The sequence below is a fragment of the Microcoleus sp. F4-D5 genome, from assembly GCF_036704885.1.
Classification (GTDB): Bacteria; Cyanobacteriota; Cyanobacteriia; order Cyanobacteriales; family Microcoleaceae; genus Microcoleus.
This window is the reverse complement of the sequence record NZ_JAUBSX010000055.1, coordinates 1-49,271: the sequence shown is the minus strand read 5'-3', so window position 1 is coordinate 49,271 and position 49,271 is coordinate 1. Positions and strand designations below refer to the sequence as shown.

Here is a 49,271-nt window from a genome sequence, read left to right as displayed (position 1 = left end):
ACTCACCCTTGTCTCGGGTGATTCACTTTTACCCCCTCAATCCGACTATGTGCCAGTTTGGGGTGCGGAATGTGGGTGTTAATGGAAGCTAAAAACACCGGATACGGGTTATCTTTGGGACCACTGGGCCCCATTAAAACCTGACACCCGCGACTTTCTAATTGGCGGGCACACTGTTCAGCCCACCGCTGGCTGAGGGGATCTCTGGCTTTGTGGGCGATAATTACTTGTTTTAGTTGCACAACCTATCGATTTTTGATTTTTGATTTTTGATTTTTGATTTTTAGATTTTTAAATTTTAGACTGAATCGCCGCGAACGGGACGATCGCATCGTACCTGGAAAAATATTATTCCGATGCCCCTGGAAATCTCCTTGAGATTTGAGATTTGGGATTTTTGATTTTTAGATTATTAGATTTTAGACTGAATCGCCGCGAACGGGACGATCGCATCGTACCTGGAAAAATATTATTCCGATGCCCCTGGAAATCTCCCGTCCGAGACTCTCCCTCTGGTTTATAGCAGTTGCAAAAAGTAATCCAATTTTTGGAAATCTCCCAACCATTATCTCATATCATGTCCGACCGATTGACCGCGATTAAAGGCTTAGGAAGGGTTTACAGACTTTCCCGTTTCTCTTCAATATCTTGGCGAGGAGAGCCCCTACAGGAATCATGGTTAATTAACGGGACATGATATCATCTTTAATTCCCAATTCTTGAATCTAAAATCTAAAATCTAAAATCCTATTACCCGTCGCTGCGGCTGGATTTGGGCCGCGGCCAGATGATGCTGGAATCAGCCGCGAGCACGCGAGAAACTGCGCTCGCCCCAAAGCGGTTGAGGTGGCTGGGGTCAACAAAATAGTCGTTGCGACCCGGCCACCGCTGCGACAAGTCGCGGAAAGCGAAGCCTTGTTGGCGCGAGAGTTGCTGCATTCGCTGCCGAAACTGCTGTTCTGCCCGCAGGCGAGTTCCGTCTAAGTAGTCGTTGGTGAGGGGCAAATTAACGAAAATTAGGGGAATTTTGCGAGCTTTGGTAAATGCTACAACTGAATTAAAGGCTGTTGCTTGTTTGCCTCCGAGGTTGAAGTTTTCGTAGTCGCGATCGTACTGGCCTGAAACGTAAGCGCGTTCTCGATAATAAGTGTTGGGATTGTACTTGCCCGACATAGCCATGAATCCGTTGGAGTCGATCGAATCTGCCAATAGGTTGACTTGTCTGGTGGCTACTGTTGTCCGTCGCGAAGCTGGAATCAATTGTGCTTTTTGGGTGGCTGCATCCGCTGCGATCGGTTTTAACTCATATCTTGCAGCATTCTCAGCAACGGGCAAGATACCCGTTCCACTAGACAGAAATTGGATTGTGAGGTCTAGGGGTTGGGCATCTTGCCCGCCCCTGAAAGGTCGATCTACAGAGGTAAATGCTCTGCGGAAAGTGTTTTTAGGGCAGGGCTGCGGGAATTTGTAACACTGGGGAATCGCGTTGGGTTCATCGGACGGCAGTTCGGGGCGAACGCCTGCGGCTAAAAGTTGGCTGCCTTCAGAATCGACGATCGAATTAAAAGTGCGATCGTCCCGGCCGCTGTTAAATCCCCGCACACCGTCTGCCCAGATAATCATTTGAGGCAAATGACCGGGCTTCAAAAGCCGCCGCAGTTGAAAGTCTACTACTTGTGCAGTTGCGCCGTTGACTGAAAAGTTAAATACTTTTAAGCCCGGACGGCCATTTTGGGCCAAAGATTGTTTTAGCTGTTTGGGATCGACGCCCTGCAATGCGCGGGAACTACCGACAATCAAAACATCTGGCGGGCCGACTGCAGCAACGTAGGATAGGTAAAGTCCGAGTTGTTCGTTGAGTAAATCGCTGCTGAAGCTGACTGTACTGGCTTGCGCTCTGGTTGCGCCCGCTTGCTGCTGGGAATAAACCAGATTTCTCATGTACTCGATTACTTTTTTCTCCGCAAACGCCCGTCTGGGACTGCCTGGGGGAACTGCTTGCATCCAAGCGACTGCCTGCACCCACAGCGTGGCTACTTCGTCCCAGTCTTGTTTTGAATTGGCTGATTGAGCCAAATTAGAAGCTTGGGTGGCAAAGTTAACTGACTCCGTGAAAGCATCGTTTTGTGGGCATGAAGCAGCGCTGAGAGATTTTTTGGATTTGTTGAGGTTTCGAGCTAACAGAGACGTTGGGGACTGGGCTAGGACTGCGGATTCGATCGAACCCTCGGCCGCTGCGGTGTTGGGCGGCTTGGTTGACGAACATCCCAAAGTTACGGCTAATACAGCGGCTGCGGCGCAGGTACGTTTTAAGATGCTGGTGCTGATGCTAGCAATGTAGCGGCGAATCATAAAGCTTTCAGCGATCGCGAAACATTACTAGATATTACTAATTATTCGGCGGATCGAGCAATTAGCTCAAACAGATGTTTTAACCATTCAATAAAAATTAAGGCGATCGGGCAATCGCATCTGAGCACCTGCGCTGTTATTGCTTGTCCCATCGGCATTGCAGGCGTTTTCTGCCAGGCCGGCCAAGTGTGGATTAGCGCTTTGGGACGATGAATTGAACTGTAGCGGTTAAGTCCGGCTTGTTCGAGTTCTCGTAAAATTGCTTCAGCTTTCGGACGCAGCGCGTCGCCAGGGGGGATGAGATAGGCGACAAAATCTTCTAACATTCCAGGAAGTTGATTGTTTGGCATCAACCAAACTCCGACGCGAGGCAAGTACGGATCTGAAGGTGTGCAAACCCAGCCTTCGGGAGGGGGAGATTGCGGGATGTCTCGATAGCCGATCGCACTCAGTTTATCTTTAAGAGATTGCCACCGCGCACTTAAATTGCGATCGGCATCTACCACAATTCCCAAGGTGCGTAAATTCTCTGCTTTCAATCTTTCTGGCAAGCCATTTAGCAGCGCTTCAACTCCTTCTGTACCTTCTTCTTGCGGTACTTCGACGGAAAATGTTTCTGGCAGTTGATATTGCTGGCACAAAGCCCAGATTACGTGTCGGTCATTCTTACCTTCTACCAATAACTGTTGAGGTTTTGATTGAGGAGGTTTTCGTGCTTTTGGCATCAGCGCACCTCGATACTTTGGCGCACTGCAACGGACAATTCATCGGGAGTGTATTCAACTGCACGAATATCATCACCGCGCCGACTCAAGCGAAATAATTTGCCAACTGAACTATCTTGTGACTGTTCTAAGGCTTCTTGAAATGCGGCTATGCAGTCCCAACTGTGGGTAGTGGCAAAGACTTGAACGTTCAATCGCTGTGCTGTTTCAAATATCAATCGCCACATATCAGTTTGGGTTTGATAGTAAAGACCTGTATCAATTTCATCTACTAGCAAAAATCCCTCTTCTGACGATACTGCTGCCATTGCTATACTAATAATTCGGTGCATACCATTGCCCATACTGCCAAGAGTAACTGGGTTATTTTGCCCTCTAATTTTAATCAAAATACCGCTGTAATTAGTGGGATTGCTGGTAAAACTAATACGTTCTACATCGGGTTCTAAGATTTGCAACGCTGCTACTAAGTTTTCTTCTTTTGGGGTCAGTGTAATCGCATCCCAATACAGAGCCAATTCTTTAAAAGATATTTCCGTAGTTTTGATTAAATTAAAGTTATATTTATTAGTACCAACCAGCGATGAATAGTTATTATTTTTTTCGCTCGATTGAGGAGAGACAAAACTAGAAATAGTGGAATTGGGCAACAGTGAAATTTTGAATTTTGCATTCTCGTTGTAGCAAGCAATTAATTCCCCTGCTAAAAATCTTGTTTCTAATTCGTCGGCTGCGGGAACTAATACCTGTTCATTTTTAGGACTTGCTTGAATTTTGATCGATAGTTGTTCTTCTTGCTGAGATCGAATGTGAATACTTCTAGCTGGAGTTAGTTGATGTCCGTAAAAAATATGTTCAAAGTGATATTTGATGCGGTTTACTTGACTAGATGCACCTTGGATCTGTATGTAGCTCGTTTCACCGCGACTATTTAGTATATCAAAGACAGCTTGAATATTCTGCTGTTTTACTAATAAATAAATTGCTTCCAAAAAAGTAGTTTTACCGCTATTGTTTTGACCGACTATCAGATTAACCCTAGCTAGCTCGTCGATATGAAAATCTTTAAAACAGCGATAATTTTGGATGGTGAGATCGCCCAACATGGATTCCTCGCATATTAACTATATTCTATCATTTCTCCGTTCAGACTAGAAACCTGTATGAGATTCGATGACGGCTTCGGCTTGCAGGGCGATCGACCTCAATTTATCCAGTGTATCCTGGTTAGCACTCTGCCACAACCCCCGCTGACGGGCTTCTAGCAATCTTTCCGCCATATCTCGCAGTGCCCAAGGATTGTTTTCTTGAATAAATGCCTGCACTTTCTCATCAAAAATGTAAGCCTCGGCGATTCCTTCATACATAAAATCCTCTACACAATTTGCTGTAGCATCGTAAGCAAACAAAAAATCAACAGTTGCTGCAATTTCAAACGCACCTTTATAACCGTGTCGCATCGCACCTTCTATCCATTTCGGATTCACAGCCCTGCTGCGATAAACCCGTGCAATTTCTTCCCGCAGTTGCCGCACTTTCGGATTTTCGGGAATTGAATTATCTCCGAAATAGGTTTCAGGATTTTTGCCTTGCAAATTGCGAATTGCAGCGGTCATCCCGCCTTGGAATTGATAATAATCATCCGAGTCGAGGATGTCGTGTTCGCGGTTGTCTTGGTTTTGCAGAACTATTTGCATTTGACCGAGGCGTTTTTCAAATGCTTCGGGTGCAGAACATCCCCATTCAGTCTGTTTAACTGCTGCTACATCTCCCGGCAAATTTGAGGAACTAGAGGAGGTATAGGCGTAACTGCTCCAATTAATGTAAGCTTTTGCTAAATCGCTGTCGTCTGTCCAGTTTTGAGCTTCAATTATGCCTTGAAGTCCTGCGCCGTAAGCACCCGGTTTTGAGCCAAAGACTCGAAATTGCGATCGCCCTTGCGCCTCTTCCTGACTCAAACCTGTAGATTCCCAATACAAAATCTCTTCCTTAACTTGTGCGGCTAAAGGGTTGTTTTCTGCCGATTCGTCTAAATCTGCCACAGCTTTTACCGCACTGTCAAACAAATCAATTAAATTAAAAAAAGCATCGCGGAAAAAGCCAGAAATTCGCAAAGTAACATCAACGCGCGGCCTTCCCAAAACAGAAACTGGCAAGATTTCAAAATCTACAACCCGGCGCGAAGGGCCATCCCAAACTGGTTGAACTCCTATCAGCGCCAAGGCTTCGGCGATGTCGTCTCCCCCCGTCCGCATGGTGGATGTTCCCCACACTGACAAACCCAAAGTTTTCGGATATTCGCCGTTTTCTTGGGTGTATCTTTCGATTAAAGTTTCAGCAGCAACTCTGCCAACTCTCCAGGCGGTTTCTGTGGGAATGGCGCGGATATCTACTGAGTAAAAATTGCGACCGGTGGGCAATACATCTGGTCTGCCGCGAGTGGGTGCGCCGGATGCGCCGCTTGGTATGTGCCGCCCATCTAGTCCGCGCAAAAGGTTGGTAATTTCTTGGTTTGTTTGGAGGAGTGATGGTAAAAGATAGTTATTTATCCAGTTTAATTCTTGTTGGGTTGCTTCTCCTATTGTTGGGAGATTTTTAACTGCGGATGAACGCGGATGAATGCGGATGTTTTCGATTAAATTATCTACTAATTCAGCGGCTTTTTGTTCGAGTTCGGCTGTTAAATCGCCTGCTGTGCGGTGCTGAATTATCGACCTTGGATCGCAGGTTAAGGGGTCGAAATCGTAGCCTGAGTCTTCTGCTAGGGCGCGGGTTATGCCCGATCGCCCGTTGGTGGGATGGCGGGCGATCGCAATTATCAAATCTCTCAACTGTCTACCTTCGGGACACTGGCCGAAAATGTGCAATCCGTCGCGGATTTGGGATTCTTTGAGTTCGCAAAGATAGCCGTCTGTGCGTGTGATAAATTCTGTAAATTCCGATTTATTTAGTTGTATTCCTAAGTCTTTATCTAAGTTTTCTTTGTTGGTGAGGGCGAGAATGCGATCGCGAATCATGGGCAATCTGGACGGATCTAAACTTTGGGCTTCGCAATACTCGTCGATTAAGGTTTCCAACTGCTGCAAAGGCCCGTAGAGTTCGGCGCGAGTCATCGGCGGTGTCAGGTGGTCGATTATCACAGCTTGCGATCGTCTTTTTGCTTGGGAACCTTCCCCCGGATCGTTGACAATGAACGGATAAAAGTTCGGCATCGCGCCTAATGCTACTTCTGGATAACATTTGTTAGACAATGCTACACTTTTACCGGGAAGCCATTCTAAATTGCCGTGTTTTCCGGCATGAATTATAGCGTCTATTCCCAATTTTTCTCGCAGCCAATAATAGTAAGCTAGATAATTGTGAGTTGGTTCTAAGTCTGGGGCGTGATAATTTAATGCGGGGTCAAGTTCGTATCCCCGCGATGGTTGAATTCCTACAAATACATTACCGAACTGAATCCCCGGAATCGGAAAAGACTTATTGTTACTTATAAAATCTTGTGCATAGCTTCCCGGAAGCCCCCATCTTTTACAAATCCCATCTTGCACTTCCTGCGGCAAACTAGCAAAATATTCTTCATATTCTGCCAAATCCAAAAATTGATGAACAGGCCGCAGTTCGCGTCCTTCCGGGTCATTTGTCACGCCAGAAGTCAGGAGTTCAATTAACTCGTTGCCGCTAGCGGGGATGTTTTCAATTTGATAGCCAGCTTGCTGCATAGCTTTGAGGATTTCGACACAGCTAGCGGGCGTATCTAAGCCGACGCCGTTGGCTAAGCGGGCGTTGCGGGTGGGGTAATTTGCCAGAATTATGGCGATGCGTCTGTTGGCGGTGGGAGTTTGTTTGAGTCGCACCCAATTCGCGGTTAAATCTGCTACAAATGAAATGCGATCGCCCGCTGCTACATAGCCTACTACATCTGTTTCTAATTCGCTGTTCCAAGTCTGTACCGCTTTAAAAGAAACAGCCCTAGTAATGATTTTTCCGTCTACTTCCGGCAATGCTACATTCATCGCCACATCCCGGGGCGAAAGTCCCTGAAGTTCCGTTTCCCACTGTTCCAAACTGCCACCGCTGAAGATTGCTTGCAATACGGGAACGTCTAAGGATTTTAAGCTGTTTTGTTCCGGTTCTTGACTGCTGAAACCCGAGACTGCAAAACTTGTGGTGTTGAGCAATAATTGAATTGATTCTGATTCTTTGGGCTGGAAATATTCCAGCAATTCTATTTGCAAATCGGGTTCCCGCAGAGAAGACACAAAGACGGGAACTGGGACTAAATTTCGCTCTACTAGAGCTTGACAAAGTGCATCAATTGGTGCTAAGTTTCCTGATAAATAATGAGCGCGGTAAAATAAAATTCCGACTTTAGCTATAGTTGGTAAATTTAATAAATTATCGGGGAACTTATTTTGTATTGTGGAGCAGGCATCATTTTGTATTGTGGAGCAGGGCCTGCTATCTTGTAAGGGCAGGGAAGATGCCTGCCCCACAAGATTTGTCCAATCATATATTCCGACGCGGGAAACTGTTTGAGGGAGGGGCGGATTGTAAGCAGTTTTCAAGCAAGTATCGGCTGCAAATTTTAGTGCGTTAACAAAGTTTTGGACTCCGCCTTCTGTAAAGTAGCGCCACAGTTGATTGACTGCGGATAGCGATACATTGGAATGGCTGATTAAATCTGGATCTGGACTGTCTTCTCCCGGCATTACAATCAGTGATGCGTTAGTTTTCTGCACAGTTTCCCGCAGAATTTCTAACCCGTAAGACCAATAAGAACGCCCTCCTAACAGCCTTAAGATGATGACCTCTGCGCGTTCTAAAACTTCCTCGGCATAGGTGTCAATTGTTAGCTGTTGCTGCAACTGAAGCAGGTTTACTGCGCGCACTTTGGGAAATTTTGCCGGCATTTTGGATGCGGCGGCTGCGAGTGTTTGAATGTCGGTGTCAGCAGCACTAATAAATACTATTGGTGCGGGGGTTTGCTGAATAAAAATTACTCCTTCTGCTTGAGGGTTCCAACCTCCGGGTGTGGCGGCTATTTTGTGCATTAATTTTTTTTATGTTAATAAATAGTGAAAGAAAGTGCGATCGCCTTTACTATAACATGACTTATACATAAATAGAGGCTAGGGCGTGTTTCCCACCCGGACATCCCCGCCCAACCGAGAGAGGGCGAACACGGGGACACCGCCCTACATTCGGGGGGAGAATGAGCGTCAAAGTCCCGGAAATCTCAACCTATAAACTGATAAATAAAACTCCCAAAATCATGATTCCGGCCCCTAATAATCTTTGTTGAATATCTTTTTCCTTAAAAATGAAATGACCGAACAATACACCGATTAACACGCTAGTACGCTTAATCGCGACCACTCGCACTACGAAAGTTAATGTCAAAGCTTGCATTTGAAACATTACTCCAGTAGCATTGATAAACCCCATAGCAGCTAGCATTGGTAATTGTTTGAGAATTTGTCGCCCTGGATTTGGGGTTTTGTGCAATAAAACTGGCAGTAGCAAAACAGTCATTGTACTGAACAAAGAGAATATCCAAAAAATAGGGTAGGAATTTGTAACTCCTATTTTGTCACAATTTGAGGCTATACTCCATAGAAGTGCAACGATTAACATCAATTTGGGTCCGGGTTCACCCAGCAGTGCTTTGAATGGAGCTAAATATCCTTTAGATTTCTCTTTGATATTTAATAAATAAGAGCCTGCTACGATTAGTAAAATTCCAAGATAATCAAAAAGTTTGGGATATTCACCGACAATTAACGGTGAAGTTACCAACATGAATAATGGTGTCAAAGCTACCAGCGGTAGTGTCAGGGATAAATCTGATAGTTTGATGGCTTTGATGTAGAGGAGAGCTGTGACAGCGTTGATGCTACCTCCGATTAATAAGGCGAGCCAAAATTGAGAGTTTAATGCCGGAATTCCTGTATAAGTTACCCAGGGAAGCAAAAAGATGACTGAAAAAAATGAGAGAGACCAAGCGACAACATATTCGTCACTTTTTTTGAGGTTTTGTTTGCCAAAAACGTCTTTGAGGGCTTCAAAGAAAGCGGTAAAGATTCCTAAAATTAACCAAGTCAACCTAAATATGCGCTCCTGACTCGCTCGTCGTTTAGCAAATCCGTTCCAATACCTGTGAGGGTAATGTTACCTGCTTCTAGTACGTAACCCCGATCGGCAATTTGCAGTGCTAAATTGGCGTTTTGTTCGACTAAGAGGATTGTAACGCCTGTGGAACGCAGATTTTGAATGATTGCGAAAATTTCTTTGACGATCGCGGGTGCTAAGCCTAAACTAGGCTCGTCTAATAATAGCAGTTTCGGGCGGCTCATCAGCGCACGGGCGATCGCCAGCATTTGCTGTTCCCCGCCGCTGAGAGTTCCTGCTAGCTGGTGGCGCCTTTCTGCTAAGCGCGGAAATATCTCAAATTGGCGCTCTAAATCGGCTTTTACGGCCGCCGAGTCCGATCGAATATAGGCCCCTAATTCTAAGTTAGCCAACACCGTTTGCTTGGCCAAAACCCTCCTCCCTTCTGGACTGTGGGCGATTCCCAATTTCACGACTTCGTGAGCTTGACGGCGGGTAATATCGCGCCCGGTATAAATAATTTGTCCTTGGTTTATATTAACTATTTTGGAAATAGCCCTGAGTGTGGTACTTTTGCCCGCACCGTTGGCACCGATGAGACTGACAACCTCCTCCGCATTCACGGTTAAATTAATATTTCGCAGGGCTTGAATGCCTCCGTAATTTACACAAATATTTTTTAGTTCTAAGATTATATTTTGTGCTGTCTCGGGTGGAGTATGTTGCATTTTTTGTGACTTAATTCTTGATAAAAAACTGTCTTTTTTCCAGCAGTTTGCGAGTCAGTCAGTCCGCGATTCCGCCAGGGGTTTCAACCCCTGGTTCATAGCTGAAGTCCTATGAAGACTGGCAGATACATTTAGGACTAACTATTATTCTCAGTCCGCGCACCCTCCGGACTTTGTGCGTGCAGAGACGATTTCCAATTACTCGGTGACTCAAGATGACATAATTTCAATCGATCTAATTTTCATCTCCCAAATAAGCCTCAATCACCGCTGGGTCATTTCTCACAACAGCAGGTTCGCCCAAGGCAATAAGCTGACCGAAATGCAAAACGGCAATCCGATCGCACAATCCCATAACTAGCGGTACATGATGCTCGATCAATATTACAGTTAAATTGAATTGTTGGCGCACTTCTCGGATAAATTCGCTTAATTTCTGCTTTTCATTGGGATTCATCCCCGCAGCCGGTTCATCTAACAAGAGTATTTGCGGTTCTAAGGCTAAAGCGCGGGCAATTTCTAAGCGCCTCTGGTCGCCGTAGGGCAAGTTTTTGGCTTGTTCGCCCGCGCGATCGCCCAATCCGACTAAATCCAACAATTCTAAGGCTTTCCGCTGGGTTTTGCGTTCCATTGCGTTAGATACTGGCAAGCCGAAAATCCCCGCCAGCACCGATAAAACTGGATTGCCCGATCGACTGTGGATGTGTCTGGCGATCGCCACGTTGTCCAAAGCAGAAAGTTCCCCAAACAACCGAATATTTTGAAAGGTTCGGGCCATACCTTTATTAGCAATTTGATAAGGTCGCAGTTTAGAAATATTTTCGTTTTGATAAATCAAAGTGCCACTAGAGGCAGGTATCAATCCAGTCATTACATTAAATAGAGTAGTCTTGCCAGCGCCGTTAGGGCCGATCAATCCAAAAATCTCGTGTTTTTGAACTGTGAAAGATACGTCATTCACGGCAATTAAACCGCCAAATCGGCGAGTTAATCCTTGTGCTTCTAAGATGGAATTGCTTTTTGAGAGGGTAACAGTTTCTGAAATCACAAAAAACTAGATAAAATCTGCAATATAATTATGCCTCACATTTGTATTTTAATAAATAGCCTCCCGCTTTAAAATCCTTTACTGATTACCAATTACCCATTATTAATTACTAGGCATCTAGCTGATTCAACGGAAAACCGCTATAATATTACAATTGCCGTGCCGCCTCAATCTCCTCAAGCCGTCTCGCCTGGGTAATCTTATGACGATGTACGTACCGGATTCGCAGCCTTCGCAAACAAAAGTCCTCCCTACGATGTATGATTTACCCAGTGAAGACCCGGAGGAACCCGGTTTGCCTGACGAATTTCACGAGTTTCAACCCGAACTGCTGCGTTTAACCTGCCGCCCCGCCAACCATCCACCAGAACAAATATTTATAGCGACAGACCTCAATCTCTACTACGATTCTAGCCATCTCAATTGGTACAAAAGACCTGATTGGTTTCTCGTATTGGGGGTTCCGAGATTTTATCGAGGTGAGGAATTGCGCCTCAGCTACGTGATGTGGCAAGAAAATGTCAGTCCTCTGGTAGTAGTAGAACTGCTGTCACCTGGAACTGAAGAGGAGGATTTAGGAATCACAGAAGAAGCACGAAATAAACCCCCTACTAAGTGGCGAGTTTACGAGCATATTTTGCAGATTCCTTACTACTTTGTTTTCAGTCGGTACAACAATCAACTGAGAGTATTTCGTTTAATTGGCAATCGCTACCGCGAACAAGTTTTAACCGAACCCCGATTCTGGATACCGCAATTAGAATTAGGTATAGGTTTGTGGCAAGGTTGTTATCAAGGTTGTTCGAGATTGTGGCTGCGTTGGTACGATGCCAGTGGCAACTGGGTTCTGACTCCAGAGGAGTTTGAAAGGCAGCGAGCTGAATTAGAAAGTCAGCGAGCTGAATTAGAAAGTCAGCGGGCTGAATTAGAAAGTCAGCGAGCAAACCGATTAGCCGATCGCCTCAGAGCAATGGGCATTAATCCAGAGGAGCTGTAAAATTAAATAGCAGCATGAAATGGTGCAAGCTGCAAGCGCTGTCCATAAAAACTTATTAACTAAAAATAAATTATGCCAGACTCTACCTCACTGCGCGATCGCTACCTAGCACTAATCGACAAAATTGTCGAAATCACCCTCAAAGGTCAAATTCGCTCCAAAGAACAAGTTTATCAAATGCTGGTGCAAGACATTAGCACCGGTACCGGTGAAATCTTTGAACGCTGTTTCGGCGAACGCCTCGATGCCACCGAAAATCAGCTCAGAAATGAAAAAGACGAAATCAAACAAGCAAAAGCAAATCGCACCCTTAGAGCGCTCAAAACCATCCAAGGAGAATGGGAACGCTGGCAGAAAGATAACCGCATCGATCGCGCAATTGCATCCTCAATCCAACAAATTGTTACCGCCGAACCTAACGCCCGCCTCCTGGCATTATTGCAAGTAATCGATCCGAATAAAGAACATCCGCTGACTCTAGCTCAATTGCAGCAATTGGCAAAATTACTGCACCAAGAAATGCTGCAAACGAGCAATCCCGAAACAGAGCAAGATTTGCAGCAAATCACCGCCGGCATCGCCAAAGGTTTAGAATCTTGGCAGCGTTTGGAACCGGAACTTGTAGGCTGGATTTATCAGCCGCAGCAGCTAGGATTTGCAGGTAGTCCCGAACAAAATGGGCCTTGGGCTTTTTGGGCAAAAAAAGTTAAGAGTCCCTTTCCCCAGGCTCTTTTAAATACTATTGCGCTCGGTGAATCTATAGTTCAATTCGCCGCCAAGGAATCGAATTTAGAGTTAGGCATATTGGTGGAATTGGCGATTGTTTTGCAGTCTCTACAGCGGGCGTTGGCGATCTGGTTTGACAAGCAAGTTTACGATTCCAAAGTGTCAACCAAAGCTTCTATTTCTACTTACATTACTTTTGCAGTAATTTGGAGTCAGCTAGCTAGTGGGTTTAATAATTCTACCAAGATCGGCGAACAGTTGGCAAATGCTTGTTTTCAAGTAACTTTGCAAATTCTGCGCGCTTTTTCTCAACGGGAATACTTTCCCCTTTATGGCGGAATTTTTGCTTCGTTTGATGGTAAAGCCCTGCGACATACTTTGGATTATTTAGACGAACCGCTGCGGCGAGTTGAAGGCACTCAAGCGAAAGCTCGGATTCTGACGCTTTTGGGTTATTCGATGCAGGCGGCTGGGGCTTACGAGCGATCGATCTTGCTGCACAAGCAAGCGCTGGAAATTGCCCGCCTGGAAGGAGACAAAGCTTGCGAAGTTGCCAATCTCAATCACATCAGCCGCAACTATGTTGCTCAAAAAAATTATCAGGAAGCGATTAATTACAGCCAGCGGGCTTTAATTTTGGCCAGACAAGCGGGAGAAAGGCAAGGTGAGGCAAATGCGCTGGCTAATTTGGGTTACAGCGAAGTGTTTCAAGCGCGACAGTTGGAGGAGGTGGAACCGGAGGTTTATGAGAGTGCGATCGGTTATTTGGAACAAGGTTTGTTGCTATCGGAAAAATTGGGCGATCGCCAAAGTCAAGCTTTTTGTTCCAGCAGTCTCGGTATTGCTAAAATAGCCCTGGAAAATGCTGAAGGTGCGATCGAATATTTGCTTAAAGGTTGGCAAGCCGCTCAATTTTCAGGGGATTTATATTTGCAAGGTCTGAATTTGGCTTATTTGTCTCAAGCTTATTACAGAATTCACGCACTAGAACAAGCAATATTTGCGGGCAGTTTGGGGATGTATCTTTTGGAGCAAATTGGTGCGATTGAGTGGCGTCAATCGGCTGGTTTGTTGACAATCTTGCGGGGTCAAATGGGTGCGGAATCTTTTAAACAATCTTTGGCGAAAAGTCGAGCGAATATCATTCCGGCGATCGGTGTTGACGGCTACGATTACATCCCGGAATTGCTGGAAAAATATCAGCAATCTATTTAATATCAAAATTGAGAGGCGGTTTCAAGAGACTTTTGGTCAATCGACAACGGGTTAAATCCTTCATATCAACTCCGGTAGCATCAGAATTAATATTACCCACAGTCAGGACACCGCGAGATCGAGGGTGTCCCTACAATTAATCGCGGTAGGGACACTCTCGATCTCGCGGTGTCCTCCGTATCATTCCGATGCAACGGGAAACGATATCACCCATAAAAAAGACCGATCGGGGTTAAATTTTAAATTGACCGTATAACTTTTGACTAGCAATAGCGAATGCAAATGCTTATTTCTATAGGTGAGGGGTAATACGCCCTGCGAATTTGCCAACAGTCTCTTTCTAATCGCCCGGTATATTTATTTGAAGCTCGATCGCTCTTTTAAAGCCTTGCCTCCAGTAAATTCTTAATAATTGGGATTTTGGCCGCAACTTCGGCTTGAGATACCTCGGTTTCCTGCCAACTCGATCGCCCTGCAAGTCGATCGACCCACTGCTGCAACTTCGGATACTCATCAAAAGATATGCCAAACATCCCCAGCGAAGGCACCGCAGTCCCCGCCACCACTTCGGCGAAAGTAAACTGTTCCCCAGCAAAATAAGTGCGATCGTCCGCCAGCAACCCCTCAAAAAACCTCAGCAGCGTTACTATCTGCTGTTTAGACTGTTCCAACTTCTGTGCAGTGTCTCCCGCTACACCCAGCATTTGACGTGTTAATGGAAACATTGCCGGCAACAGTTCATTTAACGTCAGCATTTCCACCATCCGTACAATTCCCAACGCTTTCGCCTCTGTCGGTAGCAGTGGAGGCGTGGGGTATTTCGCCTCCAGATAATCGAGAATTGCCAGAGATTCCACCAAAGTCAAATCTCCATCCACTAAAACCGGGATGCGGTGGAACGGGTTAATTGCCAGAAAATCCGGTTTAAATTGGTCGCCGTCGAGATTAAGTGCGATCGGCTCAAACGCAATCTGTTTTTCCAGAAGTGCCACCCACACACGGCGAGAATTCTGAGAAATTGGAGTGTAGTACAACTTGAGCATCGGATTCACCTAACGCGACACAACCAGTTTAGCAGCCAAATGTTCCGATTTATAAGGATTTGGGGGAAAGCAGAGTGTTGGCGGGAGCGATCGGCACCCCTTTGAAAAACCCAATTAAAAAAAAAGTTGTATTACCCCCTTGACAGTCTTGTAACACGTAATGTAGTATAAATGTACGGCGAAGGGGAAAGAGCTTCAAAGCCTTATCCCACAAGCAATATGAACCTTGAAAACTGAATAGGAAGTTAATCGTGTCACATAATTGCGGACATCGGCGGTGTAGACTCCGGCAACAATAGCCCGATCGGGTTGTAGTACGCGGAATCAACCGCCACCCCGTCCCAACTTGAGTAATTCAAGGACAGAATATAGTTCATTTTCGCGGGGGTATAGCTCAACCGGTCAGAGCAGTCGCCTGTCGAGCGAAAGGTTGCGAGTTCAAGTCTCGTTACTCCCGTCAGTCGATTTTAGATTTTAGATTTTAGATTTTAGATTTACTCCACAGGAGAAAAATCTGGCATCTGGAACTTCGATCTAAAATCCACACCTCCTGTCGGAAAGCAAGTATCCGTTTTTCGGCGGGGGTCAAAGTCCCGCAGGCACAAGTCAAACCGTCTCCCCCTCAAGGAGTCGATTTTAGATTTTAGATTTTAGATTTTAGATTTACTCCACAGGAGAAGAATCTGGGACTGGAACTTTGGTCTAAAATCCACACCTCCTGTCGGAAAGCAAGTATCCGTTTTTCGGCGGGGGTCAAAGTCCCGTAGGCAAAAGTCAAGCCGTCTCCCCCTCAAGGAGAAGATTGCGAGTGCAAACCTCGTCGGGACTCCCAGGTTAGGTGGCTGAGTGGCTCAAAGCGTCGGTCTGCAAAACCGAATTGCGCGGGTTCAAATCCCGCCCTAACCTCTGTTCCTATTTATTCGCAGGAGCAATCTCAAATCTCAAAGAGCAATCCAAAATCCAAAATCTAAAATCTAAAATCGATAGTGCTGTAGGCAAATGGTTTAAGCCGCTTGGTTTTCACCCAAGTGATTGCGGGTTCAACTCCCGTCAGCACTTCCAAACTGGGTCGGCCCTCCTATTGGCGTGGGTAGCTGTCTGTAAAACAGTAGCTTAAAGCGTTGCTGGTTCAATTCCAGCCTGACCCATTTGTAACTGCATTTAATCCGCAGTTGCAATCTTGAGAACGTGGTGTAGCCGGATAACATCTCAGTTAATAAAACTGAAGATTGAGGGTTCAAATCCCTCCGTTCTCGCGCTCGGAGAGGTGGCCGAGTGGCTTAAGGCGCTTTCCTGCTAAGAAAGAGCGGTTTAACAGCCGTCGTGGGTTCAAATCCCACCTTCTCCGTTTTCCCCCGATAGCTCAGTTGGTAGAGTGCTTGTGTGAAGAACAAGAGGTCGTCAGTTCGATACTGACTTGGGGGATTGCGTTGCCTTATAGCTCAATGGTAGAGCAAGCGGTTGTTAACCGCTAGGTTGTAGGTTCGAGTCCTACTGGGGCAGCCATTTTTTAAATTGCCGGGTAGACAAATTGGTAAAGTCGCCTATCTCTGAAATAGGAGTTTCTGTAGGTTCAAAGCCTACCCCGGCACCCAATAATTGGGAAGTCGCCTAATCGGTAGGGCACCGCTCTTTGAAAGCGGCAAAATGCAGGTTCGATCCCTGCCTTCCCAGTTCTGCTATTACCAAAGCAGATAAATTACACTCCTGTAGCCCAATTGGCAGAGGCCGCAATTTCAAAAATTGTGTTGTGTGAGTTCAAATCTCACCAGGAGTACCAAATTTTCAACTAAGTTTTTACTTGCTCCTGTGGCGGAATTGGCAGACGCGGCAGACTTAAAATCTGTTTTATTTTGAGTGTGAGTTCGAGTCTCACTAGGAGCATGAACGGGATGTAATTCAGCGGCCAGAAGCCATGCTTTGGGAGCATGGAGTCGTTGGTTCAAATCCAACCATCCCGACTTTACCCCTGTGATGTAATTGGAAAACATCACTCGCTCAGAACGAGTGTTTTTTGCAGGTTCAAGTCCTGTCAGGGGTATTTGGCTAACAGCCAATTTCTGCTATTTGCTCTCGTGGCGGAACGGCAGACGCGCTAGGTCGAGAGCCTAGTTTTTTACAGGTTCAAATCCTGTCGAGAGCATGAATTTTTAATAAATATAGGAGGAAGTTACAGTGTTTAAAAAAGTTGAGGAAAAAAGTACGCGCGGCGCAGCTATCCCCTAGGGAATCGCCAACTGAAACTTTGCCCCTGTAGCCCAATCGGTAGAGGCGCTAGATTTAGGATCTAGTTAGTGCTGGTTCGATGCCAGTCAGGGGTATTTGGTGACATCGCGGGGATGGAGCAACGGATAGGCTCGGCAGTCTCATAAGCTGCAAATCAGCAAGTTCAATTCTTGCCCCCGTTACCAAAGTGCAGGTGTGATGTAACTGGCAACATGAGGCTCTTGTAAAGCTTTCTTGCGAGTTCAAATCTCGCCATCTGCTTGTAACTAAGCTAGAGATATTATCTTTGTTAATTTTTTGCTAACGAATCAGAGAAAAAATCATGAGACGGATTGCGATCGCTCAAGACACACTAAAAATTATTGAAGCAGGCTACTACTGCTCTCCTGAAGGTAAACGCATTGAACTTGTTCAAAAAATAGCATACTGTGTTGAACAGACAAAATGCTATGAACCCGACGCTCTTTCTAAGATCGAACAAGGCGTTCTTTCTGGTACTCCCCTATTCTCAAACATTGAATTTGAAGTGAGGAATGAGACGACTTTGATGGGAGCAGAACGTATGGCAAGAGGACAACAGTTTCAAAAAATAGGAGTCCTTAATTTTGCTTCTGCTAAAAATCCTGGTGGTGGATTTCTCAAAGGCGCACAAGCTCAAGAAGAGAGTTTAGCACGCAGTTCTGCTCTTTACAAAAGTATCTTGAAATGTCGCGGTCACTACGAATTTCATCGCTCTCATGATTCGCTCCTGTACTCAGATAGGATGCTCTATTCACCTGATTGTCCAGTTTTCAGAAAAGATGATGGAACGCTATTAGAAACACCTTATGTTGTTGATTTCATCACAAGTCCAGCTCCTAATGCTGGTGAACTTTGGAGAAAACAATCCCAGGATGCTGAAAAAATACGCGAAGTTCTATATGAACGCGGTGCAAAATTGTTGAGCCTAGCTATTTATAATGGCTGCGACGCTCTAGTTTTGGGAGCTTGGGGATGTGGTGTATTTAAAAATAATCCAGCAACGGTTGCCCAAATGTTTGCAGATTTATTGTTGCCCAATGGTCAATTTTGGGGAAGAGTAAAAAGCATCTTATTTTCTATACTTGACTCTTCTGAACAAGCAAAAATATTTGCAGAATTCCATAGTAGATTTATCTCGGGCAACTAAAACTTACACGACTTTCCAAAAATTTGCCATAATCGAGGTAGAGTAGTTCAAGGTTAAACTATGCTAACAACTGACAACACCTCAATGGGAAAAATTATTACCGCATTGACCGTAACTAATCGTGCAGATCGGAATGTCGCAGCCCGAGGATTTATGCCTTCCGACCAAATCCGTTCTGTCACTTTAAATAATGTGCTAGTTGATACAGGGGCAACAACACTGTGCTTGCCTTCAAGTATCATTGCTCAACTCGGTTTAGAACTGCTGAAATAAGTGGATGTATAGACGGCTAATGGTATTGGGAAAGCCAGAATTTTTCACGATGCTAAAATTTCTTTGGTAGGACGCGAAGGAACGTTTGAGTGTTTGGAATTGCCGGGAGCTATGAATCCTCTATTAGGCGTGATTCCTTTGGAAGCGTTGGGAATTGAATTAGACTTGAAAAATCAGCGGTTAATAACTTTACCCATCAGTCCAACGCAAACTTACTTGACTATTTTGTAGAGGCTGTATGTTGAGATTTAATAGTTGCAATCGGTCAAACTAATTTAAGTGCGGATATGGTGCAACGGTAGCATCTGAGTCTTCCAAACTCGCGATACGGGTTCGAGTCCCGTTATCCGCTTGGTTAAAATCGGTACAGGTTTTATTCAATCCAAAATCTAAAATCTAAAATCTAAAATCGGTTTATGGGAGTGTAGCTCAATGGATAGAGCGCCGCGCTTCGGACGCGGATGTTGTGGGTTCGAGTCCTGCCACTCTCGTTGTTTTTGCTTTAATTTAAGGAGGTTGATTCCCTTGAATGGATAATTTTTTATATTAAGATCGATCGCCCTTTGCGTGTCCCAATCTTTGGAGCCTACATACTTTAGTACGAGAGGAAAGGTAACGCTGTCAAAATCAGCGGGCGTTTGAGAACGGGGAGTGCAATGAACCCGGCAGGTTGGCTTAAAGGTAGCCATCCTTTAAAGAGTGTGTAATAACTCATCGGCGGAGTCCCTCTAGTAACTGAGAAAACGCAATGCTCTGATAACTTGCACGGAAAGTGCGTGAAGCCCAGCTATCTCGTAGCGAATCGCACATTAACAAAAAACATGGGAGCGTAACTCAACTGGATAGAGTGTCGAGCTTCTACCTCGAATGTTGTGGGTTCAAGTCCTACCGCTCCTGCTGTCTCGGGTTCGTAGCTTAATTGGTAAAGCATCTAACTGGCTGTTAGAAAGATATCGGTTCAAATCCGATCGCAATCCACCACACCAATTTTAGATTTTGGATTTTAGATTTTAGATTTTAGATTGATTTCACAAATCAATCGGGGTTGAATATTCGTCTATAATTTGGGTTGTGGGCGACTTAATACCACTTTAAAAAGCAAATTAAACTGTGGTAAATCTCCCAACCCATATCCACTAACTCATCCCCAATCTAAAATCTAAAATCTAAAATCTAAAATAGTATAAGGGGTCATAGCTCAATTGGTAGAGCGCTTGCTTTGCACGCAAGAGGTTAGGAGTTCGATTCTCCTTGATTCCACTGCGGTGTCTGAAGCCAAAGCGGTAGCGGCGCTGGTTTGTGGAACCAGTAATAGCGGGTTCAATTCCCGTCAGACACCCCTTGGAAGATGCCGCTAAATGGTTGGCAACCAGTCTTGAAAACTGGGGTACAGGTAACTGTAAGGGTTCGATTCCTTCATCTTCCTTTTAACCACCGGAAGTCGAAAAGCGAGACACCGTGCTGATAACGCGGCGATAGGAGGGGCAGTACCTCCTCGGTGGATTAATTAGTTTATAATAAGATATTATGTGAGGTTTAATTTATATGAATTTACAGCATTACAATTATTATCTGGTGGTTGACCTGGAAGCAACTTGCTGCGATCGCGGAAATATCAGAAAAGAGGAAATGGAAATTATCGAAATAGGAGCGGTTATGGTGCATTCAGAATCTCTAAGTATTGTTGATGAATTTCAAAGCTTCATCAAACCTATTCGCCATCCTATCCTGACTGAATTCTGCCAATCGCTAACATCTATTTTTCAAGCACAAGTCGATCGAGCTCCGACTTACCCGGAAGCGATCGCACTTCTGAAAAACTGGCTGTCTGGTTACTCAAATGGTGTATTTGGTTCTTGGGGCGATTTCGATCGCAAACAATTTCAACAAGACAGCAACTTTCACAAAATACCTTTTCCCATTGCTTATCCTCATGTCAATCTCAAACAATTGTTTTCCCAAAAGCAAGGTTTGCGAAAACGTCATGGGATGGCAAAAGCTCTGACACTCGCGGGTTTACCGCTAGAAGGAACTCATCACCGAGGCATTGATGATGCGAGAAATATCGCCAAACTGTTGCCTTATATTCTGGAGCGAAAACAGTTGTCCTGATTGGCGATCGTACATACAGCGAGCAAAATTATGGGGAGGTCGCCTAAGTGGAATGGCACCGTAAAAACTTTGGAAAAGCGGCTCCCAAAAGGACGATCGGGTTTGTTGAGTAGGGTAAAAAGTTGCTTCGCGACGTTCCCTGAAAACGCAAACTAGCAGCGGGTTGCGGAAGCACTGAAAGGAATTGACAGTCCGAGATGGGGGCAGTTCCCGTCTGCTTGCGGGCAGTAAGGAAGCGCGTTTCCTGAAAGTTGCTGTCGATCGATGCGGGTTCGAGCCCCGTCCTCTCCATTTCAAGTCCAAATCGAAGAGTTTCAACCCGTGCCCTAACAGTTAAAGCATACATACCCGGCTGTTAACCGACTAAAACCAATGCTTTACGCACTTGCACGGGTTGAACCTCAGAACCTCAGTTGTTCTTGAGGTCTAAATCGCGATCGTAGCTGCCGATTGGCCGCAGTCGGGTCATCAACTGCCTCAACAAAAAGCCATTACTGTTCCAAGCCGTATAAGGACTAGCCCCTTGTCCCTTCAGGCACAAGGTTTGTCGGGCTTTGTTATGGCAGATATTCGCCAGCAGGCTAACGACTGACACTAAGCCGAGTTCATCGACAAGGGCTTCGAGTTCATCTTGAGTCACAAGCACACCTCCAGGGTTGACTATTCCTGAAATATACCATATAGTACCTTGAGAGGGTACTTGAAGTATACTAATAGTTACTTGTCCTCAGTTTCGTCCACGAGGTTGTATTCCTTGACGGCCGCCATGACTAGCAGAGTGGACATAGGAACTCCTGTCTGCTGGGAGATTTTTCTCAGTTTTTCGTGCAAACGCTTGGGAACTGTGACTTTAATCACAGCAGTCTCTTCTTTGTCAGTCATTTCAAGCAGTCATGTTTAGTTGACACCAGCTTATCCTCTTTCCGAGTACCGATCGCACCTTGCTGCGACCTTTGTCTGTAGGGATGCGGGCGATCGGGCACTTTAAAAGCGCTACTGCTAGAATGGTTTCACTCTGGATAATTCCCAAAACTTCTTAAAAAACAATATTAAATATGCGAAAACTAAAATATTACGTTGCTTGCACCGTTGACGGGTTTATTGCTCGCGAAGATGGCTCATTTGATTGTTTTCCTATGGCAGGAGAGCATTTCGCTGATTTGTTCGATTCCTTTCCTGAAACTTTTCCGGCTCACTTTCAGGAAGCACGAGGCATTCGTGCAGAGAACAAGCAGTTTGATGCGGTTTTGATGGGACGAAAAACCTATGAGGTAGGGCTAAATGTTGGTGTAACTAATCCTTATCCCACCTTGAAGCAGTATGTTTTTTCGCGCACTATGAAAGCCAGTCCCGATGAGAATATTGAACTTGTTTCCGACAATCCTGTCGCAGTAGTTAAGGAATTGAAAAAAGAAACGGGGAAAGACATCTGGCTATGCGGTGGTGGCGCTTTAGCGGCAACTCTTTTTTCTGAGATTGACGAGATGATTGTGAAGTTGAATCCGGTAGTAATCGGATCGGGAATTCCTCTTTTTTCCCGTGCACTCGCTCCGACAAATTTGGAACTTGCCGATCGCAAAATCTATAGCAACGGTTTCATGTTGCTACATTATCGAGTGAAGCATTAGCAATCAGGACTTTATTCGTTGCAATTGCTGCGGGCAAAAAAGCACTGAAGTCCTGACGACCAACTGATTTTCTAGGAATTACAACACAAAAGCTAAATTTTTCAGGGTGGTTAGCAAAGCGGTTATGCACCCGGCTTTTAACCGGTACCAGATAGGTTCAACTCCTATACCACCCACTCAATCGATTTTAGATTTTAGATTTTAGATTTTAGATTGAGGGATATCTGTGAGATTTTAGACTTGAGATTGAGGGATACCTGTGAGATTTTAGACTTGAGATTTAACGGCATATTGTTGCAGGGAATCTGCTGCATTTATCTGCGTTCATCTGCGTTATCTGCAATTATCTGCGGTTAAAAATCAAAAACTTGGAAAGTGCGGCTGTGTGGACGGCAACTGGTTTGGAATACCAGGGTGCAGCGAAATCTGTAGAGGTTCGACTCCTCCACTTTCCTTTTTAATCATTAGTCATCAGTCATTAGTCATCAATAAGATACTAAGGACTAAAAACTCATGATTAGAAACCAAAAACAACTCTTAGAGGAGAATCAAATGTAATGTCACGCACCAAATTTGAACGGAACAAACCCCACGTCAATGTCGGTACGATCGGTCACGTTGACCACGGCAAAACAACCCTCACAGCAGCGATTACAATGACGCTGGCTGCACAGGGTCGGGCCAAGGCTAAAAAGTACGATGAAATCGATGCTGCACCGGAAGAAAAACAGCGGGGAATCACGATTAATACGGCTCACGTTGAGTATGAAACTGGCGATCGCCATTACGCTCACGTTGATTGTCCGGGTCACGCTGATTACGTGAAAAACATGATCGTGGGTGCCGCTCAAATGGATGGTGCAATCCTCGTCGTGTCGGCTGCAGATGGCTCGATGCCTCAAACTCGCGAACATATCTTGTTAGCGCGGCAAGTGGGAGTGCCGAAGTTGGTTGTCTTTTTGAATAAGAAAGATATGGTGGAGGATGCGGAAATTTTGGAGTTGGTCGAGTTAGAAATTCGCGAACTTCTCAGTTCTTACGGTTTCCCCGGCGATGATATTCCAATTGTCGCAGGTTCGGCACTGAAAGCGCTGGAAAAGATGACTGCTAATCCGAAAATACACCGCGGCGAGGATGAGTGGGTTGATGGCATTTACAATTTGATGGATGCGGTAGATGACTGGATTTCTACGCCCGATCGCGATATTGACAAACCTTTTCTGATGGCTGTTGAAGATGTGTTCTCGATCAAAGGTCGGGGAACTGTCGCAACTGGCAAAATCGAGCGGGGTAAAATCAAAGTCGGCGATACTGTGGAATTGGTGGGAATCCAAGACACTCGCACGATAACTGTGATCGGTGTTGAAATGTTCCAGCAAATTCTGGATGAAGGAATGGCTGGAGATAATGTCGGTTTGTTGCTTCGCGGCATCCAAAAAGACGAAATTGAGCGGGGGATGGTGCTTGCTAAACCCGGTTCAATTCAACCTCACACTGAATTCGATTCTGAGGTTTACGTGCTGTCGGAAAAAGAAGGCGGCCGCCGCACTCCTTTTGTTGCGGGATATCGCCCTCAATTCTACGTGCGGACAACGGATGTTACAGGTACGATCGCATCTTTTACGGCTGATGACGGGAGCACGATCGACATGGTAATTCCGGGCGATCGGGTGAATATGAGTGTGAAGTTGTTGCAGCCGATCGCGATCGAACAAAATATGCGTTTTGCCATCCGCGAAGGCAATCGTACTGTCGGTGCAGGTGTCGTCTCCCACATTCTGAAATAGACGCTTTCGGAACCAATTAGAATCAGTAGGGTGGGCAAAAGTCCACCTTACTCATTAATTCACAGCAAATTTTTCTGTGTGGATGCAGTAGTAGCGTCAAGATGGAGTCAAGCGAATTGTCGAGATTGGAGATGGCCAAGTATCAGATTTGGTTGGATGGTCTGCCGAACGTTTTGCACAACTCTGGGGAGGTGCTTGAGGTCGATCGCGCTTAAATCAAATGTGGAATCAGGGCGATCTAACTTACATTAAATATTGGAGTAAGGGCGATCGCCACAAATTTATACAAAAATAGTTGATTTTTCAGAACAGTTGTGTTAAGCTAGCGTAGATGCGGGAGTATAGCTCAGTTGGTTAGAGCAGGTGACTCTTAATCTCAAGGTCGAAGGTTCGAGTCCTTCTACTCCCATCCCAAATAACATACTATTCACAAGGCTTTGAGGCTTTAAACTGTCTCTAGTATGTCGTTTTCCACTCGTTTTGCGCTCAGGATCGCAATCAATGTCTGTAGCGATTGGATTACTGTGAGTGTTTGCGTTGTCGGATTTTTAATGTCGATCGTCGGATCGCTCGAAGTGCGATCGCCCAAGCTATTTTTAAACTGAATAACAACAGGAAATGGTGATTAGCTATGATGGCAAATCTCTCGGCGCGGTGCTATGCGGGCGATCGCGATTTAGATGCGATCGCCCATTTAATCAATACTTGCGAATCAGTCGATCGGCTCGATGAAGGCACTTCCATCTCGGAACTACAACAAGAATTTAACGCACCGTCCCTCGATGTAGCACGGGATATCCGCCTTTGGGAAGATGCAGAGGGAAAATTAATCGGTTTTGCTCAGTTGTCGGTTTCTGAGCCTGGGGAAGTAATTGACGGTTGGCTGTGGTTTCGCGTCCACCCCGACGCGCGCGGCGGCGATGTGGAAGCAGCCGCGATCGCCTGGGGTGAAGTGCGGATGCGCGAGGTGTCTGCGATGCGGGGCGCGCGCGTGAAGCTGCGAACCTACGCGCGTGCTGAGGATTGCGATCGCATTTCTGTGCTGGCAAATTGCGGTTTTAAAGCCGATCGCTATTTTTACCGAATGGCGCGATCGCTCTCTGAACCAATCCCTGAACCGCAATTCCCTGAAGGCTTTTTGCTGCGTCAGTTCCCCGGCGAACAGGATGCGGCAGCTTGGGTAGAAATGTTCAACCAGTCATTTATCGATCACTGGAATCATCACGATTTAACGGTGGATAAATTTAAGCACGAATTAGCTAAACCCGATTACAGAAATGATTTAGACTTGATTGCCGTTGCTGATGACGGCACATTTGTCAGTTTTTGTTACTGCGAGATTAGTGTGCAAGAGTGCGATCGTACCGGGCGCAATGAAGGTTGGATTGCTTGTCTCGGAACTAGGCGCGGCTTCCGCAAAAGGGGATTGGGACGAGCGATGTTGCTCGCTGGTTTGCATCGACTGAAAGCTGTCGGTGTGGCTACTGCTATTCTCGGCGTCGATGCTGAAAATTCCTCAGGTGCATTGCATCTTTACGAGTCTGCTGGCTTCCACAATATTCGCGACAGCATTTCCTATGTTAAGGATATTTAATCCATGTTACAGATTGCGATCGCCCTTTCACCCAAGAAACCCGGTTTTTTAACGGATCTGCAGGTTGCAACGAAATATTTTCCTGAAAAAACCAGGTTTCTCGCCACTCGTGTAAGTTTTATCTAAAAAACTTTTGCTACCCCCTTGACACCTGTGTAGTATGTATGTAGTATATAAATACGGAAAGCGCAGGACAAGCAAAAACCTGTATTTTTCGTGCAAATTCTGAACCTTGACAACTAAATATTGCTCAAAATTTCAACGAACATCAATTTGAAAGTCTTGTAATATAGACTCGATGGTCATGTTGTTACTTTATACGAGACTGTTCGGTTACAAACTGACTCGCCACGAGTCAGATGTTGTAAGAAATCAGTCTAATTTCAACGAATTTGATGCGGATTCAGAACAGACAATTTCTGGCAGATTTGAATCAACCAAAAAAGCTGAGGAAATCCGCAAAGTTAAACAAGCTTATCATTTAGAACGGCGCTTCTTTCAGTAAAGATTATCAGACTTCGTGGATCTTTACCGATACTGGCAATTTGCCCGCGTCTCACAAAAAGCCAAAGTCGAGAGCAGATAAGCTACCAATCCAAATCCAAAATCGCTCTAGGAGGTATCGGTAATGATTCACATTCGTTTTGAAGGACGTTCCTATGACGTGGCAGAAAACCAACTGGGTATCGCGGCAGGAATGAGCGATCGAGCTATTAAGGAACGTCTGGCTAACCATTTTGATGTCAAGGGCGATCGCTTCGAGTCTTACGTGCTCGATCGCCGTCCCAGCGGCGATTTAATTGTCCGCCCAGAAGCCGTTTACGGCTAGAAAATAATGTTTGTTCCGCGTCCCTATTCGAGAAGCCTACACACTATAAATTGTCAAAAGCTTTTGTAACTTGCGCGGGATAAAACAATCCTCAGCTTGAGGGGGCGCACCCCAACTAAAGAAGCTTACAAACTGGAAACGTTCGACTTAAAATCGAATAGTAGGTTCAATTCCTACCTGCCGAGAGGCTAAAACAAAGCTTCTCTGACTTGTGCGCTGCCTTTTATAGCTGAATTTTTTATATCTATCCGGCGCTTAAAAGTTCACTTCGCGCCCCAACAAAGGAAGCTTACATACTAGCTCATTGGTAGAGCAATTCCCTCTTAAGGAAAAGGTCGCGGGTTCAACTCCTGCGTATGTGCCAACGGCTTTCTTAACTTGCGCGAAGTGACTTTTAATACTATAAAAAACCAAAATAATTGAGCAATTTAGAATAATCACCACTCAAAAATTTCTAGTTTAGAGATTAGAAAAATTTTGTTCCGCACCCTAACGAGTGAAGCGAATACACACATTCTAATCGATTGGTCGCAGGTTCAAATCCTGCCAGCCCCGTTTAAGGGGCTGTAGCTCAGGGGTAGAGCCATCGGACAGTCAAAACGCTTTGCTAACTTGTGCGGAACATCTCATATTTATAAATATTAGATGTAAAAGTGGTGAGGAGAATTAAATTATGAAAAATACAACTCTAATTTACCGATCGCCCAGCGAGATAGACAGTCTGATTCATGCTTTCCAAGAATGCAGTTTGCCGCGAAGTCAATGGACTCACGAAGCGCATTTAACCGTTGCTCTGTGGTATCTGTTTTATGACTCGGAACAAGAAGCAATCAATGCGATTCGCAATGGCATTAAACTTTACAACTCGATTCAGGGAATTGAAAGCACAAAAAACAGCGGGTATCACGAAACACTAACGCTGTTTTGGGTGCGAACTATTCGCCAGTATCTGGCCGATGAAAGCCACAATCAATCGATCGTATATTTGGCTAACGGTTTGATTGCAAAATATGCCGATCGCACTTTACCGTTTCGCTATTACACCCGCGATCGCCTGATGTCCTGGGAAGCCAGAAATAGCTGGGTTGAACCCGATTTGAAGTCCCTCGAATCCGAAACAATCTGCCAGGGCTTGAAATCCTTGGCGGACTAAGGCGATAGGTGCCAAATATTAGGTCACACCAATGAATATGAATACAGCCGAGCGCGATTTACGTTTGGAAATGCTCAACAGTCTGCTCACCACTCCTCACCGTCAACTGGAAAAGGTGGCAGAAATTCACAAGTTAATTATCGAATTAGACCCAATATTTTACGGTCATTTAGCAGTGTGGTATCAACGTCACGGCGACGTGCGCGATCACAAGGAAGTTTTTGCCGGAAACTTGCTAACTTCGGCGCTGACGGAACACCGAGATGCCGGTTTTATGATGCTGCAAGAGTTTCCGCCCTACGAGGTTTCGCGGATTGTGGACTTTATGAAGCAGCACCAGAATAAGGTGCCCCGCAGCGCGCGCACTGCTGTCACTCGCTATCTGAAATCGCGGGAAAAGAATGCACAGTTTTTCGATCGCGCCGCCATCCGCAACCGCAAGGCGATGAAGCATTTGTACGCAACGCTGCACGTCAAGCCGAGCGATCGCGCTAATGCTATCCTGTTTAAAGACAATCCGCCAGAAGACTCTCTGGCATTCGTCTTGAAGCAGTTAGCAAAGGCGGCGACACCTGCGGAACAGGCGAATTTGATTGTTGAGTACAAGATTCCGTATACGATCGCAGTTGGTGCGATCGGACAGCTAACGCCAACAGTTTTGGCCGCGCTGATTAACTCGATGTCGCCGCAGGAAGTCATCAACAATTTGAAATCGATTCAGTCGCGTGGCGCGATGGAACACCCGGAAGTCAAGCAGTTGATTGACTCGAAGCTGGATGAAGCGGCCAAGTGCGATCGGGTTTCTGCTTACAAAGCGAGTGTTGCGGGCGCGGGCGCGAACTTCGACGCAGCAACGGCGGCGAAGCTGGAAGCGGTGACAAACGAACAGGTGAAGAAGCGTGGCAAGATTGCCAAAGCAACCGGTTTGTTGATTGACAAGTCTGGTTCGATGGAAAGTGCGATCGAAGTTGGCAAGCGTCTGGCTGCTTTGATTTCGGGCATTTCCGAGGCTGCACTGTTCGTTTATGCCTTTGACACGATGCCGTATCCAGTGCAAGCAAACGGCAGCGAATTGACAGACTGGGAACGCGCTTTCAAGCACATTCGCGCTGGCGGCGGCACAAGTTGCGGTTGCGCGGTGGAAGCAATGCGAATTAAAAAGCAGGTTGTCGAGCAATTCATTATCGTAACAGATGAAGGCGAAAACTCTTCACCTTATTTTGCAGATGCTTATCAGAATTACTGCCGCAGTTTGGGGGTAATTCCTGATGTTGTGATTGTGCGAGTTGGTGCTTGGTGCGAATATGTCCAGAAGCAATTGAAGGACAAACAAGTATCGGTAGAAACCTTTACGTTTGCGGGTGATTATTACTCCTTACCGAATTTAGTGCCGATGTTAAGCCGTCCTTCGCGGCTGGAATTGTTGATGGAAATTCTGGATACTTCCCTGCCTGTGAGGGATGACAAGTAAAATGTAGGGTGTGCAGCGCACACCTTACTTATTATATAGCCAAAATTTGCACGGATCTAAAGGACAAGACACTATGAAACTAGCTGAAGCTTTAATTTTAAGAGCTGACTCTCAAAAAAAAATGCAACAACTGCGAGCCAGATTAATCAGAAGTGCTCAAGTACAGGAAGGAGAAGAGCCTCCAGAAAATCCTCAAGCACTAATCAGCGAAGTAGATGCAGGGGTGCAAGAACTAGAAGACTTAATTAAGAAAATTAACAAGACTAATTCGCTGACAATTCTGGAAGATGGAGTGACTTTATCGGATGCTTTAGCCAAGAGAGATGTTCTCTCGCTTAAGCGCAGCATCTATAATTCTTTAGTTGACGAAGCCGCTGTTAGGCAAGACCGCTATACTCGATCGGAAATCAAATTTTTGAGTACGATCGACGTTGGTGAAGTGCAAACACAAATCGATCGAATGTCTAGACAATATCGGGAGTTAGATACTAAAATACAGCAAGCAAACTGGAATACTGAACTTATCGATTGAGCAAGTTGGTAGCCAAACCAATAGAAGCGAGCACAAAACCAGCCAATTGGGTTAAGTTGGCATACAATTTTGGGGCATGAGGGCTCATGCTAAAACCTCACAATTAAGCCCAGTATTGTCACAAGCGTACAGGGCATTGTTAAAGTTACTACCGCGTGCTGGTCTATTGATATTGGTGAGGGTGGGTTAGGGGTTTCTTGCTCAATTGCAAAAAATATTGGGAATTCCAGTATGATGTCAACTGAGATTACATACACTGAAGCTGAAGCAAATTTAAAAAATCTGTGCGATCGCGCTGTTGAAACTGGGGAACTAATAGTTATTACTAGACCTAACGCCAAAAATGCGGTTTTGATTTCTGAGGCAGAATTAGAAAGTTTGCTAGAAACGCTTTATTTGCTGAGGTCGCCTGCCAATGCAACTCGTTTGTTTACAGCATTAAAAAGAGCTAAAGCAAGAGTCATTCAACCTCAGACACTCGATGAAGTTTGCAAAAAATTTGGGATTAATCAAGAGGATGATAGTGAAAATGACGTAGCGATCGCCAGTTAAACCATTGAGAGGACAAAATCACAATCTTCTACTATACTCTAAATTTGGGAGGAGCCGTTGGTGACTTCAATATTAATCAAAGATTTAGCAACCGAATTAGAGCTTTTCACCGAAGATCCCGTGGAAAGATTTATTACCAGCGGGGTAAGTTGGGAACAGTATGAACAACTACTGACTCAACTCGGAGATAGTCCTTGGTATCGGGTTACTTATTTAGATGAAGTGCTGGAAATTATGGCCCCAAGTCGCCGTCACGATCGAGATAAAACCAATATTGGGATGCTGCTAGAAGCGTATTTTCAAGAAACACGGACTCGGTTTTGGGGGTTGGGTTCAACTACCTTCCGCATTCAAGCAAAAAAGGGCGGTACAGAACCGGATGAGTGCTATTGTATCGGTACTGAAAAAGAATTTCCTGATTTAGCGATCGAGGTTGTACTCAGCAGTGGCGGCCTGGACAAGTTAGCAGTTTATAAAAAGCTCGGAATCAGAGAGGTTTGGTTCTGGAAAAATCGTCGCTTTGAGGTGTATCATCTTCGGGGAGAGGAATATGAAAAAATGCAGCAAAGCGAGTTGTTGCCGAATTTGGATTTATCACTGATTGCACAGTATGTACAACGGCCTGACCCCCTTGAGGCGGTGTTGGAGTTTCGAGAAAGAGTTAGAGAAAATTTAGGGGTAAGTTGAGATTTAATATCGCTGTTTACTACCAAACATCTCCCTCAATATCCTCAAGCGACAACTTTTTACCTATTTTAAATTATTCTCTAATTTGAGCGATAATTTCTTGTAATTCTGGATTAGCGATGGATGACACTAACTGGGAATCCGCACCAGCCAAAGCAGCGCGCAACTTTTCCGAAGTCAGTGCAGGATATTTCTCTAACACCTGCTGTTGAGTCCATCCTGCCGCAAAGAGTCCCAGCAAAAATTCTACAGACAATCGTGTTTCCGGCGCGGCTGGTTGACTTGTTGAAGCTTTCGGGTTTGGATGAATGAGCTTTCGCCAGTCCATTGTTTTACTTAAACGATTGGGAAGATTCCGCCGATTATACTGCATTTGGACACAGTAGAAACACGGGCGTCGTTGACTGACTTTGTAACAGTGCCACCGCAGGCCATACCATTTTAGATTTCAGATTTTAGATTTTAGATGGGCAATCACTGATGGCTTAAGGGTTTGAAGCTTGGCTAGAGTCGCATTTTTTGGGAACTGGTGTCATTTCGCGATTTTGCGATTAAATTGTTATTACGATCGCAGTACAGCACTTTCTTATAGACTAGAGTAATGGGGTAGCGAGGGAGCGATCGCCCTTTTTCCTTTTGTCCGTTTCAATACCAAACCGCGTAAGCGTTGCCCGCCCCTACGGGGGCTACGCCAACGAAGAGGATCGCACTAAATCTAAACCCACTGTCTAACGGACTGTGCAACCCACAGTACAACTACTTTAACTTCTTAAAACTATGGGAAAAAAGTCGAAAGCCAAAAAATCCCAGGTCAAAAAATCCAGTTTGCTCTGCCAGCGACTGCAAGAAGCTCTCGATCGAGGCAGCAAAGTTTGGATTAAAACAAATAATAGCAGTTTCGGTGGCATCCCGATTAATTTGTTCGGGGAGTTTGCGGAACTTTTGGTGATAGTTCCCCCTAACGAACAGGCGGAAAATATCGATGCTTACGGACAAGTTACGTGGCTGATTCGACTCTCTGATATTATTGCACTCGCTTACCCTACTGAATACTGGTCTAAAGATAGATTAGAAAGTTTGCTGCCACCTGATGCAGTTACTTCCGAAGTAGGAGATTAACTGTAAGGTGCACATTGTGCACCCTACTTTTAGCCGATTTGTATTCTGTAAGGTGCGCTGGGCGCACCTTAAACTTAGTATTGTCTAAACTATTTTACCAGCGATAATCTACACTGATCCGAGCAATTTTTATCACTTTAATTAGTTGTTGCAAGCTGAAAGCTGGATTTTACAACTGCCCCCCTCTAGTTCGCTGCAACCGGCAAGAGCTTGAGCTTCTGCTGCGGCTTTATCGTCGCCCCAGCCCGCACCTGCTCCTCCTTTGCCTACGGCGATCGCTCCACAATTATTGCTATTAGATGTCAGCGCTTCGCAGTCGTTCGCACCTCCGCTTTGTTGATTGCAAGCGGCTACTGCTGCGTTTAGTGCTTCTTTCTCCGTAGCATGATCCCAACTAATACCAGTGGCGTCAGAAGTCGGAGAATAAGCAGTAGCTCCATAGGTGTCCTGAGCTTTAGCTACCTGGACTGAGCCAAAAAGAGGAAGTGTCAAAGCTGTAACTACAACCCACTTAGAAAAAAGCTTTTGCAGCATATTTACTTAAGATATTTACAAGGTTAAGTTGCGAGGTTCGCTCGATATTATATCAGGGCATTAATTCCTGTCAATAGTGTTGAAAAATCTTTATATTTTCTTAAACAAAAAGTGTCTTCGGTAACAAAGTTAAGACAGGACTTACCCATCCCGACGCCTAGAAACCGGGTTTTTTAGCGAATCGGCGGGCGGGAACGAAATATTTTCGTAAAAAACCCGGTTTCTGATTCCCTATTTAAGATTACGGAGGTCAATTCAGTGGCAGATATCCGCAAAATCCTCAGTCAACTCGCGGCCCAAGAAGGCCAGCTACTCGATACCCAATTCCTGGCTCCTTGCGTGCGCGGGGGAAGCGTGCGGATAAGGGTTAGCTCAATAGTCTATACTTTTCAACCGCAGCCGCGCAAATTTGAAGGATGGGGTGTTTTTGCCCCAGTAAATGAAAAAATTGCTGCGGTGATTGAGGAACCGAGTTTGCCGCAAGTGGTCGAGTATTTGCAATTGCTCGTACCCGTTCGCTTGCATTTGGCTTGCGTGTTGCAAGGGCAAACTTGGCTGGCTTATCCTGTTAACGAATCTGATGCTAAACAGCGCACGGGTGCAGCGAAACCCGTACCCGTGCATTTAGTAACAGCAGGTTCGCAGTTTGAGCAGATTGTTGCGCGGTGGGACGGTCATTGTTTGTGGTTTGAAGAGATTGACAGGCGCGCCGATCCGCTGCCGCCTGAGAAGTTGAAAGCAGCTTTAAAAAAGTTGATTTTGCCTCAAGAAGTTCGCTTTAAAGGGATGACGCCGGAAATGCGGGCTGTTTACGAATTGGTGTCCCGAAATATTAAAGATTTCGATCCGAAAGTGCGGGAAGAAAAGCGCTTGCAGCGGGCGTTGAAAATGGGTGGCGGTGAATTGCGGGATTTTTTCGATCGCGAAAATTATTGGCTGGTTGAATGGACTAGCGGAACGGGAGAACACCACACTTCTGCGATCGCCAAAAATGACTTGACAGTTATGAGTGCGGGCATTTGTCTCAGCGGATTGGACAAAGACTTCGACTTGCATTCATTGGTTGGAGTCGTCGAAAATCGCTAATTCTTGATTACCATGAGTATATTTTTTCACGAACAACTTTACAGAAGTGCCGCAGTGATGTCGCAGATCGAAAATTTCCCGGTAACGGTTTGCGGCGCGGGCGCTTTGGGTGCGAATATTACAGAAAGTCTGGCGCGATCGGGCTTTTGTCAGTTAAAAGTCATCGATCGCGATCGCATCGAGGAACGCAACCTTTCCACTCAACCCTATTATCGATCGGATATCGGCGCATTCAAAGCCAAGATTCTCGCCAACCACCTCTACCGCGCTTTGGGAGTCAGCATTGACGCGCACTCGAAAGAATTGACAGCCGCAAATGCCGATCGGCTGCTAGCCAACAGCGCCACAGTCATCGATACTTTTGATAACAGTGTCGGGCGGCAAGCAGTCAAGGATTACTGTGCGGGTGTCTCCCTTCCCTGCGTGCACGTCGGATTAGCTGCCGATTACTCGGAAATAATTTGGAACCAACACTATCGGGTTCCTTCAGCGGCGAATGATGACGTTTGCGATTACCCGCTGGCGCGAAACTTGGTAATGCTGACAGTTGCTGTTGCTTGCGAAGTTATTGTTACCTTTGCTGCTACCAAAGAGCAACAAAATTTAACTTGCACGATCCGAGATTTTGCAGTAAAGCCACTTATATTGTAAAATGTCGGTTGATTGTTGCCAGAAACCCGGTCGAGATGGGATGCGTCCATCTCAGAAACCCGGTTTCTCACTCTCAAACAATCGTCAAACTTCTTGCAAAAAACGCTTGAGAAAATTAACAGGGAAAGTATGGCAGGAAAACAGACTTTTTATTATTTACTAGCAATTCTAGGTCTATTAGTTTTGACAGGCACAAGTAGAGCAAACTATGCAGCGGGTTCCGCAGTTTGCTACACTGATGATTGCCATCAACCAGTAGTCAGACACCATAAAAGGATTTTAAAATGCGGCTCGAAAGGGCAAGATGTGAAGAAACTGCAAAAGTTGTTGAACGCGCGGGGCTTGTCCTCACACCCGATCGTAATTGATGGCGTGTTCGGGCCGACAACCGAAGATGCAGTGAAAAGATTTCAGCGACAAAATCACCTTCATGTAGACGGAGTTGTAGGAGGCAAAACTTGGGACAGACTGTTTGCTAGTTCCTAAATTTAAGCACCCGAAAACAAAAGTTCCTAAGTCAGTAGATTTGAGATTTGAGATTTGAGATTTACTCGATAACAGACGAATCTGGAAGCTTAAACTCTGTAATCTAATTTTTTTCTCGACCCTCGATCGCGTCGGAAAGCAAGTACCTGTGTTTGGGTGGAGTCATCTTTGGTAATAATTAATCCCTGGATTTGTAGTTGCACATCAAGTAGATTTTGTGCAACTACAGATACCTAAATTGCCATCAACAATCAATCGCACGCTAGATTGCTAATGAATGAAGTTTTAGATTTTTGGTTTGGTCGATCGCAGTCTCCTGAGTTTGGCAAAGTCCAAAAGAAATGGTTTGAAAAAGATGCGGATTTTGATGCCCAAGTGCGATCGCGCTTTATGCAGCAATACGAACTCGCCGCCTCCGGTCAACTCGACTCCTGGCACGATTCCCCCGAAAATTGCCTCGCATTAATTATACTGCTCGATCAATTTCCGCGCAATATGTTTCGCGGTACGCCCCAAGCATTCGCCACAGACAGCAAAGCTTTAGCCACCGCCGAATACGCTGTTAATCATAACTTCGATCGCGAATTGCTGACTGTACAAAAATTATTTGTTTATCTGCCTTTTCAACACAGCGAAAACTTAGAAAACCAGCAAAAATCTGTCAAACTATTTCGCCAACTCAGCGGCGAACCTGACAGCGATTCACTCATTGAATACGCGCTGCAGCATTTGGAAATAATCGAGCGTTTTGGGAGATTTCCCCACCGCAATCAAATTCTCGGACGCGAAACAACTCCGGAAGAAGCCGAATTTCTGACACAACCCGGTTCGGGATTTTAAAGCGCGATCGCCAAACCTCGATCGTTCTGATATATTCGAGGCTTGTAGAGGCGGTTTTAGCCAGCAATCAGAACCAACAGCAGACAATCTCTCTACAAAACCCGCCCCAAGCCAGCGACTCTCAAATTGAATAGTGAAATTAGAAAAGAAGATCCATTGTTGATTCAAAAAAAGTATACGATGGTGAATAATTTATCGATCGCCCAATCCTCAGCGGCGATACTGCACCCGATAAATCCGGTTGTTAGCTTCCTCAGTAAACAGCAAACTCCCGTCAGGTAAAACCAGCAAACCAACCGGCCTTCCCCAAGTTTTCGGGCCCGACGGATCTGTCAGAAAACCAGTCAGAAAATCCTCATAATAACCTTGAGGGCGTCCGTTCGCCGCATTAAAAGGTACAAACACGATTTTATAACCAGTTCCAGCGTTCCGGTTCCAACTGCCGCGAAACGCCACAAATGCCCCGTTGAGAAATCTTTTGGGAAACGTTTTGCCGTCGTAAAACTGAAGCCCCAAAGCGGCCGAGTGCGCCTGAAACAGCACGTCTGGCATTAATGTTTTAGCCGCTAAATCAGGTCGATCGCTATTGCCGTTTCTGGCGTGGCGCGGGTCGAGCAAATTCGGCTTAAAATAAGTGTAAGGCCAGCCGTAAAACTCGCCTTGACGAATTCTTGTTAAGTAATCCGGCACCAAATCATCTCCCAAACCGTCGCGTTCGTTGACTGTTGTGTAGAGTTGATTGGTTTTTGGGTGAAAATCCAATCCCACCGGATTTCGCAAACCGGAAGCAAAAATTTGCTTGTTCTGGCCGTCGAAATTCATCACTTGAACAGACGCTCTCGGCAGCGGTTCGACATCGGCATTAGACTGCGATCCAACTGATACGAAAAGCTTGCTATTGTCGGGGGAAACGACAACATTTCGCGTCCAGTGTTGGTTGTAGCCGCCGCCCGGTAAATCGGCAATTTTTTGACCGGTACCTGTCAATTGTTCCTGGCCTTTTGTGTAGGGAAAACGGCGGACTTCAGCGGTATTTCCGAGGAAAAAATAGCGGTCGGAAAAAGCCATGCCAAAGGGAATATTTAACCCGTTTTGGGCATTTGCAAAAGTTTTGCGAACCTCAGCAACGCCGTCGCCGTTGGCATCGCGCAGCAGCGAAATCCGATTCTGCCGCGTTTCTGTTACCAAAACATCACCTGTGGGCGTCAAAGCCAGCCATCGGGGAGCATCTAAATTATCAGCAAAAACGTTGACGACAAAGCCAGGAGGCACTCGCAGCACTGGCGATGCGGGAATCGGTACTACTTGAGGAGGTTTTGAGGCGCTGTCGCTGGCTCCTGGCTGCGGCAAAGCAGTTGCAACAATGCGGATTGGCTGCGGCGAAAGCGGTTTGGTCGGTACAATTTGATTTGTCCCAACATTTGTCAGCGGTGCACGGGAGGGAATTTGCGACAGGGGGCCGTTGTCGCCCACAGCAGGGGCGATCGCATCTGTACGTCGATCGCAGGCAAGCACCGGCAACAGCAGAATTAGCAGCAAGAAACGCAAGTAATACATAGCAGCGATTTCTCAACAATTGCTGGACAATTCTATTATTCTAACTGCTATTAAACAGCTAAGCCACCGCCGGCGCGGTGGCTTAATTTCATTTACCGATTACCTATACCCGTTGCAAACAAGAATGCAAGTGTAGGTCAGTGTTTCAAACCTTGAGATCGATCGGTCAATCGATTTTAGATTTTAGATTTTAGATTTTAGATTTTAGAAACAGACCCCAGGAAGAATGCGGGAAGCCGGGGTCAAATTGCTTGATTCCCATTGCCAATCTTCAATCGAAAATCTAAAATCGAAAATCTAAAATAGTATAACCTAGCTCTACCAAAGTCCTCTCACAGGAGCCGGACGGGGAGCCGGAGCCGGAATTGGACGGGGAGCCGGAGCCGGAGCCGGAGCCGGAGCCGGACGAGGAGCCGGACGCGGTGGCGGTTCTGGGGCCGGACGAGGAGCCGGTGCTGGGGTTGGGGGACGAACAACCGTTGTGGCTACCACCTTATAATCGGGGATCACCGCGATATTTTGTATCTGAGAGCCGGCTATGGTGGCTCTGACTTTCATTCCCGGTACGAGACCAATAATTTTCAGGACGCATTTTTGAATCCTGAGAGTCCTGTACGGCGCGTTTTCTTCGCGAATAGTTACTACGTCGCCGACAATACTTTTGACAAAACCGACAATGGTTCGAGTGTTGGCTGTGGTGGTGGTCTGCGTTTGGGCTATTTCAGTTGCAGGGTTAGCCATCGCAGGATGTACTGAGACCGCCGAAATTAGCACCGACAGGGTTGCACCTGTCAATAATTTTATCTTCTGAAGACGCATTGAAACCTCACATTAACTTCTATTGAGGGTCGGGTTTGCTTCCGCTGCGCGAAAGTCCCAACCTCTATACCTAATCCAGTTTAATCCCCAGAGTAGGAAATTTATGACAATCTCAAAAAAAGATTATCGAACAATTATTGAAAGACTATATTTTACATCATAAGTTCCAGATTTACAACAAGTTCAGCAGTTCGTATCTCTCTCCGTGGAGGCGTGATATATTGAGTTTGTTCGATCGACCGTTGCAGTTTTTTTTCAGCCAACCTAACTGTTGCTGGGGGCAACTCTACCCAAAGACAGATTGTGCTTGCCGGAGGCAGCAGCGCCATAGTTTCAATTTTCGATCGCCAGCGGGCCATTGCTAAAAAATCAAATTAGTCGGAGGTAAACTTTAATCATTTTATTGCAAGATTTACGCATAAGCCGGTTTTTTTCACTACAATCTATTGCGTAACTCCACTGAGACGCGCATAAAAACCTTGTTTTTATGGTATTATTGCTTAAGCTTTGTGTTGAGTTACAACTTATCAGTGGTGGAATTTCAAATAAAAACTGTGCAGCGCAGTTGCCGTCAAAAAGCCATCTCAAAACTTTTCAGATTGGGTGCGGTTTGCGGATAATTAGACAGGAACTTTGTAGGAACTGCTGGTTAGGAGTTTAGCGAACAAAACAATGGTGAACAGCAAATTTTTATTTAACAAGTTAATTGTACTGAGCTTGAGTGCAGCCGCGCTTTCGGCAGGCCTACAGCAGCAGGCGACTGCCGAACAGGTGGCTACTTCAAGCAATAGTGCGATCGCAGCGCAGGGGTCTACATCCGAGGCAAAATTGCCGAATCTCGCAGCCCCAGAATTACCGCCCTTGGGAGAACCATTTATATATATTCCCCAGGAACCAAAACCTCCGGTAAATCCAATTGAAGAAGTGCGTTTAGTGCTGAAATTGCGAGAACGCCGCGTCTATGTTTACCGACAAAATAAGGTGCAAGCCAGTTTCCCGGTTGCTGTGGGAAAAGGTGGCTGGGAAACTCCTACAGGCAATTTTAAAGTTATGCAAATGATCAAAGATCCAGTTTGGCAAAATCCTTGGACTGGAGAACTTATTCCTGCTGGGCCGGACAATCCTTTAGGGAGTAGATGGATGGGGTTTTGGACGGATGGCAAGAATGTGATTGGTTTTCACGGTACTCCGAATCCAGAGTCGATCGGGGGGGCGGCTTCTCACGGCTGCGTGAGAATGTTTGATAAAGACGCACAGGCTTTATTTGAGAAAGTCGCAGTTGGAACGCCCGTGATAGTTGAGCATTAATTATTCGGAGGTTGAGGTGAACAACAACATCATCTCAGCATAAAAACACCAATTTACGGCGATTTCAAGAGACTGTTGGCGAATCAAAAAAGAGTGGAAACCAAACATCCCACAATCATCGCCAGAGAACTACGATCCGGCACAGGTAAAAAGAGCGGAAAAACTAGAAACACCGGTCAAACCAATCGGAATGTTGCGCCCTATTGCCTGGATTCTGGAGAGATTCATCGCAGCAGTCACCCTATTTTGTAGAGGAGTTTTGGCAAGACCCATGTAGCGATCGTAACGCCAACCAAAAACACGAGTTAAACAGAGAAAGCGAGCTCTCAATACCAGCCAGCAGGGCATAACGCTAAGAGGTTGAGGTTTCAGAGTCAGAACGCCGACTGAGGCAGGCGAACGAGTAAATTGAGAGGGAACAGGACAAGTGGCACAATCGGACCGAGGTTCATCGCACTTGAATTACCTGATTGTCATAGCGATCCGAATTTGGTTGCCAGGATGGGCTGATGCGGCAAGGCGGAAAAGCAGCACGATCGTCCTCTGAATCGACGGTAAAACCAGAAAGTTCAAAGCCAAGCCGGGCTTTTTCTTGCCTCGCACAAAAGATTAATCGCCCTGCGATAATCAGCTTTGAGATATCAAATACTACAAATCAAACCTTGTCTGAATTGCCCTTAACTCCCGTGCCCGTAACCCCAGAACCCGATCGCCCAAACCTCCCTCACTGGCTAAACTCGTTAAATACCTGTCCGAGTACCAACAGTTGGGCAATCGCCCGCGCGGCCCAACTCCACCACGGAGATGCAGTATTTACTCAGCGGCAAACCAGCGGGCGCGGTCAACACGGGCGCACCTGGCACGCCCCAACTGGTGTCTTAACTGCCAGTTTTGTACTCGACAACCTCAACCCCAATCTGTTGCCGGGACTCAGTTTAGCAGCCGGTTTAGCGGTGATTTACGCGATCGAAGATTTGGTTCCCGACTGTCGCGATATGCTGCGCCTCAAATGGCCAAACGATGTCTGGATACATCGCCGCAAATTAGCCGGAATTCTCTGCGAAGCTACGAACGGCAATGCTTTGGGCAAAACTCGCGCCGTTGTCGGAATTGGACTCAACCGCTGCGTAGATTTCGCGGCTGCGGGATTGGATGAAAGGGATCTCGGCAATGCGGTAAGCTTGCATTCTATTGCTGGTACAGTACCAGATGAACTGTGTTTGCTCGATCGACTGCGGCACTATTTACTCGAACTAGCCGATATGTTTTCCACCACAGACAGGCCACCCTCCAAGTCGGGTTTAGCGCTACTTTTGCCGGAATTGCGCCGCCGCGATGCCTTGATTGGCTGCCCGGTGGCGATCGAACTTTCCTCGGAAACCATCTGCGGAGAAGCCGCCGGCATTGACGGAAGCGGCCGCTTGCTAATATGCTTGGCGGGCGATCGAATACAAGCCTTTACCTCCGGCCGAGTTCGATTAATTTAAGAGTCTGTTGACAGTGGGCAGTGGGCCGTTGTCAGTTGTCAGTAGTTCAGTTGTCATATTGTTTCCGGCAGGATTCGGACTTGTAGGAATCTTGTAGATACAAGGGGCGGGTTCACTAACAATAATTGCCTGTAATCTACAATCTCATAAACCCGCCCCCCATACAAGTCGGATGCTACCGGACTAGATATCAGTTGTCAGTTGTCAGTTGTCATCACTCAACGCCGTCAACAGTTAACAGTCAACAATGCCCGATGCCCGATGCTTTTAGGCCCAATTCCCCATTCCCTATTCCCCATTCCCTATTTTAATTTATCACCTCAAATACTACCAATCTGCTCAGCCACAGCGGTTGATTTGCCTCCACACCTTCGGGACGACCCTTCGTAGAAGCAACTTCTATTCTGTTGCCATTTATCCCTTGTCTAACCAAAATATTTTTCACATTTGTCGCTCTTTCCAGTGCCAACTTTTGATTTTCGGCCGGAGTGCTTTTAAAATCGCTGTAGCCAACAATCCTTAAATTATTAGTGCGATTTTTCTCCATATATTCCTTGACTTTGCTAAGCTTTTGTGCTACATCTTTCGCCTGCAAACTTGCCGAACCTGCACCGAAATACACGCGAACTGGCATTATGATCTTTGGCGGCGGTGGAGTTCCTATTATCACTGTATTTGTTACAGACTTCACCCCCGGAATTTTCTCAAAAGCTTGAGTTATTTTCTGAGCATCGGGCACTTTGCTCACGCTGCCTGCAACGGCGACTTTGCCCTCTGCATAGCGAGCCGAAATATCAATGCTTTCTACTTTATTCAAAAGAGCAGCCGTCCGCTTGACATCGGCTTCGACTAAAGCTGGATCGGGAGGTACTTCAACGGCTATAATTTTATTTTCAATTCTTGATTGTGGAGCCGCTTGCTGAGCAATTTTTTCCGCTTTCAATCGTAGATTTTGATTCGGCACTCGTCCCGAAATCTCCAATACTTTATCTTTAACATCAGCCGCGAGGCGATAAACTGATAACTCCGGCGCAGATTGTAATGCTAAATTTGTATCTGCTTCTAAGCTGGCTGCAACTGAGCTGCGGTATTGATGAATTCCCCAAGGTACGCCAATTAAACCTAACGCTGCCAAACCGATAATGGGTAAAATTGGAATTTTAGGAGATTTAACTTTTACCTCTGTATCAATTAATTTTTGCAAATTCGAGTTGATTTCTGGCGGCACCGTGGCTGGATCGCCATTAAATGACTCTATTTGACTCCCGTATTCTTCAACAATCTTTTTGAAAATCGCTCGCATTTTGTACTTGAACCACTGGCGGGTTTCTCCTTGCATAACTACTGCCAGATAACACGAACCCGCTACTTCCAGTACGATCGTAGATGTGCCGTATTCTATAGCATCAATCTCTGCAATATTTCCCGACTGAGAGATGCAATCGTTGACAAAAGCGCGAATAGCAGTCAGCATCCCCGCTACCATCTCGGATTCTAGCTGTTCGCGTTCAGACTGCTGCACTGCTGAAATTACTAAGCCCGATTGTGCTTGAATTAAAAAGACAGCTTTCACACTCAGCGGTGTTGTTTCTTTCATCAGCAATTCTGCTTCCGAAATTCCCTGCAATTTGGCTTTAATTTTACGGCTAATTCCCTCGGGACTTAAAGATGATTCGAGTTTTTCATTAATCTCCCGCATCATCTCGGCGATGTATTTTAAAATCGTGCTTCCGATAATCGGATAAAGTGCATCCGACATTGCTTCTCGCTTGAGATGAATTTGCTGTTTGATAGCGGCGGCCATTTCCGGCGCGATCGCCATTGCAATTTCATCGGGCGATTCACTGACTCTCTGGCTGATTCCCACAGGAATAGCCGGGGATATGGCTACTCCCATTGATTGCCTGTTTTCTCGGGTTTTGGTATTAATTACTTCATCAATTATCGGGGTTATTGTTTCAGTAAATGATTTTTTTGACTCATTAATTGTTTGAAGCATCATTTCGGGAAAGATGTTTTTAATTCTGGCCACTAATTCTTCCCGATCGCCTCCCCATTCAGCATCAGTAATTTTGCGATCTAGTTCCCCTACTTTATCGTTGAGCCTGTAATTATAATTTACTACTTCATCTAACAATGGTAAAATAGACTCGATGACCGACTTTTGCAGTTGGGCGTGATGGCTAACCATCAGTTCGTCAATCAAAGGTTTGAGTAAATCGGTAAACAAGTCTGTCGATTCATAAATCCGGTGTTCGATCGCCACAATCTTTTGTTCGATAGTCTCGAGTCTTCGATCGATCCTTTTATTCTGAACGATCGCATCTACGGTAGGGGCGATCGCAGATTCTATCTCTAGCTTTGCTTCCCCGATGTTTCGGGACAGCATCTCTACAATCACTGGCATTATTTTTGCCATCAACCCTTCGATCTCAGCTAAAACTTGCTGCTGAACTTCGACAATCTTACTTTCATTATTTAATATTTGTACTGCAATACCGCTGTTTTGAATAGCCGTGTTGACACCGGGCGCGATCGCCTCTCTCACCTCTAACTTTGTCTCCTCGATTTTCCGGTTCAGCGACTCAATCATTAACGGCATCAATCTTGCCATTATTTCTTCCGGCTGAGACTTTTGCTGTCGTTGAAGATTATTTAGTCTACTTTCTATGTCGCTCAATTTTCCTTGAACTTCTCTTTGAAGAATTGCTGATTCTATCAAAGGTTGGATCGTCGCTGCTACCTGTAATTTTGATTCGTCGATTTTCCGGTTCAGTAAATCAGTTATTTCTGGCATTAGTATCGCCATTATCTCTTCTGGCTTCTGAATTGGCGACTGTTGCGTAGCCAGCCGCCGTTCGACGATGCTCAATACTTTTTCTTCTATTTCTACCCAAGCTATTCTTACCTGTACTGAGGGGGCGACAGCTTCTACAACCTCTAACTTTAATTCACTAATTTTGCGGTTCAGCAAATCGCTAACTACTGGCACTAGCTGCTTGATTAAATCTTCCGGTTGCTGCTGGTAACGCTGCTGAATATTTGCAAATTTATCTTCAATTCTTACTACTTTTTCTTCAAGTCCGTTTTGATTGTGAATTACTTGATTGACTGTCGGTGCGATCGCCGAAGCTACCTCTAACTTAGACTCCTCTACCTTACGCTTGAGCAACTCGCCCACTACCGGCATCAACCGTTGCATTAAATGTTCTGCATTCGGCAGTGGCTGCTGGTTGAAGTTAGCAATTTGATTTTCCAAATCCGCTAATTTTGTCTGCAATTCGAGCCGATTCATTTTATCATTGCTAGCGAGTTCTATCGCCTTTTTAAATTCCGACTTCAACCCCTCTAATTCATCTCTCATTAACTCAGGAATTAACGGTCTCAGTAAACCCATCAACTCTTGGGGTTCAGACATCAAATTCTCAAAATTTTCTAACCTTTGTTCCACGCTCAAAACATTACTGTAAAATTCCGGTAAATCCCTTTCAAATAGCAGTTGTTGCAACCGCTTAAACTCCTCTACTGCTTGTTCTAATTCGTCCTCCGACGGCAGATTTTTTTTTGCTGCCTTCCGGGCTGTAGATAAATCGGGTTCCTCATTATTGTTTTCTCGTCTTTGAAGTGGGATCTCTTCCTCGTTAGTTAATACTTCCGGTACAATACTCGGTGATTCGATCAGGAAAGACAATTGTTTGCGCCGATTTTCCTCATTTTCTAATCGCTGAACTGACTTTTCAGAAAGCGGTAATTTCAGCTCGCTTGGTTCTTTGTTGGATTTTTTCAATAATTGGAATTCAGTTAGTATGGTTAGCAATTCCTGAAGTTGCTCTCCAGCTTTAGAACTTGGCATAGTTGCATCAGAAACATCTTTTTCTGATTGATATATTTTGTTTGAATTATCATTAGATCCTGCCATACTGCGCTACCAAAACGTGATTTTTATCGACCGAATAAAATTACCAGATTGCTTGCCGCCTCACCCCAGCGAAAATCAATAGGAATGAGACAATTTTTCCAAGCGTCAGGCTTAGTAAAGCTATCGCCTTATTTTAACTGCTGTTCTGCGACTAGCCAACTGAGCCGCCAACTGCAATGCTGCTTTCATGCTGGAGGCATCCGCAAGCCCTTGACCTACAATATCAAAAGCTGTGCCGTGATCGGGAGATGTGCGGACAAAGGGCAAGCCAATTGTAGTGTTGACTGCTCGATCGAAAGCCATCAATTTTACTGGAATCAACCCCTGGTCGTGGTACATTGCCAAGTAACCGTCGTGAGCTTCCTTGGCTAAACCGTACCAAACTTTAGCCGGTTTTACCCACAGGGTATCGGGGGGGACTGGCCCGTCTAACTGCACTTTAGGAAAGCGATCGCGCTGCGTTTCCAACCAAGGTATCATCCAGTCTTGCTCTTCATTTCCCAGTTTGCCATTTTCGCCGCTGTGAGGATTTAAGCCCGAAATCGCAATTTTCGGTCTTTCCAGCCCAAAATCTTCGCGCAAACAGTGTATCAGTAATTCTAGTTTTTCACTCAGCAATTCTGGACTCAAAGCATCGGGTACTTGACGGAGCGAAATATGTGTGGTAGCGAGTAAAGTTACCAGCGTCCAGCCGCTGTGTGGAGATGTGGCGGCAAACAGCATTCCGAACCGCTGCGATTTCGCCCTTTCTGCGAGTAGTTCTGTTTGTCCGGGATAATTGTAACCGGCCGCCTGCCAGCAAGTTTTGGAAATCGGGCCTGTCACGATGGCGGAGAATTCGCCGGCGATGGTACGGGCGATCGCGCTTTCCATGTAAGCAAAGCTAGCCGCCCCGCTAGCTGCACTCCCGACACCGGGGACTATTTCGCCCCACTTGCTGTCTGGTTCAATATCAATAATGTTTAATGTTTCGGGATTTGCCGCTTCTGCTGCTGGATTGCTCGATCGCAACCGATCGTAAGTTTGCTGCAAAACTATCCTAGAACCTATAACCGCGACCGTTAAAGCAGCAGCCGGATCTGCCAAAGCCTTGAGAATCACTTCCGGGCCAATTCCCGCCGGATCTCCCAGAGTTACAGCTAGTTTTGATTCCCGATCGAGACTCAAGGCAGTTCTCTCCAACAAAATACAGGAATTTCGGCACTGAAATCTTAGCATTCAGGTAGCTGGTTGCCCCAAATTATATTATCTTTATTTAATGCGATCGCCCAATTGGACATATCAAACCATGAATCCTGAAATTTTCAATGCAGCCTTTTTGTCCTTTTCCCTAATTTTCGTGGGTATAGGTGGAGGCTTCCTCCTGCTCAAATTGCAAGGCGGCGAAGAATAAGTTTTTTTCAACAAATCCTTCAGAAGCCTTCTACCTTCTGCCTTCTAGAGTCTACTTGCTGCCGGAAGCAAGCCTTCTGGCGAATATCTCAAGCCTAAAATGAGAAAAGATCGGGTTTTTGTTAAGTTTTTTATAAAAAACTTAACAAAAACCTGATACCATCTTATAGAAAGTTTAAGATTCATAATTAATCCCTAGATGACTTTATTGATTTTAGGTGCCACCGGCACTCTCGGTCGCCAAATAGCCCGCCGCGCCCTAGACGAGGGCTACCAGGTGCGCTGTTTAGTCAGAAGTTACAGAAAAGCTGCATTTTTGAAAGAATGGGGCGCTGAACTCGTACCGGGGAACCTTTGCCAGCCAGACAGTCTGCCTCCGGCCCTAGAAGGCGTCAGTGCTATTATCGATGCAGCAACAGCCAGTGCCGGGGATTCTGTAAGCATCAAAAGAGTAGACTGGGACGGAAAAGTATCGCTGATCCAAGCAGCAGCAGCAGCAGGCATCAAGCGTTACATATTCTTTTCCTTTCTCGACGCTGAGAAATATCCCCAAGTCCCCTTGTTGGAAATCAAGCGCTGTACCGAACTGTTCTTAGCAGAATCCGGTCTAGACTACACAATCTTGAGACCTTGCGGCTTTTTGCAAGGACTGCTGAGCCTGTATGCAATGCCGATTTTGGACAATCAGGCAGTCTGGCTGCCCAACAAGCCTTCCGCCCTTGCCTACATGAACACTCAGGACGTTGCTAAATTTGCCGTCCGGGCCCTTTCCGTTCCCGAAACCGAGAAAAAAAGCTTTCCGGTGGTGGGAAATCGCGCTTGGGATGCTGAAGAAATCGTGCGGTTGTGCGAACGGCTGTCAGGGAAGCAAGCCAAAATTACGCGCACCCCAGACGCCTTGTTGAAGGCTACTCGTCAATTTGCTAAGTTCTTTCAGTGGAGTTGGAACGTAGCTGACAGATTGGCTTTTTCAGAAGTTTTGGCAGCCGGAAAACCCTTGAAAGCTCCGATGGATGACGTTTACAGTGTCTTCGGACTCGACCCCAAAGAAACTACTACTTTGGAGTCTTATCTCGAAGAATACTTTAATCTGATTATGAAGAAGCTCAAGGAAATAGAGTACGAGCAGCTTAAAACTAAAAAACGGAGTAAACAAAAAATGCCCTTTACATTTTAAAGTGCCGAAAGCTGGGATTATATACAACGACGTTAAACCTGTGGCTTGTCGCATCGCCGCAGAGTTGGAAGACAAGCTGACTGCCCGCGGCTGGGAGGTTTGCTCGGTTTCTGGTTCGGGAGGAATTCTGGGCTATTCTAGCCCCGATCGCCCGATGTGCCACAACCCGATCGAACAACTCGTCCCCCCCGGTTTTGACAGCGACATGGAGTTTGCAGTGGTTTTGGGCGGCGACGGTACGGTGCTGTCGGCATTTCGCCAAGTCGCTCCGATTGGAGTGCCGCTGCTGACTGTCAATACCGGTCACATGGGCTTTTTAACAGAAACTTACCTGAACTTGCTGCCGCAAGCTTTGGAAAAGGTAATCGCCGGAGAATACGAAATCGAAGAAAGATCGATGCTGGCGGTGCGGCTGTTTCGAGAAAACGACTGCCTTTGGGAAGCCCTTTGTCTCAATGAAATGGTGCTGCACCGGGAACCGCTGACTTGTATGTGTCATTTTGAAGTGGCTATAGGTCAGCACGCCTCTATTGACATTGCCGCAGATGGAGTCATCATCGCGACTCCCACAGGATCGACAGCTTACGCCCTTTCTGCCGGCGGTTCTGTCATCATTCCCGGAGTGCCGGTGCTGCAGTTGCTGCCTATTTGCCCGCATTCAATGGCTTCGCGGGCTTTGGTGTTTTCCAACACCGAGCCGGTCAAGATTTTGCCGGCGAGTCCGAACCGCCTGGTAATGGTGGTAGACGGTAACGGCGGATGTTATGTTCTGCCGGAAGATTGGGTGCAAGTCGAGCGAGCTCAATACCCAGCCCGGTTTATTCGGGTGCAATCTTTTGAGTTTTTCCACATTTTGCGGGAAAAATTGGGCTGGGGCTTGCCTCACATTGCTAAACCGAGTTCGGTTGAGTTGCCTTGATAGTTGTTGTTGACACTCCCCGACTATCAAGGTACGGGGATTGTTGGCTCAACCAGTTGGCTTGCTCGTAGATATCATATCAAGTCCTAGCTGTAGGAGAGGGCAATTCCCGTTCCCGTTTTTCACCGATTGAAGGGATTTTGATTTTTTTATCTGTTGATAAATCGTAGAATAAAGCAGCAATTAGTGTTGGTAATGTAGGGCGGCATTTATCCACCGGAATTCTTAATTGTCGATCGAGCTTCCAAATCATCTACAAAGTCAGGCAGCGTTTATGATAGATGTATTCTCGTACTTCTGGGAGTTTAAACCATGTCTCTCGCTGAGTTAATTCCTTTGGTGAACAATCTGAGCCAGTCAGACAAATTATCACTCTTCAAACTCCTAGCCGCACAAATCCCAGACGCTGAATTACAAGTCATCTTTTCTGCATCAGAGTATCCAGTTTGGTCGCCCTACGATGCAACGGAAGCTGCAAACATTATGATGCAGATGATTCAGGACGATCGAGAGGCATCTACTCATGCCTAGTTCGATCTAGTTTCCCTTTTCTGACGATGAAGCATTACCCACGATTCCCATCACTCTGATTCATGCAGGCTTTTCTGTCTCGGCGAATGCACTGCTAGATACTGGGTCTGCGGTCAATCTATTACCTTATGACATTGGTCTGCAATTGGGTGCAATTTGGGAGGAACAAACTGTCCGCTTGCCATTGGCTGGAAATCTGGCAAGCGTTGAGGCGCGGGGTGTATTTGTAGATGTTCAAATTGGGAATCTGGAACCCGTTCGCCTAGCATTTGCCTGGGCGCAAGCTTCTCAGATTCCCTTAATTCTCGGGCAAACGAACTTCTTTCGAGAATTTGATGTCTGTTTTCAGAGATCGCGATGCACGATCGAAATTATTCGCTTCTAATAAGCATCGATGCAGAACTCGGAGTTTTATTTAGGGCTTACTGAATAAGTTAGGAAAAATTGCGATCGCACTTGATGGGCAATTCAAGCTCGGCAAAACATAAGTTT

General features: G+C 45.8%; 42 protein-coding genes, 30 tRNA genes and 2 pseudogenes. 57 read left to right on the top strand and 17 right to left on the bottom strand.

Translation table 11 applies throughout. The annotated features are described in order from the left end of the window. Positions 1 to 83: 83 nt before the first annotated feature. The 8 genes and pseudogenes from ppnK to QUA80_RS22705 form a co-directional block, all read right to left on the bottom strand. Positions 84 to 242: pseudogene (gene ppnK, locus QUA80_RS22740) on the bottom strand (NAD(+) kinase); the annotation flags it as partial. Positions 243 to 750: 508 nt separating this feature from the next. After that, positions 751 to 2,352: a hypothetical protein gene (locus QUA80_RS22735; RefSeq protein ID WP_333427299.1), complete on the bottom strand. Its 1,602-nt coding sequence runs from the start codon at positions 2,350 to 2,352 to the stop codon at positions 751 to 753. Positions 2,353 to 2,393: 41 nt separating this feature from the next. Next, the gene (locus QUA80_RS22730; protein WP_333427298.1) at positions 2,394 to 3,077 is read right to left on the bottom strand and encodes a DUF3226 domain-containing protein; all 684 of its coding nucleotides are present in this window, start codon (positions 3,075 to 3,077) and stop codon (positions 2,394 to 2,396) included. Continuing rightward, a complete protein-coding gene (locus QUA80_RS22725) occupies positions 3,077 to 4,183 on the bottom strand; it encodes an ATP-binding protein (protein WP_333427297.1) in 1,107 nt (368 codons plus the stop codon). The genes QUA80_RS22730 and QUA80_RS22725 overlap by 1 nt, the downstream gene beginning before the upstream one ends. A 45-nt stretch (positions 4,184 to 4,228) precedes the next feature. After that, positions 4,229 to 8,128 carry a cobaltochelatase subunit CobN gene (cobN, locus tag QUA80_RS22720; protein ID WP_333427296.1) on the bottom strand — a complete coding sequence of 1,300 codons (3,900 nt, stop codon included), beginning with the start codon at positions 8,126 to 8,128 and terminating at the stop codon, positions 4,229 to 4,231. A 190-nt stretch (positions 8,129 to 8,318) separates the two neighbouring features. Then, a complete protein-coding gene (locus tag QUA80_RS22715) occupies positions 8,319 to 9,179 on the bottom strand; it encodes an EamA family transporter (protein ID WP_333427295.1) in 861 nt (286 codons plus the stop codon). Further along, a complete protein-coding gene (locus QUA80_RS22710; protein WP_445302277.1) occupies positions 9,176 to 9,913 on the bottom strand; it encodes an ABC transporter ATP-binding protein in 738 nt (245 codons plus the stop codon). Before QUA80_RS22710 ends, QUA80_RS22715 begins: the two co-directional genes overlap by 4 nt. A 235-nt stretch (positions 9,914 to 10,148) precedes the next feature. Continuing rightward, entirely contained in the window at positions 10,149 to 10,961 is an 813-nt protein-coding gene (locus tag QUA80_RS22705; protein ID WP_333427294.1) for an ABC transporter ATP-binding protein, read from the bottom strand. A 202-nt stretch (positions 10,962 to 11,163) separates the two neighbouring features. Between QUA80_RS22705 and QUA80_RS22700 the strand changes: the two genes are divergently transcribed. Together QUA80_RS22700 and QUA80_RS22695 are read left to right on the top strand one after the other, a co-directional pair. Continuing rightward, positions 11,164 to 11,958: a Uma2 family endonuclease gene (locus QUA80_RS22700; RefSeq protein ID WP_333427293.1), complete on the top strand. Its 795-nt coding sequence runs from the start codon at positions 11,164 to 11,166 to the stop codon at positions 11,956 to 11,958. Positions 11,959 to 12,030: 72 nt separating this feature from the next. Then, a complete protein-coding gene (locus tag QUA80_RS22695; RefSeq protein ID WP_333427292.1) occupies positions 12,031 to 13,899 on the top strand; it encodes a tetratricopeptide repeat protein in 1,869 nt (622 codons plus the stop codon). A gap of 380 nt (positions 13,900 to 14,279) precedes the next feature. Here QUA80_RS22695 and QUA80_RS22690 read toward each other — a convergent pair whose 3' ends face one another. Next, positions 14,280 to 14,942, bottom strand: a complete 663-nt coding sequence (locus tag QUA80_RS22690) for a glutathione S-transferase family protein (RefSeq protein WP_333427291.1) — start codon at positions 14,940 to 14,942, stop codon at positions 14,280 to 14,282. A 383-nt stretch (positions 14,943 to 15,325) separates the two neighbouring features. Between QUA80_RS22690 and QUA80_RS22685 the strand changes: the two genes are divergently transcribed. The 29 genes and pseudogenes from QUA80_RS22685 (at position 15,326) to QUA80_RS22545 (ending at position 20,721) form a co-directional block, all read left to right on the top strand. After that, positions 15,326 to 15,399, top strand: a tRNA-Asp gene (locus tag QUA80_RS22685). A 300-nt stretch (positions 15,400 to 15,699) separates the two neighbouring features. Continuing rightward, positions 15,700 to 15,774 (top strand) — tRNA-Glu (locus tag QUA80_RS22680). Continuing rightward, positions 15,775 to 15,848: transfer RNA gene (locus QUA80_RS22675), tRNA-Cys, on the top strand. 79 nt (positions 15,849 to 15,927) lie between these two features. Further along, positions 15,928 to 16,004: transfer RNA gene (locus tag QUA80_RS22670), tRNA-Glu, on the top strand. A gap of 4 nt (positions 16,005 to 16,008) precedes the next feature. Further along, a tRNA-Tyr gene (locus QUA80_RS22665) sits at positions 16,009 to 16,090 on the top strand. 34 nt (positions 16,091 to 16,124) lie between these two features. Then, positions 16,125 to 16,198, top strand: a tRNA-Tyr gene (locus QUA80_RS22660). Between the two features lie 5 nt (positions 16,199 to 16,203). Continuing rightward, positions 16,204 to 16,290 (top strand) — tRNA-Ser (locus QUA80_RS22655). 4 nt (positions 16,291 to 16,294) lie between these two features. Continuing rightward, a tRNA-Phe gene (locus QUA80_RS22650) sits at positions 16,295 to 16,367 on the top strand. A 6-nt stretch (positions 16,368 to 16,373) separates the two neighbouring features. Next, positions 16,374 to 16,448: transfer RNA gene (locus QUA80_RS22645), tRNA-Asn, on the top strand. Positions 16,449 to 16,458: 10 nt separating this feature from the next. Next, positions 16,459 to 16,537: transfer RNA gene (locus QUA80_RS22640), tRNA-Gln, on the top strand. Between the two features lie 5 nt (positions 16,538 to 16,542). Continuing rightward, positions 16,543 to 16,616, top strand: a tRNA-Gln gene (locus QUA80_RS22635). A gap of 29 nt (positions 16,617 to 16,645) precedes the next feature. Beyond that, a tRNA-Leu gene (locus tag QUA80_RS22630) sits at positions 16,646 to 16,722 on the top strand. A 23-nt stretch (positions 16,723 to 16,745) separates the two neighbouring features. Further along, positions 16,746 to 16,826: transfer RNA gene (locus QUA80_RS22625), tRNA-Leu, on the top strand. 4 nt (positions 16,827 to 16,830) lie between these two features. Further along, positions 16,831 to 16,903, top strand: a tRNA-Pro gene (locus tag QUA80_RS22620). Between the two features lie 4 nt (positions 16,904 to 16,907). After that, positions 16,908 to 16,983, top strand: a tRNA-Leu gene (locus QUA80_RS22615). A gap of 28 nt (positions 16,984 to 17,011) precedes the next feature. Further along, positions 17,012 to 17,085 (top strand) — tRNA-Leu (locus QUA80_RS22610). A gap of 104 nt (positions 17,086 to 17,189) precedes the next feature. Next, positions 17,190 to 17,263, top strand: a tRNA-Leu gene (locus QUA80_RS22605). An 11-nt stretch (positions 17,264 to 17,274) separates the two neighbouring features. Beyond that, a tRNA-Met gene (locus QUA80_RS22600) sits at positions 17,275 to 17,353 on the top strand. Positions 17,354 to 17,357: 4 nt separating this feature from the next. Beyond that, a tRNA-Thr gene (locus tag QUA80_RS22595) sits at positions 17,358 to 17,429 on the top strand. A gap of 61 nt (positions 17,430 to 17,490) precedes the next feature. After that, positions 17,491 to 18,336, top strand: a complete 846-nt coding sequence (locus QUA80_RS22590; RefSeq protein ID WP_333427290.1) for a TIGR02452 family protein — start codon at positions 17,491 to 17,493, stop codon at positions 18,334 to 18,336. Between the two features lie 60 nt (positions 18,337 to 18,396). Next, positions 18,397 to 18,840, top strand: a pseudogene (locus QUA80_RS22585) (retroviral-like aspartic protease family protein). A 50-nt stretch (positions 18,841 to 18,890) separates the two neighbouring features. Then, positions 18,891 to 18,961: transfer RNA gene (locus QUA80_RS22580), tRNA-Gly, on the top strand. 66 nt (positions 18,962 to 19,027) lie between these two features. Further along, a tRNA-Arg gene (locus QUA80_RS22575) sits at positions 19,028 to 19,100 on the top strand. A gap of 332 nt (positions 19,101 to 19,432) precedes the next feature. Beyond that, positions 19,433 to 19,506, top strand: a tRNA-Arg gene (locus tag QUA80_RS22570). 7 nt (positions 19,507 to 19,513) lie between these two features. Next, a tRNA-Ala gene (locus QUA80_RS22565) sits at positions 19,514 to 19,590 on the top strand. Positions 19,591 to 19,796: 206 nt separating this feature from the next. Further along, positions 19,797 to 19,869: transfer RNA gene (locus QUA80_RS22560), tRNA-Ala, on the top strand. A 5-nt stretch (positions 19,870 to 19,874) separates the two neighbouring features. Beyond that, a tRNA-His gene (locus tag QUA80_RS22555) sits at positions 19,875 to 19,948 on the top strand. A 4-nt stretch (positions 19,949 to 19,952) separates the two neighbouring features. Then, positions 19,953 to 20,035 (top strand) — tRNA-Ser (locus QUA80_RS22550). A gap of 119 nt (positions 20,036 to 20,154) precedes the next feature. Further along, positions 20,155 to 20,721: a 3'-5' exonuclease gene (locus tag QUA80_RS22545; RefSeq protein WP_333427289.1), complete on the top strand. Its 567-nt coding sequence runs from the start codon at positions 20,155 to 20,157 to the stop codon at positions 20,719 to 20,721. Between the two features lie 409 nt (positions 20,722 to 21,130). Here QUA80_RS22545 and QUA80_RS22540 read toward each other — a convergent pair whose 3' ends face one another. Continuing rightward, the gene (locus QUA80_RS22540; RefSeq protein WP_333427288.1) at positions 21,131 to 21,361 is read right to left on the bottom strand and encodes a hypothetical protein; all 231 of its coding nucleotides are present in this window, start codon (positions 21,359 to 21,361) and stop codon (positions 21,131 to 21,133) included. 77 nt (positions 21,362 to 21,438) lie between these two features. Then, on the bottom strand, positions 21,439 to 21,603 hold the full coding sequence (locus QUA80_RS22535) for a ribbon-helix-helix domain-containing protein (protein ID WP_333427287.1): 165 nt from the start codon (positions 21,601 to 21,603) through the stop codon (positions 21,439 to 21,441). Positions 21,604 to 21,776: 173 nt separating this feature from the next. Between QUA80_RS22535 and QUA80_RS22530 the strand changes: the two genes are divergently transcribed. From QUA80_RS22530 to QUA80_RS22465, 14 genes are all read left to right on the top strand, one after another. Continuing rightward, positions 21,777 to 22,349, top strand: a complete 573-nt coding sequence (locus QUA80_RS22530) for a dihydrofolate reductase family protein (RefSeq protein ID WP_333427286.1) — start codon at positions 21,777 to 21,779, stop codon at positions 22,347 to 22,349. Positions 22,350 to 22,453: 104 nt separating this feature from the next. Then, positions 22,454 to 22,525, top strand: a tRNA-Lys gene (locus tag QUA80_RS22525). A 194-nt stretch (positions 22,526 to 22,719) separates the two neighbouring features. Continuing rightward, positions 22,720 to 22,804: transfer RNA gene (locus QUA80_RS22520), tRNA-Ser, on the top strand. A 102-nt stretch (positions 22,805 to 22,906) separates the two neighbouring features. Continuing rightward, positions 22,907 to 24,136, top strand: a complete 1,230-nt coding sequence (gene tuf, locus QUA80_RS22515) for an elongation factor Tu (protein ID WP_333427285.1) — start codon at positions 22,907 to 22,909, stop codon at positions 24,134 to 24,136. A gap of 335 nt (positions 24,137 to 24,471) precedes the next feature. Continuing rightward, positions 24,472 to 24,545: transfer RNA gene (locus QUA80_RS22510), tRNA-Lys, on the top strand. Positions 24,546 to 24,767: 222 nt separating this feature from the next. After that, positions 24,768 to 25,730, top strand: a complete 963-nt coding sequence (locus QUA80_RS22505) for a GNAT family N-acetyltransferase (protein WP_333427284.1) — start codon at positions 24,768 to 24,770, stop codon at positions 25,728 to 25,730. A gap of 298 nt (positions 25,731 to 26,028) precedes the next feature. Beyond that, positions 26,029 to 26,235 (top strand): radical SAM protein, encoded by a 207-nt coding sequence (locus QUA80_RS22500; protein ID WP_333427283.1) that lies wholly within the window; start codon positions 26,029 to 26,031, stop codon positions 26,233 to 26,235. Positions 26,236 to 26,358: 123 nt separating this feature from the next. Next, positions 26,359 to 26,559: a hypothetical protein gene (locus QUA80_RS22495; RefSeq protein ID WP_333427282.1), complete on the top strand. Its 201-nt coding sequence runs from the start codon at positions 26,359 to 26,361 to the stop codon at positions 26,557 to 26,559. A gap of 291 nt (positions 26,560 to 26,850) precedes the next feature. Next, a tRNA-Lys gene (locus tag QUA80_RS22490) sits at positions 26,851 to 26,923 on the top strand. 309 nt (positions 26,924 to 27,232) lie between these two features. Next, entirely contained in the window at positions 27,233 to 27,712 is a 480-nt protein-coding gene (locus QUA80_RS22485; protein WP_333427281.1) for a hypothetical protein, read from the top strand. Positions 27,713 to 27,743: 31 nt separating this feature from the next. Then, positions 27,744 to 29,183 (top strand): hypothetical protein, encoded by a 1,440-nt coding sequence (locus QUA80_RS22480; RefSeq protein WP_333427280.1) that lies wholly within the window; start codon positions 27,744 to 27,746, stop codon positions 29,181 to 29,183. 73 nt (positions 29,184 to 29,256) lie between these two features. Continuing rightward, a complete protein-coding gene (locus QUA80_RS22475) occupies positions 29,257 to 29,715 on the top strand; it encodes a DIP1984 family protein (protein WP_333427279.1) in 459 nt (152 codons plus the stop codon). 231 nt (positions 29,716 to 29,946) lie between these two features. After that, the gene (locus tag QUA80_RS22470; protein ID WP_333427278.1) at positions 29,947 to 30,267 is read left to right on the top strand and encodes a type II toxin-antitoxin system prevent-host-death family antitoxin; all 321 of its coding nucleotides are present in this window, start codon (positions 29,947 to 29,949) and stop codon (positions 30,265 to 30,267) included. Between the two features lie 60 nt (positions 30,268 to 30,327). Beyond that, positions 30,328 to 30,954, top strand: a complete 627-nt coding sequence (locus tag QUA80_RS22465; protein ID WP_333427277.1) for a Uma2 family endonuclease — start codon at positions 30,328 to 30,330, stop codon at positions 30,952 to 30,954. A gap of 73 nt (positions 30,955 to 31,027) precedes the next feature. Here QUA80_RS22465 and QUA80_RS22460 read toward each other — a convergent pair whose 3' ends face one another. After that, on the bottom strand, positions 31,028 to 31,282 hold the full coding sequence (locus tag QUA80_RS22460; RefSeq protein ID WP_333427276.1) for a DUF433 domain-containing protein: 255 nt from the start codon (positions 31,280 to 31,282) through the stop codon (positions 31,028 to 31,030). 449 nt (positions 31,283 to 31,731) lie between these two features. On the opposite strand from QUA80_RS22460, the gene QUA80_RS22455 reads away from it, so the two are divergent. Then, complete coding sequence (locus QUA80_RS22455) at positions 31,732 to 32,073, top strand: hypothetical protein (protein ID WP_015174354.1); 342 nt, start codon at positions 31,732 to 31,734, stop codon at positions 32,071 to 32,073. Positions 32,074 to 32,214: 141 nt separating this feature from the next. Here QUA80_RS22455 and QUA80_RS22450 read toward each other — a convergent pair whose 3' ends face one another. Continuing rightward, the gene (locus QUA80_RS22450; RefSeq protein ID WP_333427275.1) at positions 32,215 to 32,607 is read right to left on the bottom strand and encodes a DUF4189 domain-containing protein; all 393 of its coding nucleotides are present in this window, start codon (positions 32,605 to 32,607) and stop codon (positions 32,215 to 32,217) included. A gap of 258 nt (positions 32,608 to 32,865) precedes the next feature. Here QUA80_RS22450 and QUA80_RS22445 point away from each other — a divergent pair, with 258 nt between their 5' ends. From QUA80_RS22445 to QUA80_RS22430, 4 genes are all read left to right on the top strand, one after another. Further along, positions 32,866 to 33,693, top strand: a complete 828-nt coding sequence (locus QUA80_RS22445; RefSeq protein ID WP_333427274.1) for a hypothetical protein — start codon at positions 32,866 to 32,868, stop codon at positions 33,691 to 33,693. 12 nt (positions 33,694 to 33,705) lie between these two features. Next, positions 33,706 to 34,344, top strand: coding sequence for a ThiF family adenylyltransferase (locus tag QUA80_RS22440; protein WP_333427273.1), 639 nt, complete (start codon positions 33,706 to 33,708; stop codon positions 34,342 to 34,344). Between the two features lie 129 nt (positions 34,345 to 34,473). Next, positions 34,474 to 34,830, top strand: coding sequence for a peptidoglycan-binding domain-containing protein (locus QUA80_RS22435; RefSeq protein WP_333427272.1), 357 nt, complete (start codon positions 34,474 to 34,476; stop codon positions 34,828 to 34,830). A 273-nt stretch (positions 34,831 to 35,103) separates the two neighbouring features. After that, a complete protein-coding gene (locus tag QUA80_RS22430; protein WP_333427271.1) occupies positions 35,104 to 35,670 on the top strand; it encodes a DUF924 family protein in 567 nt (188 codons plus the stop codon). 210 nt (positions 35,671 to 35,880) lie between these two features. Here QUA80_RS22430 and QUA80_RS22425 read toward each other — a convergent pair whose 3' ends face one another. Beyond that, on the bottom strand, positions 35,881 to 37,227 hold the full coding sequence (locus QUA80_RS22425) for a sorbosone dehydrogenase family protein (protein WP_333427270.1): 1,347 nt from the start codon (positions 37,225 to 37,227) through the stop codon (positions 35,881 to 35,883). A 318-nt stretch (positions 37,228 to 37,545) separates the two neighbouring features. Then, entirely contained in the window at positions 37,546 to 38,046 is a 501-nt protein-coding gene (locus QUA80_RS22420) for an autotransporter (RefSeq protein WP_333427269.1), read from the bottom strand. Between the two features lie 672 nt (positions 38,047 to 38,718). On the opposite strand from QUA80_RS22420, the gene QUA80_RS22415 reads away from it, so the two are divergent. Together QUA80_RS22415 and QUA80_RS22410 are read left to right on the top strand one after the other, a co-directional pair. Beyond that, positions 38,719 to 39,354 carry a L,D-transpeptidase gene (locus QUA80_RS22415; protein ID WP_333427268.1) on the top strand — a complete coding sequence of 212 codons (636 nt, stop codon included), beginning with the start codon at positions 38,719 to 38,721 and terminating at the stop codon, positions 39,352 to 39,354. Positions 39,355 to 40,016: 662 nt separating this feature from the next. Next, on the top strand, positions 40,017 to 40,841 hold the full coding sequence (locus QUA80_RS22410; protein ID WP_333427267.1) for a biotin--[acetyl-CoA-carboxylase] ligase: 825 nt from the start codon (positions 40,017 to 40,019) through the stop codon (positions 40,839 to 40,841). Between the two features lie 307 nt (positions 40,842 to 41,148). Here the strand turns inward: QUA80_RS22410 and QUA80_RS22405 are convergent, their stop codons facing one another. Both QUA80_RS22405 and pdxA read right to left on the bottom strand, forming a co-directional pair. Next, positions 41,149 to 44,694, bottom strand: coding sequence for an OmpA family protein (locus tag QUA80_RS22405; protein ID WP_333427266.1), 3,546 nt, complete (start codon positions 44,692 to 44,694; stop codon positions 41,149 to 41,151). Positions 44,695 to 44,880: 186 nt separating this feature from the next. Next, positions 44,881 to 45,978, bottom strand: coding sequence for a 4-hydroxythreonine-4-phosphate dehydrogenase PdxA (gene pdxA, locus QUA80_RS22400; RefSeq protein WP_333427265.1), 1,098 nt, complete (start codon positions 45,976 to 45,978; stop codon positions 44,881 to 44,883). Between the two features lie 40 nt (positions 45,979 to 46,018). Between pdxA and petM the strand changes: the two genes are divergently transcribed. The 5 genes from petM to QUA80_RS22375 all read left to right on the top strand — a co-directional run bounded on the left by petM (position 46,019) and on the right by QUA80_RS22375 (position 49,164). Then, positions 46,019 to 46,153 (top strand): cytochrome b6-f complex subunit PetM, encoded by a 135-nt coding sequence (gene petM / locus QUA80_RS22395; protein WP_445251195.1) that lies wholly within the window; start codon positions 46,019 to 46,021, stop codon positions 46,151 to 46,153. A gap of 198 nt (positions 46,154 to 46,351) precedes the next feature. Continuing rightward, the gene (locus tag QUA80_RS22390) at positions 46,352 to 47,329 is read left to right on the top strand and encodes an SDR family oxidoreductase (RefSeq protein WP_015174327.1); all 978 of its coding nucleotides are present in this window, start codon (positions 46,352 to 46,354) and stop codon (positions 47,327 to 47,329) included. 1 nt (position 47,330) lies between these two features. Continuing rightward, positions 47,331 to 48,248: an NAD(+) kinase gene (locus tag QUA80_RS22385; RefSeq protein WP_333234892.1), complete on the top strand. Its 918-nt coding sequence runs from the start codon at positions 47,331 to 47,333 to the stop codon at positions 48,246 to 48,248. 312 nt (positions 48,249 to 48,560) lie between these two features. Next, entirely contained in the window at positions 48,561 to 48,779 is a 219-nt protein-coding gene (locus tag QUA80_RS22380) for a hypothetical protein (RefSeq protein WP_333165484.1), read from the top strand. A gap of 43 nt (positions 48,780 to 48,822) precedes the next feature. Next, positions 48,823 to 49,164, top strand: a complete 342-nt coding sequence (locus QUA80_RS22375; protein WP_333427300.1) for an aspartyl protease family protein — start codon at positions 48,823 to 48,825, stop codon at positions 49,162 to 49,164. Positions 49,165 to 49,271 lie beyond the last annotated feature (107 nt).

What these genes read in the sequence shown, in the direction of transcription:
- QUA80_RS22735 (WP_333427299.1), bottom strand. Translation starts at nt 2,352, where the DNA reads ATGATTCGCCGCTACATTGCTAGCATCAGCACCAGCATCTTAAAACGT.
- QUA80_RS22730 (WP_333427298.1), bottom strand. Translation starts at nt 3,077, where the DNA reads ATGCCAAAAGCACGAAAACCTCCTCAATCAAAACCTCAACAGTTATTG.
- QUA80_RS22725 (WP_333427297.1), bottom strand. Translation starts at nt 4,183, where the DNA reads ATGTTGGGCGATCTCACCATCCAAAATTATCGCTGTTTTAAAGATTTT.
- cobN (WP_333427296.1), bottom strand. Translation starts at nt 8,128, where the DNA reads ATGCACAAAATAGCCGCCACACCCGGAGGTTGGAACCCTCAAGCAGAA.
- QUA80_RS22710 (WP_445302277.1), bottom strand. Translation starts at nt 9,913, where the DNA reads ATGCAACATACTCCACCCGAGACAGCACAAAATATAATCTTAGAACTA.
- QUA80_RS22700 (WP_333427293.1), top strand. Translation starts at nt 11,164, where the DNA reads ATGACGATGTACGTACCGGATTCGCAGCCTTCGCAAACAAAAGTCCTC.
- QUA80_RS22695 (WP_333427292.1), top strand. Translation starts at nt 12,031, where the DNA reads ATGCCAGACTCTACCTCACTGCGCGATCGCTACCTAGCACTAATCGAC.
- QUA80_RS22690 (WP_333427291.1), bottom strand. Translation starts at nt 14,942, where the DNA reads ATGCTCAAGTTGTACTACACTCCAATTTCTCAGAATTCTCGCCGTGTG.
- QUA80_RS22590 (WP_333427290.1), top strand. Translation starts at nt 17,491, where the DNA reads ATGAGACGGATTGCGATCGCTCAAGACACACTAAAAATTATTGAAGCA.
- QUA80_RS22545 (WP_333427289.1), top strand. Translation starts at nt 20,155, where the DNA reads ATGAATTTACAGCATTACAATTATTATCTGGTGGTTGACCTGGAAGCA.
- QUA80_RS22535 (WP_333427287.1), bottom strand. Translation starts at nt 21,603, where the DNA reads ATGACTGACAAAGAAGAGACTGCTGTGATTAAAGTCACAGTTCCCAAG.
- QUA80_RS22530 (WP_333427286.1), top strand. Translation starts at nt 21,777, where the DNA reads ATGCGAAAACTAAAATATTACGTTGCTTGCACCGTTGACGGGTTTATT.
- tuf (WP_333427285.1), top strand. Translation starts at nt 22,907, where the DNA reads ATGTCACGCACCAAATTTGAACGGAACAAACCCCACGTCAATGTCGGT.
- QUA80_RS22505 (WP_333427284.1), top strand. Translation starts at nt 24,768, where the DNA reads ATGATGGCAAATCTCTCGGCGCGGTGCTATGCGGGCGATCGCGATTTA.
- QUA80_RS22500 (WP_333427283.1), top strand. Translation starts at nt 26,029, where the DNA reads ATGGTCATGTTGTTACTTTATACGAGACTGTTCGGTTACAAACTGACT.
- QUA80_RS22495 (WP_333427282.1), top strand. Translation starts at nt 26,359, where the DNA reads ATGATTCACATTCGTTTTGAAGGACGTTCCTATGACGTGGCAGAAAAC.
- QUA80_RS22485 (WP_333427281.1), top strand. Translation starts at nt 27,233, where the DNA reads ATGAAAAATACAACTCTAATTTACCGATCGCCCAGCGAGATAGACAGT.
- QUA80_RS22480 (WP_333427280.1), top strand. Translation starts at nt 27,744, where the DNA reads ATGAATATGAATACAGCCGAGCGCGATTTACGTTTGGAAATGCTCAAC.
- QUA80_RS22475 (WP_333427279.1), top strand. Translation starts at nt 29,257, where the DNA reads ATGAAACTAGCTGAAGCTTTAATTTTAAGAGCTGACTCTCAAAAAAAA.
- QUA80_RS22470 (WP_333427278.1), top strand. Translation starts at nt 29,947, where the DNA reads ATGATGTCAACTGAGATTACATACACTGAAGCTGAAGCAAATTTAAAA.
- QUA80_RS22460 (WP_333427276.1), bottom strand. Translation starts at nt 31,282, where the DNA reads ATGGACTGGCGAAAGCTCATTCATCCAAACCCGAAAGCTTCAACAAGT.
- QUA80_RS22455 (WP_015174354.1), top strand. Translation starts at nt 31,732, where the DNA reads ATGGGAAAAAAGTCGAAAGCCAAAAAATCCCAGGTCAAAAAATCCAGT.
- QUA80_RS22450 (WP_333427275.1), bottom strand. Translation starts at nt 32,607, where the DNA reads ATGCTGCAAAAGCTTTTTTCTAAGTGGGTTGTAGTTACAGCTTTGACA.
- QUA80_RS22440 (WP_333427273.1), top strand. Translation starts at nt 33,706, where the DNA reads ATGAGTATATTTTTTCACGAACAACTTTACAGAAGTGCCGCAGTGATG.
- QUA80_RS22435 (WP_333427272.1), top strand. Translation starts at nt 34,474, where the DNA reads ATGGCAGGAAAACAGACTTTTTATTATTTACTAGCAATTCTAGGTCTA.
- QUA80_RS22430 (WP_333427271.1), top strand. Translation starts at nt 35,104, where the DNA reads ATGAATGAAGTTTTAGATTTTTGGTTTGGTCGATCGCAGTCTCCTGAG.
- QUA80_RS22425 (WP_333427270.1), bottom strand. Translation starts at nt 37,227, where the DNA reads ATGTATTACTTGCGTTTCTTGCTGCTAATTCTGCTGTTGCCGGTGCTT.
- QUA80_RS22420 (WP_333427269.1), bottom strand. Translation starts at nt 38,046, where the DNA reads ATGCGTCTTCAGAAGATAAAATTATTGACAGGTGCAACCCTGTCGGTG.
- QUA80_RS22415 (WP_333427268.1), top strand. Translation starts at nt 38,719, where the DNA reads ATGGTGAACAGCAAATTTTTATTTAACAAGTTAATTGTACTGAGCTTG.
- QUA80_RS22405 (WP_333427266.1), bottom strand. Translation starts at nt 44,694, where the DNA reads ATGCCAAGTTCTAAAGCTGGAGAGCAACTTCAGGAATTGCTAACCATA.
- pdxA (WP_333427265.1), bottom strand. Translation starts at nt 45,978, where the DNA reads ATGCTAAGATTTCAGTGCCGAAATTCCTGTATTTTGTTGGAGAGAACT.
- petM (WP_445251195.1), top strand. Translation starts at nt 46,019, where the DNA reads ATGCGATCGCCCAATTGGACATATCAAACCATGAATCCTGAAATTTTC.
- QUA80_RS22390 (WP_015174327.1), top strand. Translation starts at nt 46,352, where the DNA reads ATGACTTTATTGATTTTAGGTGCCACCGGCACTCTCGGTCGCCAAATA.
- QUA80_RS22380 (WP_333165484.1), top strand. Translation starts at nt 48,561, where the DNA reads ATGTCTCTCGCTGAGTTAATTCCTTTGGTGAACAATCTGAGCCAGTCA.